We start from the raw sequence: 56,237 nt of genomic DNA, 5'->3' as shown, positions 1-56,237 counted from the left end.
CCAGGGCCGGAGGCACAGCAGCTAGCCATCTATATCGGCTGGCTCATGCACAAGACCAAGGGCGGTCTGGTTGCAGGGGCCCTATTCGTACTCCCCGGCGCCGTTGCCATCATGGTGCTGAGCTGGATCTACGCCCTCTTCGGAAATGTCGGCGCCGTTCAGGCGCTGTTCTTCGGATTGAAAGCCGCGGTTCTGGCGATCGTGCTCGAAGCGGTTCTTCGTATCGGCCGTCGGGCTCTCAGGAACAGCACCATGATAGCCCTTGCTGCCGGGGCATTCATCGCGCTTTTCCTGTTCCGCGCCCCCTTCCCACTGGTCGTCCTCGCTGCGGGTCTCATCGGCTTTGTCGGCGGTCGAGCCGGCTGGGCTGCCTTTCAGGCGGGCAACGGACACGGAAAAGTCGGCAGCAGGCAAGTCGCTGATATCGAGACCGCGCTTGGCGAAGAGATTCCGCCCCATGCACGCCCCCCAATCAGTTGGTCGATCAAGGTTGCCGGTGTCGCTCTCTTTTTGTGGTTCGCTCCGGTGCTTGCACTTGCCGCGTTTTTTGGCCCAGGCAATGTCTTTACCGACATCTCGATCTTCTTTTCGAAGATGGCGATGGTCACCTTTGGCGGCGCCTATGCGGTTCTCTCCTATGTCGCTCAACAAGCCGTCGAGCACTATCATTGGCTGAAGCCCGGCGAGATGTTGGACGGCCTCGGCATGGCTGAGACGACGCCGGGCCCGTTGATCATGGTCACCCAGTTCGTGGGCTTCATGGGCGCCTACCGCGACCCCGGTCTGTTTCATCCGTTGCTCGCTGGCACGCTGGGCGCGCTGCTCACGACCTGGGTGACTTTCGTGCCCTGCTTTCTCTGGATTTTCCTCGGCGCGCCGTTCATGGAAACGATGCGCAGCAACAGGGCGCTGTCCGCCGCGCTGGCGGCAATCACCGCGGCGGTCGTCGGGGTCATCCTGAATCTGGCGATTTGGTTCGCGCTCCACGTGCTCTTTCGCGAACTCTATGAAGCGCGCGGATTCGGCATGACGGTCGATGTGCCGGTTCTGAGTTCCGTGAACCTGGCCTCTCTCCTTCTGACCGTCGGCGCGATGGTCGCGGTGTTCCGGTTCAAAATCGGCATGCTGACAGTCTTAGCCGGCTGCTCCCTCATCGGCCTTGTCTATGGATTGTTCATGGAGTGGATCCAGCTCCTGTAACGCGATCCGGCAGCGCTTCGACTCGCAGATCGATGTTCCGACGCATTCATCCTATGTCATTGCGGTCGTGACCGAGGCGGACGCGCCGCGGCCGCAAGCTCACCTGGTGCCGCGTAGTTCCTCGAAGACGTCGCTATAATCGCCGTACCCAGGCGCCCGGCATCAGGAACTCCGCCGCGGCTGGCCCGTTTTCATTCTGCCGAAAGGAGAAGACGATGAGTACCAAGGATACCAATGCGACCCCAGAACAGTCTGAACCAGCCGATATTCGTCAGCCGGCAAACCGAAAGAAGCACCGGGACGAGGAGTCGATCGCACCACCAACGGTCCAGCCTCCCGGGGCAAAGGACACGAGTGAGAAACCCGAAGTGAACCGGTCACCGGCGGGGCGCTATAGCGCTCGCCGCGCCTATTTGACCACCTGCACGACGGTGCGGCTCTTCACATCCGCGATGACGCGCTTCTCGTTGACCACCGCAAAGCCATAGCGCCTGTCGGCCGGAACCGTATTTAGAAAGACTGTTTCAGGCACCGGTTTGCCAACGGATATCTGCTCCTGCAGCACAAGCGGCCGTTGCGGAAGCGGCTGCAGTTCGACGTATTGCGTCACGCCTGGCGGCGGCGGGTCGATCGCCGCACCCTCGACGGGTCCTGCGGCAGCGACCACCGTCGTACCGGCAGCGCCGATTTCGTTTGTGCTTTGCGCTTGGACAGGAGCCGCGGTCAAGAAAACCGCAACACCCAATGCAACGGAGCTCTTGACGAGGACAATTGTCATGAGAGCTACTCCAGCTACGAATCCCTTCTCGTGAAGAATCGCCTGCCGCGAGCTTTGTTCCGGCGTGTTGGCGGTATCGGACCTTGGTCCTACACGGGAAGGTTAAAGGTCCTAGAACCATTGCACGCTGCTCCTCGTGACGCATATCGCTCTGAGACGACCACGCGGCATCCTCGTCAGCCGTCCACGTCGTCTGAAGGTCCCAGAGTCAACGCGATTGTCCCTTCTAAACGCTCTGGGACCTTCATTGCCGTCCATCTCCGTGACCCTCTATGCGGAAACCCGGCTTGGCCTGCGCACGGCCCTCACCTTCCCGCTGCTTCCTCCGCCACAGAAAAAGCGATCGCCGCCATCGGATTCAAGGCCGGAAACGCCTGCACCCGGGGGCATTTCGAGCGTTTCGAGGACTTCTCCCGTTTCCGGGTCAAGGCGTCTCAAGTCGCTCTCGTCGCCTTCCCATGTGGCATGCCAGAGCTCGCCATCGACCCAGGTGACGCCGGTGACGACCCGGTTGGATTCGATGGTGCGGAGAATCTTCCCGGTGTCGGGATCCACCTGGTGGATCTTTCGCCCTCGATAATGGCCCACCCAAAGCGTTCCTTCCGCCCAGGCGAGGCCTGAATCTCCGCCCTCGGCAGGCGCCGGTATGGTGGCAAGCACGCGGCCGGTCTCCGGATCGATCTTCTGGATACGATCTTCCGCAATCTGGAACAGATGCCGACCGTCGTAGGCCGTTCCCGCATGTGCGGCGACATCGATCGAGCGCACCGTCTTGCCGCTCACCGGATCCAGGGCGTTCAGCCTGTCGCCGGACGCGAACCAGACGTGCCGGCCATCGAAGGTGACGCCGGCCACCTGCTCGGTATTCGGGAAAGGTCCGTACTCATGGAGAATTTCGGCTTTCGATCGTTTCATTTTTCCATCCTCGTCGCTGTAGCTGTCTCGCATCCTAGTCGCTCGGTAGCGGGCCCGGGAGTAACAAGACTGTCGGGAAGCCCGGGACGGGCGGGGTCATCCAGCGAAGCGCCCGTCCGCGACCGAAGGACTGTACCTTGCCGGCCGACGCAAGCTGCTCGAGTGCGCGCTGCACGGTGCGCGGGCTCGCCCCGAGCGCAATCGCCAGTGCCGAGCTCGACCACGACTCTCCGTCGGCCAGCAGGGCAAGCACCGCCGCATGCCGCTCTTCTACCGGCGGCGTCAACACGAAGACCTCGCCCGCGCGGCGCGGCGAAAGCACAAAGCCCTGTTTCGTCGCCCACACCTGCGCCAGCGCACGAAGTTCCGTGCGGAGCCGTCCGATCTCCACGCGCAACCGGGCGCGGTGCGATTCGTCCGCATGTCTCGCCCGGAAGGCGCGTGCGAGGAGCGTGGCTCTCGGCACGTCTGCCGGCCAGGCTTCGCCGAGCGCGCGGGCAAGCGCGAAGAGCACCGGGCGCGTGGCGAGCGAGACGACCAGCCTTTCGTCCCGCACCACATTGCGGCAGGCATCCACCACGAGCGCTCCCGACGCGAGCAGCGTTTCCACTTCCTCGATGAGGAGAGAGCGCTCGCCACCGCTGCCGATCAGGCGCGCGACGGGCGCATCGAGCACGAGCGATGCGCTTTCGACCTCGGCCGTCAGTGCCGGGATATTGGCTTCGCGCGCGGCGCGTTCGGCTCGGGCGAGCGCTATCCGCGCGGCTTTCGCCTGCAGACGCCGTATGGCGATGCCGGCGACGACGAGTTCGCGGGCCGCCCGCGTCGCCGGGGGGAGCGTCATGCCGGAGTCCAGCTCTGCAAGCGCGCGTTCTGCCTCGTCCAGGCGGCCGATGAGAAGCAGGCGCCGGGCCTCGAGATTGCGCGCATGCGCTGCATTGACGTGATCGCCATGCGCTTCGAGCGTCGACCTCGCCGCTTCGAGCGTTTTCGTGGGCCAGCCGAGATCCCGCGAGACGAGCGCAATCTCGGCCTCGGCGACGATGCAGCGCGCGCGCGCCACCGCCTGTCTCTGGCCGAAGGCATGCGCAGCGCTTCTGAGAAGAGTTTTCGCCCGGCCGAAATCTCCGAGCTGCGCCATCGCAATGCCCCGAAGCGCGAGCGCATGCGCGTCGTCGCGCAAAGCCACGCGGTTCAGTACGCCGAGGAGATCGCCGGCCGCGAGCGCCCGTGCCGCAGCGGTGATCAGCGAGTCCATCGAAATCCCGTCACACTTGTCACTCTCACCATGCGATCTCCGGCTCTAGTCTGGGTTCCTGTCGGTCGAGCAACCCGCCCCCGGGCAATGTACGACGACAAATGGCCAAAGGAGAAGAATGATGACGGCACATGCAATCGGAACACGGGAAGAATGGCTGGCAGCGCGGCTCGACCTGCTCGAGGCCGAAAAGAACCTGACGCGGCGAAGCGACGAGCTGGCGCGGTGGCGCCGGGAATTGCCCTGGGTACGGATCGACAAGGCGTACCGGTTCGAAACCGACGAGGGCGAGGCCTCGCTGCGCGACCTCTTCAAGGGGCGCTCGCAACTCCTCGTCTATCATTTCATGTTCGGCCCCGACTATACGGCCGGCTGCCCGTCCTGCTCTGCGATCGCCGATGGGTTCAACGGGATCGTCGCTCATCTCGAAAACCACGACGTCGCCTTCTCCGCGGTTTCGCGCGCGCCGCTTGCGAAGCTCAAGGCCTATAAGCAGCGGCTGGGATGGAGCTTCCCCTGGGCTTCTTCGGACGATGGCGACTTCAACCGCGATTTCTGCGTCTGGTTCACCGAACAACAACAGCGCGAGGGCGGCATCGAGTATAATTTTCGCCGCGAGCCGCCAATCCCCGAACAACCGGCATCTGAGCCGCTCGCGGGCAGGACAGTCCGGGATTGGGACCCGAGCGGCAGCGAGGGGCCGGTCGCACAGATCGCAGCCATGACGGGAACCGACGTCGCCACCTATACACGCGACAGGCCCGGCGTCAGCGCCTTCGCGCTCGAGGACGGAATCGTCTATCACACCTATTCCAGCTATGCGCGTGGACTGGATGGGCTATGGGGCATGTATCAGTGGCTCGACCGGGCTCCCCTCGGACGCAACGAGAACGGCATCTGGTGGCGCCGCCACGACGAATATGCCCAAAGGTGACCGTCCGATGCGGCTTGCAACGGGTACCGTCGTGCGAGGCCTCGGCGACTGGCTGGGCTTCGCCGCCGCACCGACTTTCGCGGGTATGGCGCTTCTGGCCGCCGGCGGTGATGCGGATATCTGCTCATCGATACAGGGCGCTTCGATACAGGGCGCTTCGCTGCTGAACGGGATGAGTAGCATGTATTTGCTGATGTCGGTCTTTCACCTGGCGCCATGGCTGAAGCTGATTTCCGCAAGACGGGAAGCGCCAGCTGATCCGGCGCTTCCGCGGATCACTCCGCCGACTTGAACTGCAACGTGAACACGTTGCCTGCGATCTCGTCGGAGAGTGATTTCGAAAATTCCAGCGGCACGCAATTCTGCAGCGCCTCGGTGGCGGCGGTCACGAATGCCTGCCGCTGCTTTTCGTCGCCGTTCACCTTGATCGCAGTCGGCCGGGGCGGGCCCATCAACGTACCGTCGCCGCGGAACCCGAACCTAAGGGTGACGAAGGAATCCGTGAAGCCTTGCGGCGGAGTCCAGCATCTGCCAAGCGCGGCTCCAAGGTCGGCCACCGTATAAAGCGGTTCGGCATGGAGCCTTTCAGCCCCCGACACGGCAAGGATCAGACCAGTGCAAGCCAATCTCGCCATCTGCATCGTCTTCAGCCCCTATCCCAGAGGATGGTGTAGCGCGGGATCAGTAAGAGTGTGTGCGCTTTTCCGCCCGCATCCCGCTTCTCAACCTGTTCGAATCGGCCACGCTCGTGATTTTAGGCCGACGCGGCCCAAGGTCGTTATGATCTAGCAGATTTGGAAGCGCCTGCAACAGGCCCGCATATCCCCCTGCCGACTGCGTTTCAGCGGCGCTTCGTTTTCAGTGCCGCATGGCTCGTGAGGCTGAGGAAGACGGCCAGGAACATGATGCCGAGGATCTTGAAGCCCTCCTCGACGAAAACCAGTCCGGCGAAGTGCTCCGAGACCGCGTCCACCAGGAAGGAACAGCCGAGCGAGGCGACGGCGGCGGCAAGAAGGACCCACTGAATATCCCGGCGGACAAACCAGGCGTGATAACAGAGCGTCGCCAGCAACAGCATATGGGGAACAAGGACAAGCGGCTCCGGGACGCCCGCCGTGGCAATCGCCTCGTGAAGCATCAGGAGATCGTCGATGCCCATCAAGCCGGAAAAAAGCCCGCCGGCGAGAAGCGTGCGTCGCAGATGCGGCGCGCCGAAGCCTGCACCGGACCAATAGGCCTGGAGAGCCGCAATCCCTCCCGTAAACCAGAGAATGACGCCGAGATTGGAGACCAGCCCGAAATACTTCGGCTGCCCGGCAATCGCGTTGGGGTCGCGTACGAGGTCGTAGTAGTCGATGCCGAAAAGCCGATCGGCGATGACCATCGACGTCAACAGCACGATGCAGGAGCAGATGACGAGAAGGGCGCAGTGGAAATCACCCTGTATTCGCCTGTCGCGTGTCAGGGCTTTGGCCGTGGTGATGCCTTCGACATCCATCTCGATCCTCCGCAACAGATGCCCCAGCCATGCCACCGGGGACGGTCAGCTGCCTTTGTGACAGTTTTATGACAAGACGCGACCGGCGGTTGCGGATCTCCCGGCGAGGTTGCCGGAGACGGGCGGCACGGTCCCGAACACAACGGAACCTTGCAGGTTTTCGGACGTTAATCGTTGCGTCGTGTGCCCACCGGGGCGCGATGAGGCCGCAGTTTACTTGCGGTGGTACGGAACCCCTCCCCTTAGGGCATGCTGATTTGGGGATCTATGCAAAGGCGATTTTGCAGGCGGGGTGACGGAGAGAAAGGATGTACGTCATGAACCAGCACGAAGAATTGCGAGATAAACCGCCGCTCGATCCTGCCACCGGCCAACCGACGCCGCGGGACCCGGAAGCGCCCGTGACCAGATCGCGCCGTAGCAGTTGGCCTTTGCTGGTCATCATTCTTGCTGGCCTGATACTCGCGCTGATCGCCTGGCTGCCGGCGGAGCTGACAAGGGACGCCGAGAACGAGCCGGTCGCGCCGAGCCAATCCGAGACGACTCCCGACGCCACCCCGCCGGCTGCCGCGCCTACGGATCAGGCCGCGCCTGCGGATCAGACCGCACCTACGGACCAGGCGACGCCGCCCGCCGGAGGAACGACGGCACCGGCAGCACCTGAGACCCAGACCCCGGCAGCGCCCGAGACGCCCGCTGCACCGGCAGCACCTGCCACACCGGCCCAGCCGCAGAGCACTCCTGCGCAGTAGATCGACGAACGCCTCTTGTCGAGCGGGATGAAGTCGAGCGGGATGACGGGCTTTGCCGCGCCATCCCGCACTTCTGCAATCAGATCCGCCCCGAGCGGTCGAGTGACGGAGCGCGTTCGTCTTTCATGAACGAAGTCTTTAACGACATCCTTGTCGATACCCAAACACCTTATTCAGTGATATTCGCGCGGCTCTTCGGCGCCATCCTGCTCGGCGCGATGATCGGCGTCGAGCGTGAAAAGCGGCAGCGGCCGGCCGGGCTCAGGACCCACATTCTCGTCAGCCTCGCCTCCGCGATCTTCGCGGTGGTCGCCATCGAAAGCGTGCACATGAAAAGCCTTTCCGGCCCCGAGGTGCGCATCGATCCCATTCGCGTCGTGGAAGCCGTAACCGCGGGAGTGGCCTTTCTCGCCGCCGGCATGATCGTTTTTTCAAAGGGTGAGGTGAAGGGCCTGACGACCGGCGCAGGCATGTGGCTTGCCGGCGCCGTCGGTCTCGGGGTTGGGTTCGGCTTCTGGCTGATAGCGGCCTTCGCCGCCATTGCGAGCCTCGTCGTGCTCTTTGTCCTCGGCCGGCTGGAGGTGGCGTTGCAGTGGAAGGCGCCGGACGAGTTCGACGCGGACGCTACGTCGCAGAAGAATGAAGATCCAGGAGAAGACCGGCCACGAGACCGGGTCGATGTGCGCGAACGATGATCGGAGCCGCCAATGGCCGCCCGATCAGCGCAGTTCGGAAATTGGGGTTGTCTGATACCCACCCAAGGGGAGCGGACGGTTGTCGAAGACCGACCTACCCTCCTTCAGGCCATGAATGACAGCAACGGCCTTACGGGCTTCGTCCGGCGTCGCGAACAACTGGCCTTCCAGGGACCAGACGCTGAATTTCACGGCCATGAACCGCAATCGGCCGTTCTCCGGGATCAGCGCACCGACAGCCTCGCCGGCAAACTCCACCGTGTGCTTGCTCATCGTGTTTGAAACTCCTCCCGCGGCCGGGCAAAGCCCAAGCCGGCCGACTCTCGCGGTCAGCCGGAGGAGAAACACGCGAAGACCAGGTTGGTTCCGGCGCCAGAACAAAAAAAGCTATGACCATCGCCTCTCCTCATAAAGGCGCGGCCTCAAATCACCTTGTTGTAAGACAACTGACATGCACATGAGCTTTCGTCTCCGCCCGAATAAATCACTTGCCGTTGCAGCCGAGTGCGGCCCGGCCGGCTTAACGCAGCGCCCGTTTGCGCATTCCTGAGATCGGCCGCTCATATTTTTTGTTGACAGATGTCTGACAATTGCGCAATTTTTCATTCGACAGGACCGCGCCTAGGGCGAGCGGCCGGCAAGCCTCCTGGCGCCGGCCGAGAACAAGAACGGCCTGCGGGAACGAAAACTTGGGACCGGATATGCACTCACCCAAAATAGGCGTGCAGGCTTCTGCACTTTCTGAACGCATCGACGACGCGATTGCCCGCCTCGCCCCCGGCGCGGAGCACCTTCTTGAGCAGCTTGTGTCCGTCAACAGCATCAATCCGGGCTTTCCCGGCATCGCCCGTGAAACCGTGATCGGCGGAGAGACGGCCTGTACGCGCCTCATCGGCGCCTATCTCTTCAACCTCGGCTTCGAACTCCATGACATCGCAGTCGATCCGCAGCGGGTGAATCTGGCGGCAGTATTGAAGGGCACCGGCGGCGGGCGCTCCCTGCTCTTCAACGGCCATGTCGACACGGTCGCTCCGTTCAAGCCCGAAGCCTGGATTTCCGGAGATCCGTGGAAGCCGGTACGGCGCGGAGAGGAGCTATTCGCTCTCGGGTCCACCGACATGAAGGGCGGCCTTGCCGCTGCCTGTCTCGCCATCGCGGCGCTCAAGGAGGCCGGCGTCCTGCTGAAGGGCGACCTGCAGGTCCATGCCGTCGTCGGCGAAGAGACGATGGACCACGAAAACGGCACGACAGCCGTGATCAAGGCCGGCTTCCGGGCCGATGCGGCCATCGTTGCCGAACCCTCCTCCCAACCCGAGCCGCTGACGATCGCTCCCGTCTCGGCCGGCAACTTCAACCTTGAAATTTCGGTCAAGGGTCATGGCACCCATGCCGGCAACCGCGGGGCCGCTATCCGCGCCGGCGGCGAAGGCGCGAGCGCCGGCGTCAACGCCGTCGAGAAACTGATCAAGGTCGTGCAAGCGCTACAGGATCTCGAACAGGAGTGGGGTATCAGCAAACGCCATCCGGCCTTTCCGCCGGGGCTGTTTTCGCTCGTGCCAGGCGTATTCCACGGCGATGTCGGCGTTCCGAGCGTCGGCTACATGGCCGACCACGCCTATGTCGGCTACCTCGTCTGGTACGCGCCGCAAGAAGACCCCGAGGCGGTGAAGGCTGAAATCGAGCGCCATGTGCACCACGCGGCCCAACTCGACCCCTGGCTTCGCGATAACCCGCCGAGATTCACCTGGCGCAGCCACTGGCCTGCTGCAGACGTTCCCACGGATCACCCACTTGTAGACGTGCTCGTCGAGGCCCGTTCCGCAGTGCTTGGTGCCCTCCCCCCAGGGCGGACCAAAACCGCTTCCTTCAATGCCGTAAGCGATGCGTCCTTCCTTCAGGCTCAAGGCATTCCAGCGATCGTGCTCGGCCCCGGGAACATCCGCTACGCTCATGCTGTCGATGAACGCATCAACATGCGCGAATGGCGAGAATGCGCCCGCATCTATGCCCGCGCCGTCGTCGAGTGGTGTGGCCTGGCCAACTGACTGCTGCTGCTTTCGAACCGACACCCGCCATGGAGGCGGGCGGAAAGCACCGTGGGGTGGCGCCGACCGTGCAACGCGCACCTGAACGTTGTTGGAGCCCGACGAACCATGATCGCTTTTCTAGTCTGGAGACTGCCATGACAACCCCGATCCTCGCTGCTCGCAATATCGAAAAAAGCTTCGGGCAGATGCGCGCCATGCAAGGCGCAAGTTTCGATGTCCATGAGGGCGAAATCGTCGCCCTCCTCGGCGACAACGGTGCCGGCAAATCGACCTTGACCAAGATTCTTTCCGGCGTGCTCCAGCCGGACAGCGGCGAGATCCTTGTCGATGGAAAGCCGGTCCATTTCGACAGCCCGCTCGACGCACGCACGCACGGCATCGAAACCGTTTACCAGGACCTATCGCTGGCGGTCGATCTCAATGCGGTGCAGAACCTCTATCTCGGCCGCGAGATCGCCGCCCCCGGACTGATGGGCCGCCTCGGCTTTCTCGACAAGACGCTGATGCGGCGCAGGGCCCAGGAGTCCTTTACCCGTCTGGGCGTGCGCGTTCCCGACCTGCGCGCGGCCGTTGCCAATTTCTCCGGTGGACAGCGCCAGGGCATCGCGGTTGCACGCGCGCTGATGTGGGCGAAACGGGTGGTGTTCATGGACGAACCGACCGCAGCGCTCGGCGTTGCGCAGACGCGCAACGTGCTCGACCTCATCCGCCGCGTTCGAGACACCGGCATCTCCGTCGTGCTCATCAGCCACAGCATGCCGGATGTCCTTGCGGTGTCGGACCGCGTCACCGTGCTTCGCCACGGTCGTCGCGTTGCGACCTATGCCACCGGTGCGGTTACCTCCGACGAGCTCGTCGCAGCGATGACCGGCGCCCTCGAACGCGAAGGAGCCGCGGCATGACCGTCGAAACCGCATCCGACCACACGACGACCAAGGACCAGCCTTCCATGCTGCATGACGCTTCGCCGCCAAAGCCCCTGATCCGCCGGCTGTTGGACGGTCCGGAACTGATGATCTTCGGTTCGCTTATCATCATCATAGCGATCTTCACGGTCATGGCGCCCGCCGCGTTTCTGAGCGGTATCAACCTGCGGAACATGGCGATCGAGGCTTCGATGATGATGATCCTCGCCGTGGGCATGACCTATGTCATCATCGCCTCCGGTATCGATCTTTCGGTTGGCGCCGTGCTTGTCTTCTCAAGCGTCGCGTCGCTGATCGCCATGCGTGCAACTGGCTCGGATGCGTCCTGGGTGCCGGTGCTCGGGCTTGTCGTGTCGCTTGCCTCCGGAGCGATCTGGGGGCTCGTCAACGGCCTCCTCATCGCCAGAGCCCGGCTTACGCCGCTGATCGTCACACTTGCCAGCATGGGCATCGCGCTCGGGTTGGCCCGGCTGATGACCGGCGGCGTCGACCTGACCGGGGTGCCTCGATCAATCGTTACCTCGATCGGCATCGGCCGTCTCGGGGGCATTCCGGTCATCGTGCTGATCGCCTGCGTCTTTACGGCCATCGCCGGCATCGCTCTGCATATGACCCGCTTCGGCCTCTATACCTATGCAGTCGGATCCAACGAGCAAGGCGCGCGCCGCGCCGGCATCAAGGTCGATCGGCACATCGTATCGATCTATGTGATTTCCGGCGTTTGTGCCGGCTTGGCCGGCTATCTCACCCTCGCCCGCTTCTCGTCCACGACGATTTCGGGCCATGCCATGGACAATCTGAAGGCGATCACGGCTGTCGTCCTCGGTGGCGCAAGCCTCTTCGGCGGCGTCGGCTCCATGTACGGTACGGCAGCCGGGGTGTTCATCCCTGTCGTCCTGGCTTCGGGCCTGATCATCGTCGGCCTGCCGAGCTTCTGGCAGGAAGTCGCTGTGGGCATCGTCCTTCTCGCGGCCGTGCTGCTCGACCAGTACCGACGCCGCTCCCGCTCCTCCTGACCTCCAACCACAACCACAAGAGGGAACACAATGACGAAGATGACCAAGAGACTTGCTTTCCTGCTTGCCGCCACCACGCTGTCGGCAACAGTCGCCGCGGCTTCGGACGACATCAGCGTGTCGCTGGTTCTCGGCCAGCGGAACAGCGGCTTCCATGAGGCCATCGCCTGCGGCGCCCGCGCCGCCGCCGAGGAGCTAGGCGTGAAGGTCAACATCCAGGCCGCCCCGACTTACTCAGCTTCCGAACAAATCCCCGTATTGAACTCCGTCATGGCGACGAGTCCTTCCGCCATCGTGCTCGATCCGACGAGCTCGACCGCACTGATCGCGCCGCTTATGGAGGCGGCGGCCAACGGTGCCAAGATCGTTGCCGTCGACACCACCCTTGATGACCCGTCTGTACTGGCTGCCGTGGTCGGCACCGACAATGAAAGTGTCGGCCGGGAAACCGCCAAGGCGCTGGCGAAAGCACTGGAAGGAAAGTCCGGCAAGGTGGCGCAGATCAACAGCATTCCCGGCATCTCCACCGTCGATGCCCGGATCAGGGGCTTCGAGGAAGAGATCAAAAATCATCCGAACCTTACCTACATCGGAAATCAGTTTGCCAGTGAAGACATACCGAAGGCGCAGCAGGCCTTCGTGTCGCTTATGAGCGCCCATCCCGACCTCATCGGCGTCGTATCGCAGTCCAACAACCCGGCGATCGGCGTCGCCGGCGGCATTCGTTCAACCGAGACCGCCGACAGCGTCGTCGCCGTCGCAGTGGATGCCGACGATGCCGAGATCGAGGCCCTGAACGAAGGTCTGCTCGACGCTCTCGTCATCCAGCAGCCCTTCGAGATGGGTTATATTGGCTTCAAGCAGGCCGTCGCTGCCGTCAAAGGCGAGCCCGTCGAGACGCCGATAGGCACCGGCACCGTAACCGCGACCAAGGCGAACATCGCCGAGCCGGACGTCGCCAAATACCTCTACAAGGGAAATTGCATCTGATCGAAAGTTCAGGCGACAGGCGGGGGCGGACAATCTCCCCCCGTCTTTTTATGCCTCTGGAGAGCCCGTGGTCAGTTGGAGGCACAAAGGGCGCTCCAGATCACGATGGTTTTAGCTCGGCTAAAGCTAAAACCATCGAATACACTCCTCCTATCCTCTATGCGAGGAAGCGCTCCGGCCGATACGGCGCGATGTCGATCACGGGCTTCTCACCCGTCATCGCCTGTGCCAGCGCGCGGCCGGTGACCGGCCCTAGCGTCATGCCGTGATGCGCGTGGCCGAAGGCGAACCAGAGGCCTTCGTGTCGCGGAGCCTTGCCGATAACGGGCATCATGTCGGGCGTGCAGGGTCGCGCGCCCATCCACGGCTCCTCGTCGCGCCGCTCGGCGAGCGGGAAGAATTCGCGAGCGACCCGCTCCGCCCGCGTCAGCTGCACCGGCGTTTTCGGCGCATCGCGCAGTGCGAACTCGGCGCCGGTCGTCAGCCGGATACCGCGCAGCATCGGCGCCAGGAAATATCCCTTCTCGGCGTCGAGCACCCAGTTGTTGAGCTGAGCGCCCTCCCGGGCGCCGTAATGCATGTGGTAGCCGCGCTTCACGGCGAGCGGGAAATGGTAGCCGAGCTTTCGCGTCACCGTATCGGCCCACGGCCCGAGCGCGACGACGACTTCCCGCGCCTCCAATGGGCCGTCCGGTGTGGCGACACGCCATCCCGCCCCTTCCAGAATGTGCTCCAGTGTCGCGGCATCCCCGGAAACGAGCCGGCCGCCGAGCGACTGGAAGTAGGCGAGATATGCCTTGTTCAGACTGTGCGGATCGCGGATCGACCACGGATCCGTCCAGCGCAGGCCGCCGGCGAGTTCGACCTGGATGGATGGTTCAATCGTCTTCAGCTCGCTGGTCGAAAGCTTCTGGTGATTGACTCCGAACCCGGCGGAAAGCCGTTCTGCGTCCTTATAGGCCGCGTCCCGCTCCTTCTCGGTGCGGAAAACCTTCATCCAGCCATCCTTGCGAATGAGGTCGCCGGCGCCGGACGCGTCGATCAGGTCCTGATGTTCCGCGATCGAATGTTCGATAAGCGGTGCATAAAGATGAGCAATCTTCTGGTGCTGGGTGAAGCCCGAGTGCCACCAGTAGCGCGCGAGGAACGGCACGAGACTGGGCAGCGCACGGAAGTGATAGCTGGCGTCGATCGTGTTGTTCAGGGCGTAACGGAAAAGCGCTCCGAAATTGTGCGGGAAGCCATAGGGGAAGACGCCCTCGCGCTGTATCAGGCCTGCATTGCCGAAGGACGTTTCCTCCCCGGCGCCGCGCCGATCCAGAAGCACCACCGACTTTCCAAGCCGAGCCAGATGGATCGCGCTGGAAATGCCGACAATGCCGGCACCGAGAACCACTACGTCCGTCTTCATGTGCAGATGCTCCTATCCGTCATGCCGCCGTGCCGCGTCACTTCACGACGACAACTTCCAGGGATTTCATGGGAGATGGTGTCCTGACATGCGCGGCGGATATTCGCATGAATAGCCAAGCGAACCCGGCAGGGCAAGGGAACAGAGCGTCACACCACAACTGGAAAGGGGTGGAGACGAGAGCTCCACCCCTTATCGATCGGCACCTTTTTTTGCGGGCGGCAAGCCCCGCCTGGAGGCTCACGTTCGGCGGATGAGACCCGCTACGAGCGAGATCACGAGGAATATGAGGAACAGGAAGAACAGGACTTGCGCAATTCCCGCCGATGCGCCGGCAATTCCGCCGAAGCCGAGGACACCGGCGATGATCGCGACGATCAGGAACACGAGAGCGTAATAGAGCATCTGCTATCTCCTTGTCAGCGTTATCGAAATCGAAACGCGTGTCGGCTCGCCTTTGTTCCCGGGCCGGCCGTGGCTGCGCGGTGCGAGGTTGTCTACCGGTTCAGAAAGCATTGATTAACCAAGAGAACCGCAAATAGAACCGAACTTATATTTCGCGTGCAAGCGAGAGGAACCTTCGAAAGCGCTTGGCGTTGTTCGGATTGAAAGAATCTCCAGGAAGACAATGAAGATACCATCGCGACATATCTGGAAGACCGTAAACGATGCGGGCCGTTATCAGACCGATCTGCGTGATCGGAATCTCCATATCGGCAGGACGATGCGCGACCTTCAGCGGCACTCCGAGGAAAAGTACAACAAGCGGATCCAGGCGCTGCTCGAAACTCTGGAACGTGCCGAACGCCAGTCGCATAAATGACGACCGCTCCGTGTCCCTCCGGCAACAGGCATGCGCGCCGGCGTCATCGCGCGCGGAACAAAAGGCGCCAATCGGCGTTTTGGCGACAATAACAAGCGCCGCGGCGGCGGCATCCATGGGAGATGGGAATGCAAGCCTTGGCGGCGCCTGTTGTGACCACCCCTCCAGCGGGGACCGACGCTCAGATGAGCATCGCAGCGGCTCCAGCCATGCCTCGGTGCGCATTTCCAACGAAGACTATGCTCGGCATCTCCAGCAGTTCTGTGTCAACCCTGAATAGGAACGCGTCATGAAGAAGTTACTCGTCGTCGCAAGCCTGATCCTTCCCTTGGCTGCCTGCACGCAAACGGAACGAGGTGCGGCAATCGGCGCTGCCTCCGGCGGTATCATCGGCGGTGCCATATCCAATGATGTCAGGGGAGCTGCGGTAGGTGCCGCTGTCGGCGGTGTCGCCGGTGCCCTTATCGGTCGTGCGAACGAGCCCGGCTATTGCGTCTATCGCGACCGCTACGGCCGCCGCTACACGGCGCGCTGCTGATACGGATAGTTCTCGGGGCCGCGCTCCTGCCGGGGCGGCTCGTTTTGTCGGTGGCCGCCAGCGTGAAAGCTGCGGCGTCACTCGCGCGGTCGTTCTTCGGCCTCATCCAGACGGTGCAGAAGGTCCAGAAAGTGCTGCGGCACGGGTTCGTTCTCCACCGTCTGGTAGAGCGCCTTCAGCTTCGAAGCGATTTGACCGTGAGGTTGCGTCGTCTCGGCGCGGTCGATCCCCGCTGGCACGGCGCCTTTCTTTGAGGACTTCTTCATCTTCCCGTTCCGTGCGGGCTGCAGTTCCGCGCCATTTCAGGTCCACGGTACCTGATGCGGCGCTTTTCGTGCCTGTCGGAATAAGCTTCAGCCAATCCCATCCAAGGTCGCAGCAGCCGGTCGCCCAATTCATTTGCCGCGATTGTTTCTCAAGGCTTTCCATAAACCGGAATACGTGCTCAAAACATTTGAGGTATCCTGCTTGCGCCGTCGGCAAGATATGCACAATAGTTTAGGAAGGTCTAAATGCCACTTTCCACAAGGATTGCGCCCCACCTCCCCTATCTTCGGCGTTACGCCCGTGCCGTCACCGGCTCGCAGGCAGCCGGCGATGCCTATGTCTCTGCCGTGCTCGAAGCGCTGATCGACGATCTGGGGCTTTTCCCGGCCGCGTCGAACGATCGCATCGGTCTTTACAAGCTGTTCTGTTCCCTGTTCGGAAAACTCAAGATCGACCGAACTCAGCTCGCTTCGCCTTTCGCATGGGAGCAGAAGGCGGCTTCCAATCTCTCCCTCATCGCGCCGCCCCAGAGACAGGCATTCCTTCTCGTCGCCCTTGAGGGTTTCTCGACCGGCGAGGCAGCGGAAATCATGGGGCTGGACCACGGCGCCTTCGGCAAGCTGCTGACCAGCGCCTCGGAGGAGATTTCGCGCCACATCGCGACCGACGTGATGATCATCGAGGATGAGCCTCTCATCGCGTTGGACATCGAGGACATGGTGACGAGCCTCGGTCACCGGGTCACCGGGATCGCCCGCACGCGCCGCGAGGCGCTTGATCTCTATCACCAGACATCGCCGAAAATGGTGCTCGCGGATATCCAGCTGGCCGACGGCAGTTCGGGCATAGACGCGGTCAACGACATCCTGACGCAGGCGGCCGTACCGGTCATCTTCATCACCGCCTTTCCCGAACGGCTACTGACCGGCAAGAAACCCGAGCCGGCCTTTCTGGTGACCAAACCCTTCAACCCGGAAACCGTGAAGGCGCTGATCAGTCAGGCTCTTTTCTTCGACGAACATGCGCAGGCCGGAGCGAGCTAGAGCATTTCCTGTTTCATGGAAACGCTGAAATGCTCCAACCTTTTGGTCCAACGCGCTTCCGGACGGAAAACCGTTACACGCTTTTCCTGGAAGTGCTCTAAGGCCTGTTGAGATTCGGGTCACCCGCCACCGCTTGTTTGATTCCCTCATTCCTGTGCTCGTCACAGGGATGAGGTGGGGAGCGATTGCAGTCCTCCGAAAACTTTCCTACAGCGCCGCGCGTCTTATGAGACGCGCGCATGAAGGATCAGCCCGGCAACTGGCGTTCCGGCTGCGGCAGCAGGGTCTGCTCGAATATGATCATCGCGATCAGCGAAAGCGGAAAGGCGAGGAGCGCCCCGACAGCACCCCACATCCACGTCCAGAAAATGATCGCGACGAAGACCAGGAACGGGTTGATATCGAAGCGTTGGCCGAGGATGGCGGGCACCAGCAGATTTTCCATGGCGAGGTGAACGGTGAAGAAGGCGACCGCCGGGGCGATGGCCACGATGAGCGCATCATGCGTCATCAGTCCGCCGACGAGCAAAGAGAGGGTCATGAAGGTGACCCCGAGATAGGGAATGAAACTCGAGACGAAGGCGAACAGCCCCCAAAGCGGGGGCATCGCCAGTCCGCCGACCAGCGCAATGACCATGGTTATGAAGCCCAGCGCCAGATAGATCAGGCTGGCGGTCGAGAAATAATGCGTAAGCGCATCCTCCAGGGCGTTCATGATCCGGATCGCGCTCAGGCGACCTTCGCGGCTGGGAAAAGCGAGAATGATCGTGCTGCGCAACTGAACGCGCCCCAGCAGGAAGAGCACAAGGGCGGCCAGGAAGATCAGGGTCTGCACCAAAGCGGGCGTCAGGCTTGCCGCCGCGCCGCCGATCAACGGTCCCGCATTCTTGACGATGACGTCGGCGAAAGCCTCTTCTCCGCTGCCGCGGGCAAGCGCTACGTTTATCCATTCGAAGCGCTGCAGATAGGGCAGTATCCGCTCCATGAGGCCTTCGACCAGCCGCGGCGCCTCGCGCGCGACCTCGGTGATCGGCCAGAGGATGGCGTTGACCAGGTATGACAGGCCAAGCAGAAAGCAAAGTGCCAGCAAAAGGCCGCCGAACATGGGCGGCAGCCCGAATCGGGCCAGTTCATCGGCAGCGCGGCCGAGAACGATGCCGATGACGACGGCGAGCGTGATCGGCAGGAGGATCGCTTCCATCGCATAGACGACGGCCGCGCAGGCGATCACGAACAGACCGATGACGCTCCAGGCGCCGGCGAGATCGATGCTGTCGCGCTTTCGGGCGACGATCGCCGATGCCTCGGCTAGCGCGATTTCCCTCTCCGCTTCGCGCTTTCGTCGACGCTCGGCCGTCGTCCGCCCGACTATGTCCATCGGCACCTACCTCTCAAACGCTCGTGCGGCGAACAGTTCGTTCGCGAATGCGGGAAGGAGGTGGCGCACTCCACCGCGGATGCCCCCGCGAAGCCTTGCTCAATGTCGCTCAAGCGGGACAGGTGAAGCGTGGCGGAAAGCAGGCCAGGCCCACCGATGGTGATCAGCAATGTTTAGGCCACGCCCTGCGGCGTGCGCGGGAAGAGATCCATGCCGAATACCGGCACGTCACGACGGGTCCTGGCATCCGGTAGAGCATGTCTCATCCTCCTTGCGGAACGCACCGATAAACGCCGCAACTGCGGAAATCGTTCCTGCGCGACAAGCGTGTAAGGACGGCAGCAAAACGCCGCCGGCCGAGGGGCCGACGGCGGGGAAAGTGGAGCGTATATCTGCTTGCGTGAAACGTCTTAGAGAGCTGCCGTCACGATGACTTCGACGAGATATTCCGGGGTTGCGAGTTTCGCTTCGCCGGTCGCGCGCGCCGGCGCGTGGCCCTGAGGCACCCAGGCGTCCCAGACCGAATTCATCTTGGCGAAATCCGCCATGTCGGCGAGCCAGACGGTCGCGGAAAGAATGCGCGTCTTGTCCGTGCCTGCGAGCGCCAGCAGACGATCGACCTCCGCCAGCGCCTGCTTCGTCTGGGTGACGACGTCGTCGCCGACATTGCCGACCTGGCCGGCGAGATAGACCGTGTTGTTGTAGACCACGGCCTGGCTCATCCTCGAGCCGCTTTCGAAACGCTTGATTTCCATAATCCTCATCCTGGTGTTGGGCCGAACAACGGTCTGCCGGCATTTGGGTGATACGTATTTCCGCTCAGGCGGCATTCTTCCGGGCGAGCCGGGCCTTGATGCTGGCAACATCCGCCCGCGGCGTCGCCGCGAACAACGTCTTCGTATAATCGTGCTGCGGGTCGGAGAATACCGCGTCCCGGCTGCCATACTCGACCGCTTCGCCGTAATACATCACCATTACGTCATCGGCGATGTAGCGCACCACCGACAGATCGTGACTGATGAAGACATAGGTGAGCTTGAATTCGTCCTGCAGATCGGCGAGCAGGTTCAGAACCTGCGCCTGTACGGAGAGGTCGAGCGCCGAAACCGGCTCATCCAGAACCAGAAGCTTAGGATTGAGCATCAGCGCACGGGCAATCGCAATGCGCTGCCGCTGGCCGCCGGAGAACATGTGCGGATAGCGATTGTAGTGCTTCTCCTCGAGGCCGACCTTCTTCAACATCGCCATTGCCCGCTCTCGGCGTTCGCCTGCCGGAACCTTGGTGTTGATGATGAGCGGTTCCGCGAGAATATCGCCGATCTTCTGGCGAGGATTGAGGGAGCCGTAAGGGTTCTGAAAGACGATCTGAACCTTGCGGCGCATCTCCGCCGTCAGCCCCTCGCGCGCGATGTCGACCGTCTTGCCGTCGATCGACAGCTCGCCCGCCGTCGCCGGGTCGATGAGCGTGATGATGCGTCCGAGCGTAGACTTGCCGCAGCCGCTTTCGCCCACGATCGCGAGCGTCTTGCCCTCGTCGAGCGTGAAGCTTACGCCCTTCAGCGCATGAACGGTGCGCGCCGCACGGAACAGGTTTCCGGGAATATGATAGTCGCGCACCAGGTTGCGGGCTTCGAGAACATGGGTCATCGAGCAGCTCCCTCGAGCATCTGTTGCTCATTGAAAAGTTCGGAAATCGTCGGCAACCGGTCTCCCGTCGCATTCTCCGGCAAGGCCGAGAGAAGCGCGCGGGTATAATTGCTCTTCGGCGACTCGAACAGCGAAAGGACATCCGCCTCTTCGATCTTCCGGCCCTTGTACTGCACGATGACGCGATCCGCCGTCTCCGCTACGACGCCCATGTTATGGGTGATCATGATGAGGCCCATGCGGTATTCCTGCTGCAGCTTCATCAGGAGATCGAGGATCTGCTTCTGGATCGTCACGTCCAGTGCGGTCGTCGGCTCGTCTGCGATGAGCAGTTTCGGGTTGCAGGCAAGCGCGATGGCGATCATCACGCGCTGGCACTGCCCGCCCGACATCTGGTGCGGAAAGTGCCCGAGGCGCTCGGCGGGGTCGGGAATGCCGACCGCATCGAACAGCTCGATCGCGCGCTTGCGCCGCGCTGCCCGGTCGAGACCCATATGTATGCGCAGCACTTCCTCGATCTGGAAACCGACCGTGAAGCACGGATTGAGGCTGGCGATGGGCTCCTGAAAGATCATCGCAATGTCCTTGCCGACGATCTTGCGACGGTCGGAGGCCGGCATCTTCAATAGATCCCGTCCGTTGAAGGCGAGCTTGTCCGCGGTCACCTTGGCGGTCCAGGGCAGAAGCCCCATGGCGGCAAGCATGGACACGGATTTGCCGGAGCCCGATTCCCCGACGATCGCCAGGACCTCGCCCTCATGCACCTTGAGCGAGACGCCGTCGACGGCTCGGAACGGCCCGGACGCCGTCTGGAATTCGACGACGAGGTTTTCGATTTCGAGAAGCGCCATGTCAGGACCTCTTCAGCTTGGGGTCGAGTGCGTCGCGCAGGCCGTCGCCCATCAGATTGATTGCCAGAACGGTCACGAGGATAGCGAGGCCGGGAAGCGTCACGACCCACCAGGCACGGAGGATGAATTCGCGTGCTTCCGCCAGCATCGTTCCCCATTCCGGCGTCGGCGGCTGCGCACCCATACCCAGGAAGCCGAGTGCCGCCGCATCGAGGATCGCACTCGAAAACGAGAGCGTCGCCTGGACGATGAGCGGGGCCATGCAGTTCGGCAGGATGGTCTTGAACATCAGCCTCGCATGTCCGGCTCCGGCGACCTTCGCCGCCACGACGTAGTCGCGCGTTTTCTCCGTCATCACCGCCGCCCGCGTCAGGCGGACGAAATGCGGCTGGAAAACCAGCGCGATCGCGATCATCGCATTGGTGAGGCCCGGCCCCAGCACCGCCACCAGGACGAGCGCCAGCAGGAGCGACGGGAAGGCCAGGATGATGTCCATGATCCGCATGATGACCGTGTCGATCCACCCGCGGAAATAGCCGGCGATGACGCCGACGAGGATTCCGCCCGTCAGGGACAGAACCGTCACGATGACGCCCACGAAGAGCGAGAACCGTGTGCCGTAGATGAGACGGGAGAGCATATCGCGGCCCACGGCGTCGGTCCCGAGCAGGAAAGTCGCGCGGCCGCCTTCCTGCCAGACGGGCGGGAGCAGCACCGCCTCGCGGAACTGGATGGTCGGGTTATGGGGTGCCACCAGCGGAGCGAAGATGGCGAGCAGCACCAGGAACAGGAAGAAGAACAGGCCGATAACGGCGCCGCGGTTCTCCGAGAAATAGTACCAGAATTCGGCGAGACGCGCCCGGCGCGTCGGATCGGTCGATATGGCGGTTGTCGCGGTAACTTCGGTCATATCGCTCTCCTCAGTGCCGGATGCGGGGGTTGATCAGGCCGTAGAGCAGATCCACGGCGAGGTTCACCAGCATGATGACCGCGGCGATGATCAAAAGCCCGCCCTGTATGACGGCATAGTCGCGCCGGAAGACCGAATCGACCATCCATTTGCCTATCCCCGGCCAGGAGAAGATCGTCTCCGTCAGGATCGCGCCCGCCAGCATCACACCGACCTGCAGGCCGATGGTGGTGACGACAGGGATCATCGCATTGCGCAGCGCATGAATGCCGACCACACGGAAGGTGGAGAGCCCCTTGGCACGTGCCGTGCGCACATAGTCCTCGGAAAGCACTTCGAGCATTGCAGAGCGGGTCTGGCGCGCAATGACGGCGAGCGGAATGGTGCCGAGAACGATCGTCGGCAGGATGAGGTGATTGAAGGCCGACTGGAACGCCCCTTCCTGGCCGGACAATAGCGAGTCGATCAGCATGAAGCCGGTGACCGACGGGAAGAAGAACATCAACGAGATACGCCCGGACACCGGCGTCCACTGCAGAATGCCGGAGACGACGATGATCAGCAGCAGGCCCCACCAGAAGATCGGCATCGAGAAGCCGATGAGCGCGGTGCCCATGATGATCTGGTCGAAGATGGACCCGCGCTTGACTGCCGCGACGACACCAGCGGGGATGCCGACGACCACCGCGAAGATGATGGCGCAGAGCGACAGCTCGACGGTCGCCGGGAAGAGCTCCATGAACTGATCGATCACCGGCTTCTTGGTGACGATCGACGTTCCGAAGTCGCCCTGCAGAACGCCCCAGAGATAATCCAGGTACTGCATGACGATGGGGCGGTCGAAGCCCAGTTGGTGGGAGATCTCGGCGTGCCGCTCCGGCGACATCACCCGTTCGCCGGAAAGCAGCGCCACGGGATCGCCGGGAAGCAGGCGGATGAAGGAAAAGGCGATGATGGAAACCCCGATGAAAGTCGGGATCAGCACTGCCAAACGCCCCAGAAGGAATCGGAACATAGTCAAACCTCATGCCAACCGTGCCCGCATGAGTGGCGGCACTGGCAAAAAGGAAGAGGGGCGCTCGCCAGCGGCAAACGCCCCCTTCGGATCTGTCGATAAGATTACTCTACAATATCAACGCCGTCGAAAGCAAAGTCGCCGAGCGGGCTCTGCACGAAGCCTTCGACATTCTTGCGCATCGGGACGATGGAGAGCGAGTGGTCGAGCGTTGCCCAGGGAGCTTCGCGCTTGAAGATGACCTGCGCTTCCTCGTAGAGCTTGGTGCGCTCTGCGACGTCGGATGCTTCCTTCGCCTTCGTGACGAGGTCGTCGAACTCCTTGTTGCACCACTGCGCGCGGTTGTTGCCGCCGACGGCATCGCAACCGAGCAGAGTGTCGAGGAAGTTGTCCGGGTCGCCATTGTCGCCCGTCCAGCCGAGGATGACCGCACCGTCGCGGTCCTTCGCCTTGGACTTCTCGAGATATTCCGCCCATTCGTAGGAGACGATTTCGACCTTGACGCCGACCTTTGCAAAGTCCGCCTGCATCAGTTCGGCGGCGCGACGGGCGTTCAGCATGTAGGGACGCGCGACAGGCATTGCCCAGACCTTCATCGAAAGGTCCTTGACGCCGGCATCCTCGAGCATCTTCTTGGCCGCTTCCGGATCGTAGGTGTCGTCTTCGATCTGTTCGTTATAGGACCACATCGTCGGCGGAATCGGGTTGACCGCCGGCTGCGCCTGTCCCTGGAAGACGGCATCGACGATCGCCTGCTTGTTGATCGCCTTGTTCAGGGCCTTGCGCACTTCGACCTTGTCAAAAGGCGCCTGCGTCGTGTTGTAGGCGAGATAGGCGACGTTGAGGCCGGCCTGCTCCATCACCTTGAGGTTCGGATCGGCCTTCATGGCTTCCACATCGGCCGCGTTCGGATAGGGCATCAGGTGGCATTCGCCGGCCTGCAGCTTCTGAAAGCGAACGGCCGCATCCGTGGTGATCGCGAAGACCAGATCATCGATCTTCTGTTTTCCGCCCCAGAAGTCCGGATGAGCCTTGTAGCGGATGACCGCGTCCTGCTGGTAGCCGACAAAGGCGAAAGGACCGGTGCCGAGCGGCATCTGGTTGAGCTGGTTCATCTTGCCTTCGGCCTGCAGCTTGTCGGCATATTCCTTCGACATGATCGAAGCGAAGGGCATGGCAAGGTTGGCGAGGAACGGCGCTTCCTTGCGCTTCAGCTTGATCTTGACCGTCATGTCGTCGACTTTCTCGACCGACTCGAGCAGTTCCGGCAGGCCCATGCCGGCGAAATATTCCCAGGAACCGCCGCTTACGTAGCCGTGCCACGGATGGTCGGACTTCCACTGGCGCTCGATCGAGAAGATCACATCGTCGGCGTTCAGTTCACGAGTGGGGGTGAAGAACTCGGTCGTCTGGAACTTGACGCCGGGACGCAGCTTGAAAGTATATTCAAGGCCGTCGTCGGAAATCGTCCAGCTTTCGGCGAGCCCGGGCTCGGTCTCCGTCGTGCCCTTCTTGAACTCGAGAAGACGGCTGTAGACGGTATGCGCGGCAGCGTCGAAGGTCGTGCCGGCCGTATAGAGGCCGGGATCAAAGCCCTCCGGCGACCCTTCCGAGCAGAAGACGAACGTTTTCGACCAGGCGGTGCCGGCCATCAGCGTGGCAATCGCCGTCGCTGCCAAGAGAGTAGTGAGCTTTTTCATGAGCTTGCTTCCCAGATTTGTTTTTGTTCTCGCAATTTATCTGACACGGCATGACGTTTACACCCGGTCAAGGGCGGATGGAACGACATTTGGCGTCGCAATGCAATAAGTCGCTTTGGAATTTTGTCTATGCGAAAAATTCTTCCGCAAACAGAGCATGCGGAACTATCCCCGACTTTCGCCGGCAGCCGCGGTTCCGGGGCAAGCAATGCGAGTCGCGAACTCTCAAGGGGAATGCAGATAAACTCTAAGCTGCGCTGTCGAAGGGAAACATTCGACCTCGAAAATGCTCGCTACCTTCAAGGTGCCGAGATCGCCCGCCGGAAGCAAGACCTGTCGACTGGAAGCAGCAGTTCGCGGATGAGTTGCCGCCAGCGTACGCGGGTTTTCCGTCCCGCTCTCACGCTGCTTCAGGGCAGAGCCTCTCGGCCACAAGCTCGCAGACGCGAGTGAACTCAGGCGGCCGAGGTCTGCGGGCGCACCGGCTCTTCCAGGCCCAGGAGGAAGTTGATCTGCGGCCTGGCCTTGACCAGGTCGTCGATCGTGTACCCCTGAAGCACTTCGAAAAAGGCGTTCAGCGCCTTGCGCAGCGCGGCGTTGAGGCCGCAGCTGTCCACCAGCGGGCAGTCGATCTCGCCCGCCTCGAAGCATTCCGCCATGGCGAAACTGTCTTCCGTGACTTTGACGACGTCGAAAAGGGTGATCTCCGACGCCGGCTTCGGCAGGCGGACGCCGCCGTTGCGGCCGCGCACCGTCTCGACCAGGCCGGCTCTCGTGAGCGGCTGCAGAATCTTGAAGAGGAACAGCTCGGATACGCCGTAAGCCCTGGCAATCTCGGGAATGCGGCTGAGCTTCTCGCCGTTCGCAGCACAGTACATCAACATGCGTACCGCGTAGTTGGTTTGCTTCGTCAGACGCATTTTTTGCTCCGGATTCGATAAATTCGTGCCTCATCATATAGGACGGATCGCAGTTTGGAACAATTCCAAAAAGTGGAAATATTCACGAAGGTTATCTCTTTACCTTTTCGCTGTTGACTGACGCGCCGGCGGACGGCAGAAATATGATTGAGTTAGTTAAGTTTAAAACACGAAAAAGGAGAGAGCACCATGCAAATTTCAAAAGCGCTGATCGGAGCGCTGTCCATAGCGGCGACGTTTCTTGCCTCTACGGCGGTCCGAGCCGACGGAGAGGTCAACATCTACTCTTACCGGCAGCCGGACCTCATTAAGCCGCTTTTGGACGCCTTCACCGAGAAGACGGGCATTACGACCAACGTCCTCTTCCTCGACAAGGGTCTTGTCGAGCGCATCCAGGCGGAAGGCGCAAACTCTCCAGCCGACGTGATTCTGACCGTGGACATCAGCCGCCTGACCGAAGCGAAGGACGCGGGCGTGACGCAGCCGGTCGTCAACGAGACCATCAACAAGGACATTCCCGACCATTTCCGGGATCCGGACGGCAACTGGTTCGGCCTGACGACACGCGGCCGCGTCGTCTATGCCTCGAAGGAGCGCGTCGCGCAGGACGACATCACCTATGAGGAACTCGCCGACCCGAAGTGGAAGGGCAAGATCTGCACCCGCGACGGCCAGCACTCCTATAATGTCAGCCTGTTCGCCTCCATGATCGCCCACCACGGCGAAGCCGAAGCGGAAAAATGGCTGACCGGCCTCAGGAACAATCTCGCCAAGAAGCCGGACGGCGGCGATCGCGACCAGGCCAAGGCGATCTTCGCCGGCGAATGCGACATTGCGCTCGGCAACAGCTACTATGTCGGCCTTATGATCACCAACGAGAAGGAGCCCGAGCAGAAGGAATGGGCTTCGGCGATCAAGGTGCTGTTCCCGAACACCAAGGACCGGGGCACGCATGTGAACATCTCCGGCATGGCGCTCGCCAAGAACGCGCCGAACAAGGAAAATGCCCTCAAGCTCATGGAATTCCTGTCGGAAGGCGAAGCGCAGAAAATCTATGCCGAACAGGTCTTCGAGTATCCGGTTCTGCCGGGCGCCGAACCGTCGGAAGTCGTGAAGTCCTTCGGTGAGATCAAGCCGGACACGCTGCCGCTTGCGGAAATCGCGGCAAACCGCAAGAAGGCCTCGGAAATCGTCGACAAGATCGGCTACAACGACGGCCCGCAGGACTGAGACCGACGATCTAAGCAATACGAGGACGGCGGGCGCATGCCCGCCGTTTTCGTGACGGCTCCAGTGGGACGAACGGTTATTCGCGCCGCCTCCTCGATCCAATCGGAGGGCCTCCCGAAGGAGGCCCCGGTCGAAGCAGGCGTTCGCTGCCGCGTTATCGCATCGTCGGTATCGAGAACTCGGCTCCATCCTTGATGCCGGACGGCCAGCGGGATGTGATCGTCTTCGTCCGCGTCCAGAATTTGATCGAGTCCGGCCCATGCTGGTTGAGGTCGCCGAAGGACGAGGATTTCCAGCCGCCGAAGGAATGGTAGGCGAGCGGAACCGGGATCGGAACATTGACGCCGACCATGCCGATATTGATGCGGGAGGCGAAGTCGCGCGCCGCATCGCCGTCGCGGGTGTAGATGGCGACACCGTTGCCGTATTCGTGCTTCATCGGCAGCGACAGGGCCTCTTCGTAATTCCTGGCGCGGACGACCGACAGGACGGGTCCGAAGATTTCGGTCTTGTAGATGTCCATGTCGGGTGTGACGTCGTCGAAGAGGCAGCCGCCGATGAAGTGGCCGTTCTCATAGCCCTGCAGCTTGAAGTCGCGGCCGTCGACCACGAGCTTCGCACCCTGCTCGATGCCGCTGTCGATCAGGCTGCGGATGCGCTGCTCCGCCTCCTTGGTGACGACGGGGCCCATATCGGCCTTTTCGTCGGTATAGGGACCGATGCGCAGGCTTTCGACCATCGGAACAAGCTTGTCGATCAGCCGGTTTGCGGTTTCCTCGCCGACCGGAACGGCGACCGAGATCGCCATGCAGCGCTCGCCCGCGGAACCGTAGCCGGCGCCGATGAGGGCGTTGGCCGCCTGGTCAAGGTCGGCGTCCGGCATGATGATCATGTGGTTCTTTGCGCCGCCGAAGCATTGCGCACGCTTGCCGTTCATCGCCGCCGTGCCATAGACGTAGCGGGCGATCGGGGTCGAGCCGACGAAGGAAACGGCGGCGATATCGGGATGCGTCAGGATCGCATCCACCGCGCCCTTGTCACCGTTGACGACGTTGAGGATGCCCGCCGGCAGACCGGCTTCGATCATCAGTTCGGCAAGGCGGATCGGCACGGAGGGATCGCGTTCGGAAGGCTTGAGGATGAATGCATTGCCGCAGGCGATCGCCGGGGCGAACATCCACATCGGGATCATGCCGGGGAAGTTGAACGGGGTGATGCCGGCGCCGACGCCGACCGGCTGGCGGATCGAGTACATGTCGATGCCGGGACCGGCGCCTTCGGTGAATTCGCTCTTCTGCAGGTGTGGAATGCCGATGACGAATTCGCAGACTTCGAGGCCGCGCACGATGTCGCCCTTGGCGTCGTCGATGGTCTTGCCGTGCTCGCGGGAAAGCATCTCGGCCAGCTCGTTCATGTTGTCGTTCAGGAGCTGGACGAACTTCATGAAGACGCGGGCGCGGCGCTGCGGGTTGGTTGCGGCCCATTTGGGCTGGGCAGCCTTGGCGCTCTCGACGGCGGCGGCCAGGTCCGCGTCGCTCGCCAGCGCCACGGTGCCTTGAACTTCGCCCGTTGCCGGGTTGAAGATGTTGCTGACGCGACCGCTCGTGCCGGCAACGCGCTTGCCGTCGATGAAATGACCGAGTTCATACATGAGTGTTTCTCCTGACCCTTGATTGTGCCCTCATGATCGCACTACGATTTCAACAATTCAATTTCCGAATTTCAGGAACCGTTGTGCGCAAATTAAAGTCCATGAAAGCGCTCGCATGAACTGGGACGACGTCCGGGTATTTCTGGCCGTCGCGCGGACGGGCCAGATCCTCGCCGCCTCGAAAAGGCTCGGCATCAATCACGCGACGCTCAGCCGGCGGGTTACCGCACTCGAGGAAAAGCTGAAAGCGAAGCTCCTCATCCGGCGTCCCAACGGCTGCGAACTAACGGCCGAAGGCGAGGTCTTCTTTGCCGCGGCCGAGCGCATGGAAACCGAGATGCTCGCCGCCCAATCGCAGGTCGGGCGGATCGATACGGCGATCGCGGGCACGGTGCGCATCGGCGCCCCTGATGGTTTCGGCGTCTCGTTCCTGGCGCCGCGTCTCGGGCGGCTCACGGCACGTTACCCGGAATTGAAGCTCCAGCTCGTTCCTGTTCCGCGCTCCTTCTCGCTGTCGCAGCGCGAGGCCGATATCGCGATTACCATCGAACGGCCGGAACAGGGGCGGCTCGTCTCGTCCAAGCTTACCGATTATACACTGGGCCTCTACGCATCGGCAGAATATCTTGGCCGCTACGGCACACCCGGGACTGTCGACGATCTCAAGAACCATCGGCGGATCGGCTATGTGGAGGATCTGATCTTCACACCGTCGCTCAATTTCTCCAGCGAGGTCATGCGCAGCTGGAACGCCTCCTTCGAAATCTCAAGCGCCACCGGCCAGACCGAAGCCGCCCGCTCCAGCGCTGGCATCGGCATCCTGCATAACTACATCGCCCGGCAATATCCGGAGCTTGTACGCCTGCTCCCCCAAACGACGATCCGCCGCGCCTATTGGACGACCTATCACGAGAGCGCCCGCGACCTGGTGCGCGTGCGTACGGTCGCAGCGTTTCTGCAGGAACTGGTGACGGCGGAGCATCAGATATTCGTTTAGAGCGGGGTGAGGAAAACTGTATGCGGTTTCGCCCGCATCCCGCGTCTGAACTCGACCTGACATCATGAACGTCAGCCGAGCAGCATCTTCAGATGGTCGTTCAGGAAGCGCCCCTTCGGGTCCAGTTCCCTTCGTAGCGAACGGAAGTCCCCGGCGCGCGGATAGAGATGCGTCACATCGTCGGTGTCGAGGAAATGCATCTTCCCCCAATGCGGCCGCGAGTCGTATCCGCGCAGGATCTGGTCGACGTCCTTCAGAAACGCCCAGTAATCGATCCCCGGGCCCCCCGAGACGGAAAGCGTGATGCTGTCCTGGTGATGGAAGGGGCTCATCCACGCCGGATCGCCGGCGGTGAAGCGATATTCGATCGGATAGATGCAGTTCGTATGCTTGTTGAGCATGAGATCGCGCACGGCTCTGACCGCTGCCTTGCCGTGTTCGAGGGGCACCGCATATTCGAGTTCGACGAAGTTGGGGACGTATTCGATGGGATAGACTTCCGAACTGTAGGCGATCTTTTCGAACTCGCTCTCCATGGGCGCCGCGTCGGTGATATCCATCACCTTCATTTCGCAGACATCGGCCAATTTGTTCGTGGACGAGACGGCCGAGGTATCCGGCAGGCAGTAGAGGTGACGGCTTTCCGGCGTCGGGCACCAGAAAAATCCGAAATGCCGGTGATTTGCGGCCAGTTCGTCATGGCGCTCCATGCAGGTCTCGAAGTCGTCACGCCACAGCCGCTCGTGCAGGTTATAGGCGTCCATGACGTTGAGCGTCATGGAGGAGATGACGCCGAGCGTGCCGACCGAGACTTGGGCCGCGTGGAGCAGTTCTTCGTTGCTCCCATCGATGTCGAGAATTTCCCCGTTCGCCTTGACGATCCTCATCCCGGCGATCGAAGACGCCATGTTTCCGAGCTTGATCCCGGTCCCGTGGGTTCCGGTGGTAAAGGCGCCGGCCACCGCCTGGCTGTCGATATCGCCCTGATTGATCAGCGACAGTCCGTGCTGCTTCAGCGTCTTGCCCACCTCGTTGATGCGCGTTCCGCCTGCTACGGTAATTTGCTTGCGCGCCTTGTCGACGTTCTGAACGCCCCTGAGATTTGCCAGCGACAAAAGGAGACCGCTGGTCCCGACGACCGGCGTGAAGGAGTGGCCCGAACCCGAAACGCGCACTCCGAGATCCCGCCTGTCCGCCTCTGCGACCAGCTCGGCCAATTCGGATTCGGTTTCGGGCGAGGCCTTGTATTGCGATACGCAGTACTGATTGCCTACCCAGTTCCGCCAGACTCCACCTTTCTCGAAAGCCATGTTTCTCCCCTCACACCGCTGTAAAACAATTGTCGACGAACAGATGGGCGCCGCTGACGAAGCTTGCGTCGTCGCTCGCAAGATAAAGGGCGGCCTTGGCGACCTCGTCCGGCCGGCACATCCGCCCCTGCTGGGCGGCGATCGCCGCCTCGGAGACATCGACCCCGTAGCGGGTCAACTCCTCGACTTCCCTTTGGCCGTGCGCCGTCTGGATGAAACCGGGGCAAACCGCATTGCACCGGATGTTCCGATCCCTGAACTCCACGGCGACGGATCGGGCGAACATGTGGCACGCCCCCTTGGTCGTATTGTAAAGGACCTCCATCGGCGTTGCGGCCACCGCCGATATGGAAGAGGTGCAGACGATCGATCCGCCTCCGGCGTCGATCATCTGGGGAAGGACGGCGCGGGTCATAAGGAACATGCTGCGCACGTTGACGGCCATCAGCCGGTCCCACTCGTCGACCGTGGTCTCCAGAAACGGCCGAATGACGATGGTGCCCGCGTGATTGAACAGGACCGTGATCGGTCCGAGTTCTCCCGAAACCCTCTCCACCGCTTGCGTTACCTGACGTTCGTCCGACACGTCGGCCGAGGCGAATGCCGCTCTGAAGCCCTCGCTGCGGAGGCGGGCGGCGATGGCCTCGCCATCGCTCTGCGGGAGATCCACGATCCCGACCGCTGCGCCCTCCCGAGCGAAAAGTTCGGTGGCGGCGAGACCACACCCCCCTGCCCCGCCGCTGATAAGCGCAATTTTTCCGTCCAGTCGACCAGCCACGTGCTCCTCCAGCCGTCGTCGTGCTGCCTGCCGGCGCGGACTGGAGGACGGCTCTCTCGGCGTCTTGATGTCCCGGTCGGCTAAGGCAGCTATGATGCTTGTTCCACTTGGTCAGATTGCCGCAGCGTGACGAAGCAGTCTATATTCCAAAGGTGATAAGGTCGGGGCCACATCCCCGACGCAACGAGGATCGAGTGCAGAAGACCGAAGTGCCAGACCTATCGGCCATTGCCACTGTCGTGGGACAGATCGGCAGGCCGACATTGCCGGACGCGCTCGACGACATGCTCGCGAGAGTGGCACCGTTCGACCTGTCGGCGATCTTCGGCTTCCCCTTTGATTCAAGGCCGCTGCTCTTGCACGACGGCTATCGGCAGCATGCCGAGGCCTCGGCGCTCAAAGCCTATCTCGACGGCGCATATCTGTTCGACCCTTTCTACACTGCCTGCACAGAGAACCTTCAGCCGGGGATCTGGCGAATGCGGGAGCTCGCCCCGGACGAATTCTTCGATTCCGAATTCTACAGTTCCAGAGAGGTTCACCCCTGCATCTCCATGCAGGCCGGCTCACTCGTGGAGGAAATCGGCTTTCTCATCCCGCTGGAGGGAGGCTTCAATGCCGTGTATTCGCTCATGCGTTCGCAAGGCCTTCCCTTTTCAGCCGACGAGGTGGAAAGACTGAAGCAGATCGAGCCCTTCGTTCGCGAAACGGTGCGCTCGCACTGGCGCGATGCGCGCGCGAATGACCGTCAGCTCCGTCTGGACGACCTCATGGAGACGGCCTTCGCTTCGTTTTGCGAGGATCGCCTTACTTACCAGCAGCGGCGAATCGTGCAGCTTATTCTGAGGGGGAACAGCAATTATGCGATTGGACAGATACTCTCCGTGACGGAAGGAACCGTCAAACTGCATAGGCAGAACATCTACAAGAGACTGAACATCTCGAGCCAGCGGGAACTTTTTGCGATGTTCGTGGAGCAGCTACTGCCCCCACTTCCTCCGGAAGCACGGTAATAACCTATCGGCTCTTTCGCCGCCTGGGCGTTCGACCACAAACACGAGCCTTGCGGATCGTGGACCGGCTGGAAGGGTATGTCTTGAAAGAAATGGTACGGTTGGGTGGTCTCGAACCACCGACCTCAGGTGCCACAAACCTGCGCTCTAACCAACTGAGCTACAACCGCACTCGACAGGCGACTCCAATGTTATTCGGGTCGTCGCTTGGCGGCTCACATACGGTCACTCACACCGATTTGCAAGCCTTAAGTTCAGATTATCCAGCAAAAAGACCGGATGGCAAGCCACCCGGTCTTTGCTTCGAATCCGATTGATACGGCGCGGCCGATCAGCCCTTCTTGAGGCTGGACATCGCCTTTTCCGCGGCATCCTTGCCGGGCTTGGCAACGTTCTCGGCGACCTTGCGCGTTGCTTCCTGCATCGTCTTCGCCTGCTCGACGGCAAGCTCTGCCTGCTTGCGGATGAAGGCGGTCTGCAGTTCGACGAGTTCGGAGAGCGACCTTACGCCGAGCAGAGCTTCCATGTGCGAGAGCGAGCTTTCGGCATTGGTGCGCAGCGCGTCGATGGCCTTGAGGCCGAGTTCGACGGTGCCCGATTGAGCGCTCTCGACCGTCGCTTCGACAGTCTTCGCTGCTTCCTCGGTCGCGGTCTTCATCTTGGCGTAGGCTTCCTTCGACTGCGCGGCGCCCTTTTCGGCGAACTCGCGGAAGCTGTCGGCAAACTTGGTCGGGTCGAAAGAGAGGGAAAATGCGTCTTCGGTCTTCCTGGTAGCCATTTCATGCGCTCCTTGGTGTGGCCCTCTTCAGAGGCGCCGTTTTGATTGATGACGGTTCTATAGCCGATTTTGTTGTGCGTTGCAATAAATTTGTGCATCGCACAATAAACCGTGCACATTAACCTTCCGCGCCGAAAGACGTGGCCGAGGCCGCACCGTTGCTGGACCCTCGCCGATGGGCTGGGTATTAATAGAGCGTTAACGCGCAAGCGATCCGTCAGTAGGTCTGCCGATGCCCGAAAGACAGTACCCCTTCATCGACATTGCCGTGCATGCACGGGTGCGGGAGCATTTTGCCCGGGGGGATGCGTCCGTCCTTTTTTCGAAGAGTGTCGCGCGGGTGCTATGGGCCAACGACCAGGGCGCAAAGCTGTTCGGGACGGCCTCGGTCTACGATTTCATCGATACCGACCTCGATCCGAGCGATCTTTCGCTTCGCCAGCTGCGCGCCGCCGCGGCGCAGCTCGCGGCCGTCGGGGACCGCCGGCAGCTTCTGATCCGTATGGCATCGGGCTTTCGCCGGCTTCCGCTCAACGCCGCCGTGGAGATGATCCGCATCGCGCCCGGGGAAGAGGCAATTTTGTTCACCGCGCCGAACAACGGCAAGGCGCTTTCGGCCGAGGCCCGCGCAGAGGCTATGATTGCCGGGCTCGACGGCCCGGACACGCACATGGCCGTGCTCGATAGCGACGGGTCCATCATTGCCGGCTCGCCCGGCTTCGAGAGTCTTGGCCTTTCGGCGGATATTCGCCGAACGCTCGTTGCAGCCGCTGCGAACGACAAGGATCGCCTGATCAAGCGTCCGGTCGCGACGGAAAAAGGGCGCCTGCCGGCTGCAGTCGGCAAGATTTCGGACCACCCGGCCCTCCACCTGCTCTTCGCGGTGGAGGCAATCCTCGAAAAACCGGAGACCGGAGAGGCCGTCGGCGAAACAGCGCAGGAGCAGGCGATCCCCGCCGCACCTGCGCCGTCGAGCGAAACACGAGAGGCGGTTCCTCCGTCCGCGACACCGGCGGAGACGGACCAGGCGGAGGCGCCCGTTGAGGAAGCCGAGGCCCCGGAGGCGGCTGCAGCGAGAGAACACGAAGTGCCTGTCGAGAACGGCACCGCGGAGGATGCGCAAGGGGAGCTCGCTCCGAAGGACGAGGCCGAGGCGGCCGATCTCGCCGAGCCTGAAACGCCGCTTGAAGCCGAACCGGCTTCCGGCGAACCGGCTGGCGATGCGAATCGTGGCGGCGAAACCGCCGACTTTGCGTTTGCGGCCGGCGGACGGGCGGTTCGGTTCGTCTGGAAGATCGACGCGGAGGGACGTTTCAGCGAAATCTCCGAAGAGTTCGCGTCAGCCGTCGGCCCGAAGGCCGCCGACGTGATCGGCGTGACCTTCACCGATCTCGCCGACCGCTACGATCTCGACCCCGACGACAAGATCAACGAGCTTCTGCACCGCCGCGATACCTGGTCCGGCAAAACGATCTTCTGGCCGGTCCAGGGAACCAATCTCAAGGTGCCGGTCGATCTCGCCGCCCTTCCCACCTATTCCCGTTCGCGCGAGTTCGACGGCTTCCGCGGCTTCGGCATTGTCAGGGTCGCCGACGCCGTGCCGGACGCGAAGGCGGCCGGGCTTTCGCTCGACCGGCCGGCACCGGCGCAGATCGCGCAGGCTTCAAGCGACATGTCGGCTGAGGGCGCCGATGCGCCGCAGGCTGAAGCTGGCTCCAGGACCGGCCCTGCCGCCGAGAGCGGGAAAGATGCGGCCGAGGTTGCACAGGACGTATCGGAAGACCCTTTCCGCGGCGAACAGCCCGCGCTGCGGGTCGTCGAAACGGCCGGACGGCAGGCCTCCGACAAGGTCATCGACCTCGACGAGCGCCGACCGGCGGGAGCCGGCGCGCTGACCCGCGGCGAGCAGGCGGCCTTCCGCGAGATTGCAAGGCAGCTCGGCGAGCATTTCGCCCCTCAACCGCTGCCGCAGGAGGGCAAATCCGAAGGCCGGCACGCAACGGACACCTCCCTGAGCACGCCGGCTGCCATGGAAGAAAGCCGACAGACGGAGGAAGCCGAGGCGCCAGGCGGACGGCACGATGCGACGCCGGCGGGCGAGACCCCTGCTGCGGCAACGGAGCCCGGCCTCGCCGCACGCAACGGCGCAGCCATGAGCAGCGAGATCCTCGACAGGCTGCCGGTCGCGTTGCTGGTTCACCATGGCGACGCCTTGCTGCATGCCAATGCGGAATTCCTGCGGCTGACCGGATATGAGGATCTCGAAGCCTTCGAGCAGGAGGGTGGCCTCGAGGCCCTGTTCGCTCTCGGAAACGAGGCAGGCGCGGCAAAGCCGAACGGAACCATGACGCTGGTCCGCAAGGATGGCAGGCTCGTTCCCGTCGGCGCCCACCTGCATTCGATCCGCTGGGAAGGAAAGAGCGCGCTGATGCTTGCGCTGACCCCGGCCGGCGCAAGCGAAGCCGAGAAGCAGGCGCTCGAAGACGAAGGAGCGGCAGAAGCAAGCCGGCTCCGGATGGAGATCGACGAGCTCCGATCGATTCTGGAAACCGCGACCGATGGGGTCGTGGTCCTCGGACGGGACGGCGACATCCGGACGATGAACCGCTCCGCAAGCGCGCTTTTCGACTATGACGAGGCCGATATGCGCGGAAAGCCGTTCGCCGCGCTCTTCGCCCATGAGAGCCAGAAGGCGGTGATCGACTATCTCCAGGGCCTTTCCGGCCACGGCGTCGCAAGCGTGCTCAACGATGGCCGGGAAGTGATCGGCCGCGAGGCCGCCGGCGGCTTCATTCCGCTGTTCATGACCATCGGCCGGCTCTCCTCCTCCAATGGTTATTGCGCCGTCATCCGCGACATCACCCAGTGGAAGCGGACCGAAGAGGAACTTCGCAACGCCAAGCGCGCCGCCGAGACGGCAAATGCTCACAAGACGGAATTCCTGGCCCGGGTCAGCCACGAGATCCGCACGCCGCTCAACGCCATTATCGGGTTTTCCGACATGATGGCCAGCGAGCATTTCGGCCCCATCGGCCATCCGCGCTATATCGAATATGCCGGCGACATCGGCCGGTCGGGACGGCATGTCCTCGACATCGTCAACGATCTGCTCGACATCTCGAAGATCGAGGCCGGCGAGATGGATCTCGACTTCGGCGCCGTTGATCTCAATGAGGCCGTTTCCGAGGCCGTGTCGCTGGTGCAGCCGCAGGCCAATAGCCAGCGCGTGATCATCCGCACCTCGCTGTCGGGCTCCGTGCCGGAAGTCGTCGCCGACGACCGTTCGATCAAGCAGATCGCCCTGAACATCCTCGCGAATGCCATCCGCTTTACGCCGTCGGGCGGCCAGATCGTCGTGTCGACGTCCTACGAGGCCAATGGCAGCGTCATGCTGAGAATCCGCGACACCGGCATCGGCATGACCCGCAACGAGCTCGACCAGGCGATGAAGCCCTTCCGTCAGGTCACGACCGGCGGCCGCAAGCGTGGCGATGGCACCGGCCTCGGCCTGCCGCTGACGAAGGCGATGGCGGAAGCGAACCGAGCGCAGTTTGCCATCACTTCGGCCCCGAACGAGGGCACACTGGTGGAAATATCCTTTCCCTCACAACGCGTCTTGGCCAATTGAAACCGAATGCTGTAAGGAAATGTTGACCTGAAGGAACCAGTTTGTCGGTTCTCGAAGGTTGAGGAAACTGCGGGCCGTTTCCTCACTCGTCATTTCGATCGGCATTGCTTCGGACGGATCGTTTGCACTTCACCGCCAAAAGCCTCAAGCGGCGCTACGCCAGCTCCGGCACCGGCCTTCACCATCCGCTGCTCACCGGCTGGGCCGGACTCGCCTCCGCCGTCGTGCTCATGCCGATTCTTGCCATTGCGTGGCTCGCCATTTCCGGCGGCACCGCAGACTGGCCGCATCTCATCGAAAACGTGATCCCGCGCGCAACCGGTCGCACGCTTCTCCTGGTCCTGTTCACCGGCACCGCCACCGCCGTGATCGGCATCGTCACCGCCTGGCTGGTGGCAACCTATGAATTTCCGTTACGCCGCTTCCTTTCCGCGGCCCTGGTGCTGCCGCTTGCCATACCGGCCTATCTTTCGGCCTATGCCTTCGGGGAGCTGCTCACCTTCACCGGCCCTGTGCAGGGTCTGATCCGAGCCCTCTTCGGATTTCAGACGAGCCGCGATTACTGGTTTCCCGACGTGCGCTCCCTCGGCGGGGCCGTGCTCGTGCTGAGCTCGGTGCTCTATCCCTATATCTATCTCGCCTGCCGCTCCATGTTCCTCATGCAGGGCCGCGCTGCCGCGGACGTAGCCCGGACGCTCGGCGCCGGACCGCTGAAGGTCTTCTTTCGCGTCCAGCTTCCGATGGCGCGGCCGGCGATCATGATCGGCCTCACGCTCGTTGCCATGGAAACGCTGAACGATATCGGGGCGGTCGAATTTCTTGGCGTGCAGACCCTGACCTTCTCCATCTTCGACACCTGGCTCAACCGCGGCAGCCTCGCCGGCGCGGCGCAGATCGCCTGCATCATGCTGGTTTTCGTCATCGCGCTGATGATGGTCGAGAGGGCGGCGCGCCGCAGACAGCGCTTTGCGAGCCAGAAGACCACGGCCGCAGTTCACGATGCCGCGCGGCTGAAACTTTCCGGCTGGAAGAAATGGGCAGCGACGGCCGCCTGCCTTCTGCCGACACTGTCGGGCTTTGCCGTTCCCTTCCTCGTTCTGGGCGACTATGCCCTGAAACGCCTCGACCAGTTCCTGGCGCCGCGCCTCCTGAGTGCGCTGCTGCACAGCATCCTCGTCTCCGGCCTGACGGCGTTTGCGACCGTGCTCCTGGGTTTCGTGCTCGCCTATGCCGCGCGCACCGGGCGTTCGCGCATCAGCGATATCGCCGGGCGGCTCGCCTCCTTCGGCTATGGCGTGCCCGGGACGGTCCTGGCAATCGGGGTGCTCTTTCCGCTCGCGGCCCTGGACAACGCCATCGACGCCGAGATGCGGGGGCTTTTCGGGATTTCCACCGGCCTGCTCATGAGCGGCACCGGCTTTGCCATCATCTATGCCTGCACGGTCCGGTTCCTGACCATGGCGGAAGGGACGCTCGAGGCCGGCTTCCAGAAACTGTCGCCGCATCTGGACATGGCCGCACGCGCGCTCGGACGCACGAGCGGCCAGACGCTGCGGGCGGTCCTCCTGCCCATGATGCGGCCCGCAGTGCTGACGGCCGCGCTCCTCGTCTTCATAGAGACGATGAAAGAGCTTTCCGCGACCATCATGCTGCGTCCGTTCAATTTCAATACGCTCGCGACGCTGGTCTACGAGGATGCCTCGCGGGCGAAGGTGGAAGACGCCTCCGTTGCGGCGATGATCATCGTCCTGGCCGGGATGGTCCCCGTCATCCTCGTGTCCCGGTCGCTCGAACGCAGGTCATAGACGAATTCAGCTCTTGAGTTCCTCCAGCCCCGCGAAGAGGTCGAGAGCGTCCGGGTTCGCCAGCGCTTCCTTGTTCTTGACCGGTCGGCCGTGCACCACGTCGCGCACAGCCAGTTCGACGATCTTGCCGGACTTGGTGCGAGGGATGTCGGCGACGGCGATGATCTTCGCCGGCACGTGCCGCGGCGAGGCGCCGGACCGGATGCGGTTCCTGATCTCCCTTGTCAGTCCTTCGGTCAGCTCGACTCCGGAGGCAAGCCGCACGAACAGGACGACGCGGACATCGTCCTCCCAGTCCTGGCCGATGCAGAGTGCTTCGGCGACTTCATCCATCTGTTCGACCTGGTTGTAGATTTCCGCCGTGCCGATGCGCACGCCGCCGGGATTCAATGTCGCGTCGGAGCGGCCGTGGATGACGATGCCGCCATGCGGCGTCCATTCGGCAAAATCGCCGTGGCACCAGACGTTGTCGAAGCGGTCGAAATAGGCGGCTCGATACTTCGCACCGTCCGGATCGTTCCAGAACATGACTGGCATCGACGGAAACGCCCTGGTGCAGACGAGTTCGCCCTTTTCGCCGCGCACCGGCTTGCCTTCGTCGTTCCAGACATCGACGGCGAGGCCGAGGCCGGGGCCCTGGATCTCTCCGCGCCACACGGGCTTCAGGGGATTGCCGAGCACGAAGCAGGAGACGATGTCGGTGCCGCCGGAAATCGAGGCGAGCTGGACATCGGCCTTGATGCCGTCATAGACGAAGGAGAAGCCCTCCGGCGAAAGCGGCGAGCCGGTGGACGTGATGAGCCGCAAGGACGACAAGTCGTGCGTCTTTGCCGGGGTGAATCCACCCTTGCGCACGGCGTCGATATATTTCGCCGACGTGCCGAACACGGCGAAGCGTTCGGCGGCGGCATAATCGAAGAGCACGTTGCCGTCGGGGCAAAAAGGTGAGCCGTCATAGAGGCACAGCGTGGCGCCTACGGCGAGGCCCGAGGCCAGCCAGTTCCACATCATCCAGCCGCAGGTGGTGAAATAGAACAGCCGCTCGCCGTCCCTCAGCCCGCAATGGAAGCGATGTTCCTTGAGGTGCTGCAGCAGCGTTCCGCCGGCAGAATGGACGATGCATTTGGGTACGCCGGTCGTGCCCGAGGAGAACAGTATATAGAGCGGGTGGCTGAACGGCAGGCGCTCGAAGGCAAGCGGTCCGGCCTGGAATTCGGCGATGAAATCGGCAAGCGTCACCCCGCCATCGACGGTCGGCGCAAGCGCGGCACTGTCTCCCGCATAGGGAACGATGACGGTCGGCGCCCCGAGCGCCTTGGCCACCGCACGCACCTTCGCGTCCACGTCCTGCCGCTTGCCGTTATACCAGTAGCCGTCGCAAACGACGAAGAGCTTGGGGGCGATCTGGCCGAAGCGATCGAGAACGCCCTGCTCGCCGAAATCGGGCGAACAGGACGACCAGATGGCGCCGACCGAAGCGGTCGCAAGCATGAGGGCGATCGTCTCCGGCATATTCGGCATCATAGCGGCGACGCGGTCGCCGACGCCGATCCCCTGCGCCTTCAGCGCCTGTTGCAGACGCGACACCAGGGCGCGCAGTTCGTCCCAGGTCAGCCGATAGCTCACCTGGTCCTCGCCGCGGAAGATCAGGGCATCGCCGGTCCCCGACTTGCGCAGCAGGTTTTCGGCGAAATTGAGCTTCGCTTCCGGAAAGAAGCGGGCGTCGAGCATCCGGTCGCCGTCGACGAGCGCCCTTTCTCCGCCTTCGCCGATCACCTTGCAATGCTCCCATACGGCGGTCCAGAAATCGCCGCGCTCGGTCACCGACCAGTCGTGAAAGGCATCATAGTCGGGGAAGCTGCGCCCGAAGCGCTCCCCGCACCAGGCGATGAACTCAGCCATCGGGCTGCGCTCGAGAATTTCCCTGTCCGGAATCCATAAAGGCCGTTCTGCTTGCATGCTTTCCTCCGCTCTTCGGACTTTTCTATATCATGCTGCAGCGCGGAACAAACAGTGCGGATGCGGCTCCGCATGATCGCGACGGCGACATTTCCATGTCAGTGGCATTTGCATTATGCAGGCCGAAGTCCTATCCAAGCGGCTTACCCGAGGCGATGGCAGTCCGACCGAAATGACGAGGAAGATGTTCCAGATATTGGGCGGTTCGCGCCTGTGGGCGCGGCTTCGCCGGCGCCACCTCGTTTGGTCGGCCGCCATAGGCATCGCCCTCGCCGCCGCATACAATGCTGCGCTGCCGCTCGTGGTTTCGACGACCGAGGCCCGCGCGGCGATGGAGCGGATGCTCGACGACTGGTCGGGCGGGAAAAGCAAGATCAGCGGCGAGCCGGAAGTCCGGTTCTGGCCGGAACCCGTGGTGACGCTCCCCGCAACGACGATCGTCTCCACCGGACCCGAACCGCGCCCGCTTGCAGAGATCGGCCGCATCACCGCTTCGTTCAGCCTGCTTTCCGCACTTCGTGGCGAACAGGCTCTTGACGAGATCACGCTCGTCGATCCGGTCCTCACGCTCGAGCGCGGGGCCGACGGCGCGTTCAACTGGCAAAAACCGGACTGGCTGGTGCCGCCGGGCAATACCGTGCCGCGTGACGAGGCTCCCTTCGGAGACATCACCATCGAGAATGGCCGCTTCCGCGTTGTCGACCACATGGCGCCAACCGGTGAGGGAATAGACGTCGCGGGGATTTCCGGTACCCTCAAATGGCCTTCCTTCGGAGGGCGGCTGAGCGCACAATTCTCGGCGCTCATCGGCGGCGAAGCGGTGGGCTGGGCCTTCGTATGCGAGGAGCCGCTCGCCCTCTTTGCCAGGCGCAACGCCGCTCTCAAGACATCGCTCACCTCGGCTCCGTTGACCTTTTCGTTCGAGGGTACCGGCAATTTCTCGACCCAGCCTTTCGCCTTCGGCCATCTGCAGATGTCCGCACCTTCACTGGCAGCGCTTGCCGCGTGGTACCGCGGGGCTCCGGATGCGGGATTGCCTCCGGGCGGGTTCAGTATCGATACGAGGGTGACCACCGGTGAGACGGCGTTGAAGCTCGAGGACCTGCAGCTGGCGGTCGGCGAAGCCACGGCGACGGGCGTTCTGGATGTGCAATTGCCGTCCGGCAAGGAGCCGCGCGTGGAAGGCACGCTCGCCTTCGACCGGATCGACCTCAACGGCTTGCCCCTGACAACGCTGAAGCCGGCGCAGGAGGACGACCGCGGATGGCGGATGGCCCAGGCTCTTGTCGGGGGCTGGCGTCTGGATGTCCGGCTGTCGTCCCAGGAAGTCCTGGCCGGTCCGTTGCACCTGACCGATGTCGCTGCCGGGGTGATGATCGATGGAAGCCGGGTTTCGCTCGACATCGGCGACAGCACCTATGCGAATGGCAGGCTGAGCGGCCGCGCCGTGCTCTCGGAAAAAGGGCTGGGGCAAGGCGGCAAGCTGCAGATGAACCTGAAAGACGCCGACTTCGCTGCCGTCCTCGACAGCTTCGGCCTCAAGGGTCCCGTGCCGACCGGCCGGGGCGTTCTCAGCGTCGATCTTGCCACCGGCCGCCCCCTCTGGGAGACGGGGATCGCCGATGTCTTCGGCCGTCTCGATTATTCGCTCACCAACGGCAGGCTCGCCGATTTCGACGTTCACGCCTTCACCGATCTCGTGCGCAAGGGGGAATTCTTCTCCCTGTCGCAGGCAAGCGACGGCACGCTCGAGTTCCAGACGGCCGACATCGAGGCGACCTTCGGCAGCGGCACCGCGCGGCTGGACCGGGCCGCTTTCGTCGGCCCCGCCGGCAATATTTCGGTGACCGGCGTCATCCCTTATCGAAGCGGCAGTCTCGCCCTGGCGGGAACGCTCGCGGGCCCCGAGGCCGGCAAGGAGCCGCTGCAATTCTTCATCGGCGGGTCCTGGCCGAACGCAGTAATCTCACCGCTCTCGGTTCTCCTCAGTCCACAGTAACATCTTTGAGACAACGCACTTCCGGACGGAAAACCGTTACACACTTTTCGTGGATGCTTTGAAGCCTGTTGAGATTGGGATTCTCGCCGCGGCTTGTTTGATCTCCTCACCCCTGTGCTCGTGAGAGATGAGGAGGGAAAGAGATGGCACTCCTCCGAGCAGCCGTCACAAACGCGAGATGAACCCCAACACGCCCTCGCTCAACCAATCGCCGCGAAGGCTGCTCGCTCGTCCTTTTCGCGCTGGACTTCACGACGCTTCGTGACGATCGATGCGACGATCACACCCAAAGCGACGATGCCGATCAGGATCGTGCAGATGGCATTGATTTCCGGCGTCACGCCCAGGCGGACCTGGCTGTAGATCTTCATCGGCAGCGTCGTGGCGCCCGGCCCGGTCGTGAAGCTTGCAATCACGAGATCGTCGAGGGAGAGCGTGAAAGCGAGAATCCAGCCGGAAAAGACCGCCGGCGCGATCACCGGCAGCGTGATCGCGAAGAAGGTCCTGACCGGGGTCGCGCCGAGATCGAGCGCCGCCTCCTCGATCGACTGGTCGAAGCTCAGAAGACGCGACTGGACCACGACCGCGACGAAGCACATGGTGAAGGTGATATGGGCGAGCGTGATCGTCCAGAAACCGCGGTCGAACCCGATCGCCACGAAGAGCAGCAGCAGCGACAGGCCGGTGATCACCTCCGGCATCACCAGAGGCGCATAGACCATGCCGGAAAAGAGAACGCGGCCGCGAAATCGGGTGTAGCGCACCAGCGCGAGTGCCGCCAGAGTTCCGAGAACGGTCGCACAGGTCGCCGAAAGGAACGCCACCCGGATCGTTACCCAGGCCGCGTCCAGAAGGCCCTGGTTATGCCAGAGCTGACTGTACCACTTGGTCGAGAAGCCCGCCCAGACGGTGACCAGTTTCGACTCGTTGAAGGAGAAGATCACCAGGAGCACGATCGGCAGATAGAGAAAGCCGAAGCCTAGAACGACCGAGGCGATGTTGAAACGGGACCACTTCTCCATAGCTCACCTCCCCTCGCCGTCGGTTCTGGCCTGGATGTTCTGGAAATAGACGATGGGTATCACCAGGATCATGAGCAGGATGATCGCCACGGCAGACGAAACCGGCCAGTCGCGATTGGAATTGAACTCGCTCCACAAGGTCTTGCCGATCATCAGCGTTTCCGAGCCGCCGAGGAGGTCGGGAATCACGAATTCGCCGACAGCCGGAATGAAAACGAGCAGGCAGCCGGCCACGACGCCGGGGAGCGACAGGGGAAAGGTCACGCGCCAGAAGGCGGCGGCAGGCGTGCAGCCGAGGTCCTGGGCGGCTTCGGTCAGCGAATGGTCCATCTTCTCAAGCGCCGAGTATATCGGCAGCACCATGAAGGGCAGATAGGAATAGACGATGCCGATATAGATCGCCCAATTGGTGTTGAGGATGATGAGCGGCTGATCGATCAGGCCGACCGCCGACAGAAACTGGTTGAGCAGGCCCTCCGGCTTCAGGATGGCGATCCAGGCATAGACGCGGATCAGAAAGCTCGTCCAGAAGGGCAGGATCACCATCATCAGCAGCGTGGGTCGCAGCGAACGCGGCGCCTTCGCCATGCCGTAGGCGATCGGATAGCCGATCAGGAGCGTCAGCAGGGTCGAGATGGCGGCGATGACGACGCTCGATATATAGGCGTTGAAATAGAGGACGTCCTCCGTCAGCCATACGTAATTGTCGAGCGAGAATTCACCGAGCTTCTCCACGACGCCGGAAAGGCCGCCCGCCAGGTCGAAGACAGGCATATAGGGCGGCATAGCGACGGCCGTCTGCGACAGCGAGATGCGGAAGACGATGAAGAAAGGGATGAGGAAGAAGAACAGGAGCCAGGCATAGGGAATGATTATGACCAGGCGGCTGACGATGGCTGAGGCGAGTTTCGCCATGGCTTCAATCCTTCAAAACGACGCCCGCATCTTCACCGAAGGAGATCCAGACCTGCTGGTCGTAACCGAGCGGGTCCTCGACCGCCCGCGCCGCGTTCAGCGATGACGCCTTGACGACCTTGCCGTCCTTCAGCCGGATGTGAAAAACCGTCATGTCGCCGAGATAGCCGATGTCCCATATCTCGCCCTCGGCGGCGTTCACCGGCGCATGCGCCGGCGGCTGCCGGCCAATTCTGATCTTCTCGGGCCGGATGGCGACGGCCGCCTTTGCGCCGTTTCCCGGCGTTTCCGGCGACGCCATCCGGACCGGTATACCGCCCGTCGTCTCGACACGTATATAGCCGTCTTCGGCCGAGGTGACCTTGCCGTCGAATATGTTCACGTCGCCGATGAAGTCGGCGACGAAGCGCGAATTCGGCGCTTCGTAGATCTCCGCAGGCGTCGCCACCTGGACGACCTTGCCGTGGCTCATGACCGCGATGCGGTCCGCCATGGTCATCGCCTCCTCCTGGTCGTGAGTGACGACGACGAAGGTGAGGCCGAGTTCCTGCTGGAGGTCCATGAGCTCGAATTGCGTTTCCTCGCGCAGCTTCTTGTCGAGCGCGCCGAGCGGCTCGTCGAGCAGCAGCACCTTCGGCCGCTTTGCCAGAGAACGGGCAAGGGCGACGCGCTGGCGCTGGCCGCCGGAAAGCTGATGCGGCTTGCGCTTGGCGAACTTCTCGAGCTTGACGAGCTTCAGCATCTGCGCGACGCGTTCGGAGATGTCCGCTTTCGGCATTCCGTCCTGCTTCAGGCCGAAGGCGACGTTGTTTTCGACCGTCATGTGCGGAAACAGCGCATAGGACTGGAACATCATATTGACGGGGCGGCGGTAGGGCGGGATGCCCGCCAGGCTCTGGCCGTCGAGGATGATTTCGCCCGATGTCGGCTGCTCGAAACCGGCCAGCATCCGCAGGAGGGTGGATTTGCCGCAGCCCGAAGCGCCGAGCAGGGCGAAGAATTCGCGCGTATAGATGTTCAGCGAAAGATCGTCCACGGCGGTGAAGTCACCGAACTTCTTGGTGACGTTCTTGACGGAAATGAAAGGCTTGGAGGCGGGGTCCGCCCATGGCGCGAAAGAACGCCGGATACTTCCGAGAGACTTCATCATCTATCCTCGAATGGCGCAGCCCATACGCAATGGCCGGCGCCGACACGTCGAGAGTTGAGCGCAGAAACATGCAGAAAATTGCCCGGATTTGAGGTCCGGGCAATTCGTTTTCCTACTGACCAGTGACGATCTTGGTCCAGAGCCGGGTCAATACCCTCTGCTCCTTGGCCTCGAAGGGCGTCGTGGTGAAGAGTTTCTGCATCACGGCATCGGATGGATAGATGGCGGTGTCTTCGAGCACTTCCTTGTCGAGGAACTCCTGCGAGGCCTTGTTGCCGTTGGCGTAGAACACGTAGTTCGAGGCCTTGGCGATGACTTCCGGCTTCATCATGTAGTTGATGAACTCATGCGCCTCGGCGACATGCGGCGCATCGGCGGGGATAGCCAGCATGTCGAACCACATCTGCGCGCCCTGCTCCGGGATCGAGTAGTCGACGGTCACGCCGGCCTTGGCCTCGGCCGCCCGGTCGCGCGCCTGGAAGACGTCGCCGGAGAAGCCGACGGCGAGGCAGATGTCGCCGTTTGCCAGCGCGTTGATATATTCGGACGAATGGAACTTGCGGATATTGGGCCGGACCTTCATCAGCAGGTCGGCTGCCTTTTCGAGGTCCGCCTGATCGTGGCTGTCGGGATTGAGCCCCAGATAGGCGAGCGCCGAGGGCATGATGTCGGTGGGCGAATCGAGGAGATGGATGCCGCAGTCCTTGAACTTCGCCGCAATCTCCGGGTCGAAAATGACATCCCAGTTCGGCTTCTCGTCCGTGCCGAGAATCTCCTTCATCTTCTCGACATTGTAGCCGATGCCGGTCGTGCCCCACATGTAGTCGACGGCGTATTCGTTGCCGGGATCGTACTGCGCGGTACGCTCCATGACCATGTCCCACATGTTGGAAATGTTCGGCAGTTTCGACTTGTCTAGCTTCTGGAACACCCCGGCAGCGATCTGGCGCTGCAGGAAATAAGCGGTCGGAACGACGACGTCGTAACCGGAGCCGCCGGCGAGCAGCTTCGTTTCCAGAATCTCGTTCGAGTCGAACACGTCATAGACGACCTTGATGCCGGTCTCCTTGGTGAAATCCTCGAGGATACTGTCATCGATATAGTCCGACCAGTTATAGACGTTGACGACCCTCTCCTGGGCCGAAGCCAGCATGGTCGATCCCGCAAGCACCGCGGTGGTCAAGGTTGCGACGATGAGTTTGGACATGCAACTCCCCTCTTGATTATCGGCTCGGGACAGTAATTTCTTCTCCAGTGCCGTTACGCCCCGTCTTTTGATCGTGCCGATGCGGAGGTTAGGCATCTTTCTCGATAAGCTCAAGGAGTTAGAGCGGTTCCAGGAAAAAAGTGGTTCGCGGTTTTTCACCCGAAAATTCCCTCCTCTTACCGGACTCTGTCCTTGTCGCAGGTATGGGGAGAGTTTCGGGGAGTTGCTGGCGTCATAACGACATCTGCCTGAGGATTGCGTGCCATTTCGCGCGGCCTCACTGAAAGTCGAAGACGCTCAGCCCGGTGGCCATTTCGTCGAGACCGAGCGGTCGGGTGATCGGCGGTTCGGCGCGCGCCAGGCACCCCTGCCGCTCGCAAAGCCGGCAGGCCGGACCGATTGCGATCGCCGGCATGACTGCGGCGGCGCCATAGACCATCTCGTTCGCGAAGGCGGCCTCGCAACCGACGAGGATCGCGGTGCGCCGAACCCGTTCGTGGAAGGCGGCCTGCGGACCGTCGACGGTGCGTGCGACAGTGATGAATTCGGTGCCGTCAGGCATCCCGACCCGATCGGCGAGAACCTGGCCGGGCACGGCAAAGGCAGCCTGGACGTTGAGCTTGGGACAGCCGCCGCCGAACCGGGCATGAGGAAATCCCTGCGCCCCGGCGCGACGCAGCCTGTTGCCGGCGCTGTCGATCTCGATGAGAAAAAACGGAACCCCCGCCGCACCGGGCCGCTGCAGCATCGTCAGACGGTTGGCGACCTGCTCGTAGGAGACCTGGAAACGCGCCGCCAGGACAGCCAAATCGTATTTCATCCGCTGCGCGGCGGCGAGAAATGCCGCATAGGGCATCATCAGCGCATGGGCGGCATAGCGCGCGAGTTCGAAGCGGCCGATGCGCCGCGCTTCGGCCGTGGCAAAGCGGAACTGCTCGAGCTCGGCGGCAATCGCCTCATGGCAGGCGATCGAAGCCACCTCGATCGCGATCTCGCGCAGCTGATCGAAGGGCGACAGGCGTTCGGAGACGAAGAGGCGCATCGAGTGGCGGTCGAAGCGGCGGCGCAGGGTGGGCATGACGTGCACCGGCAGCGTCCGCACCGCCAGTCCGTGCTCCCTTCTGAGCCAAGCCTTCATTGCGCCTGAAAGATCGTCTCCGGGCGAGAGGCTTGCATGCAGGGCCTCCGCCGCCTCCTCTATGCGGGCGAAGTGATTGGGCCGTGCCTCGAACGCCTCGCGGACTTCGTCCATCGGCAGGCGCGTATCGGCAAGTGCCGCCATGTGTCCCTCGCCCGCCAGCAGGGCGGCGAGATCCCTCAGTCGCGACGCCTGTTCGCGGTAGGCGCGATGAAGTTTGACGATGCCGCCGGAGACGTTCGGCGCCGCTTCGGCGACCTCCACCAGCTCCTGGTCCCCCGGCAGTTCGCCGGCAAGCAGCGGATCGGCAAAGACCTCGCGCAGCTGCGCAAGACCGCTGCCCGCCTCGCCCTGGAGCTCTTCGAGGTCGACCTTGTAGACGGAGGCCAGTTTCAAGAGCAGCTGCACCGTCAGCGGCCGCTGGTTGCGCTCGATGAGGTTCAGATAAGAAGGAGAGATGCCAAGCGCCTCGGCCATGGCCGTCTGCGTCAGCTGAAGACCGTTTCGGATTCGCCTGACCCGCGGCCCGGCAAAGATCTTGTTCTCGGCCATTTGTAATTCCCTTTACAAGTTCCGCAAACGATCGCTTTGACATCTTTTACAACTTTACTTCCGCATACTGTCAAAGACAAGACAAGCTAACCCGTTTCTGGCCGCTATCTGCGGGAATTCGGTAGCGGGTTTATGCAGCGCAATGTAAAAACTGTCACATGATCTTTCGGCCTAGAGGCGCCGAAAGACGAAAGCCGAAGACGAAGCTATTTCACCAGGAGGCAAGTATGACTGATTTTTACAAGCTCGTTCCAAATGCGCCGGAGGGGCGCTTCGACGGAATCGAGCGGCCCTATTCCGCCGAGGACGTGAAGCGGCTCAGGGGCTCGGTGGAGATCCGTTATTCGCTTGCCGAAATGGGTGCGAACCGCCTCTGGAAGCTCATCCGTGAGGAGGACTTCGTCAATGCACTCGGCGCGCTTTCCGGCAATCAGGCGATGCAGATGGTGCGCGCGGGCTTGAAGGCGATCTATCTCTCCGGCTGGCAGGTCGCAGCCGACGCCAACACCGCTTCCGCCATGTATCCGGACCAGTCGCTCTATCCGGCCAACGCGGCTCCGGAACTTGCCAAGCGCATCAACCGCACGCTTCAGCGCGCCGATCAGATCGAGACGGCGGAAGGCAAGGGTCTCTCCGTCGATACCTGGTTCGCTCCGATCGTCGCCGATGCGGAAGCCGGCTTCGGCGGACCGCTCAACGCCTTCGAGATCATGAAGGCCTTCATCGAAGCGGGTGCGGCGGGCGTCCACTACGAGGACCAGCTCGCGTCGGAAAAGAAGTGCGGCCATCTCGGCGGCAAGGTGCTGATCCCGACCGCGGCGCATATCCGCAATCTGAACGCGGCACGGCTTGCCGCCGACGTAATGGGTACGCCGACGCTGGTCATTGCCCGCACCGACGCGGAAGCGGCGAAGCTGCTCACCTCCGATATCGACGAGCGCGACCGCCCCTTCGTCGACTACGATGCCGGCCGCACCGTCGAGGGTTTTTACCAGGTGAAGAACGGCATCGAGCCCTGCATCGCCCGCGCGATCGCCTATGCGCCGCATTGCGACCTCATCTGGTGCGAGACCTCCAAGCCCGACCTGGAGCAGGCGCGCAAGTTCGCCGAAGGCGTGCACAAGGCGCATCCGGGCAAGCTGCTCGCCTATAATTGCTCGCCGTCCTTCAACTGGAAGAAGAACCTCGACGATGCGACGATCGCCAAGTTCCAGCGCGAATTGGGCGCCATGGGCTACAAGTTCCAGTTCATCACGCTCGCCGGTTTCCACCAGCTGAACTACGGCATGTTCGAACTGGCGCGAGGCTACAGGGACCGGCAGATGGCGGCCTATTCGGAACTGCAGGAAGCGGAATTCGCAGCCGAAGCCAACGGCTATACGGCGACCAAGCACCAGCGCGAAGTGGGGACCGGCTATTTCGATGCCGTGTCGGTCGCGATCACCGGCGGCCAGTCGTCGACCACTGCCATGAAGGAATCCACCGAGCACGATCAGTTCCGCCCGGCAGCAGAATGAACGAGCGGGACGCGCGGCCCCCCTGCCCCGCCGCGCGTCCCCAACCAGACCTCGAAACTGAAGCGGGTCGAAGAAGTCCCCCGCACCCATCGCCCAAAGGAGCACTCCGATGACTGTACAGACACGCGTCAAGGAACGGGCCGAGGAACAATCGTCGGCCATGACACCGGAACAGCAGGCGGCGATCCGCATGGTCGCCAACGACCTGCACCGCCTCAACCAGGCCGTCATGAAGGCCGTGGACGCCGGCGTTTCCGTCGAACTGGTCCGTTCGGCCCGCCATCACGGCGGCGACGGCAACTGGGGCGATCTGCTGATCCCCGTCATCGTCACCCAGGGACGGCACTGATGGCTGTGCTGCAATGCCGCGCGATCTGTCGGCCGCGCAACGGCCGCTGCAACGCTTTCGGCTTTTGCCGTCTTCTTCCTTCGATCGATTACGTTTGAAGGACACATGCAGTAGCCCGGCATCGCCGAGGCCGGGCGATCGAAAGATCGTCCTTCTGCCTGCGAGATCGCGACGACCGCTGAAGAACCATCGTGCCTCATGTTGATGATCTGAGCCAGCCGGGCGCAGAACGGTGAGAATGGCCTCCTTTTCATAAGAAGGCCATTCTGGGCGTCGACGGCCGGCCATCGACTCATTCAGCAACCGACCGTCGGCCTTGGACCTGTCGAAAACGCTCGTCTGCCGGATGCGTTCAGCGCGCAGGCGGGGGCACGATCGGGAACGCATCCTACAGGCTTGTATCGGTAACCTGTGTCAGAGAGACCTTTACAAGAGTGCTATAGAACGGCGGCAAGCCGTCCAAGTAGGACTGAACGTCAGCAATGGTAGATGGCTGAATGAACTGGAAGTTGGGCCATCCCATGTCGGGAATTTCAGCCTCCATGGTGGAGCCATAGGCGCCAAGGTCGACGAGATCACGGAAGCTGTCATTCGGGCATCGAAGAAACAGGATTACCCCATATTTTGGGTGAAGCAGGTATTTTCGAGCATCCGCAACAGCTGTCGTTATCATCGTGTGCTTCAGTTGCTGATATTCGCGCGTGACGCGCATCCACGGCGTCAGGATAGGGGAGAGCGCCAGTTGGCCCGGCAGGCACAGTATCAGGTTTCCAAAGGCGTCGATCAGTGCCGCTACGTCACCATTTCCGCCATTTGCGATGTCTTCCTGTTGGGCAGCCTCTATAAATGGGATCAACCCCGAATCTGGTGTGCCTGGCACCGCCAGCGTGTAATCGAGTGCTTGCGGATAGATCGATTTGAGGCCGAGGACGATCGGGTTGTCCGGCGATAGCGTCGCAATGTTGAAGTCCGGGTCTGGAGGTTCGTCGCCGGAAATCGTTTCCTGAACCGAGGTAAGTGTCGCATCGAACAGGGCACGATTGATCGCCTGAGTATGTTCGTCGATGGACTGACCATCGAACAATGCCGGAAGCGGCGCCCCCGACTCTTCACGAGCGAAGCAGGTTGCGCCGGAGACGGCCGGATATGAGAACGTGTTCTGAAGTGTCTCAGGGTCCGTCACAGATGGAAAGGTTGCCGAAAGATCATAGTTGATCCCAGCGAACTCATCGTTGGCGGATATGACGGCCTTGAATCCCGCGCTCGCTAGTGAACCGGTGCACATGCAGCAAGGGTCGAGAGAGGTCACCACCATCAGATCCTCGGGCGATGGGAGCGTTGCCCCTCCATCTACCTGTTCGAAATACCAATCCACGAGTTGTCGTTCTCCGTGGGCGGTGGGGTCCTGCGTGACGCCGTCGACTACAACGTTGTTGTGGAGGGCATGAATGACTTCGCCGGTGCTGCATTGGATAAGGACGCCTCCCACGCTGAAGGTGCCCTGGCAGTAAGCGAGCATGGTCTGATCGGACGCCAACAAGGCTGCTTCATCAAGCGTCGCAACAGAACTATAATTGTTTTTCATAGCATTGCTCCTTCCTTGAATCACATTCAGCAAGGAGCGCCCCTAGACGAACACCAGTATCTACCATATTATTCCATATACAAATTAAAATTCATCATAAGAGGTCCCTCTTACTTTCTACTAGGTTATACATAATCCCATTTCCGTCAATATGACTGTTGCATCTTTATATAATAAAATTGGTGTGAAGGCGCGATTTCCCTGAAATAAACTTCCTTCTTACTGTAACTTCTGCATATTTGAGAAAACTTCACGCAATCTATCCATGGCGTTTCGAGCGCATTGCATGCCCGTCTCGTCACGTATCCTCGATCACAATTTTTTAATCTTGAGGAATCGCTTGCATTTTCATTCTAGTGATGCATAGATATGCGAGAAGGGTGGGGACCCTGGGCTGGAGGACATCATGAAGCTTACGATTGCACTGATAGTAGCGGGCACCATTCTCGGCACTGCGCCCGTGGCGTTGGCCGACGCCAGACCCGCCGTCATTTTTGATCTTGGCGGGAAGTACGACAAATCGTTCAACGAGGCTTCTTATGTAGGGGCCGAACGGTTTCGCGAGGAAACCGGGATTTCCTACCGGGAGTTCGAGCTGCAATCGGACGCGCAGCGGGAGCAATCTTTGCGCCGCTTCGCGCAGCAGGGACAAAACCCGATCGTCGTCACCGGTTTCTCATGGGGGCAGGCGGTCAAGGCAGTGGCGCCCGACTACCCCGACACGAAGTTCGTACTGGTCGACTCCGTCGTCGATCTTCCCAATGTGCGCTCGGTCACCTTCAAGGAGCACGAAGGCTCTTACCTGACGGGACTATTGGCTGCCATGGCGTCAAAGTCGAACAAAATCGGCTTCGTCGGGGGCATGGACATACCGATGATCCGTGCCTTTGCCTGCGGCTACCGGCAGGGAGCGAAATCCGCCGATTCCGACATTACCGTTTTCGAGAACATGGCAGGCACCACCGGCGCTGCCTGGCGCGATCCGGTCAAGGGTGGCGAGTTGGCAAAGTCGCAGATCGGTCGGGGGCCGATGTGATCTATCACGCGGCCGGCGGTACGGGTATTGGCGTATTGCAGGCGGCCGCGGATGCCGGCGTCCTCGGTATCGGCGTGGACAAGAACCAGAACGGCCTGCACCCGGGCAAGGTCCTGACGTCGATGCTCAAGCGGGTCGACGTCGCTGTCTACCAAGCCATGATGGACGTTCACAACGGTACCTTCAGCTCCGGCATCCAGTCTCTTGGCCTGGCCGAAAATGGCGTTGATGTGGCCATCGATGAAAACAACGAAGCCCTGATCTCCGACGAATTGGCTGGCGCTCTCGATGCGGCCAAGAAAAGCATCATCTCGGGCGCGATTTCGGTGCACGACTACCGCACCGATGACACCTGCCCCTTCTGAGAGCGTCCGGATGACCAGTTACCAACTCGACAAACCTCCGTCGTCGCCCTCTCTCGCAATCGAGCTCATCGGGATATCGAAATCATTTGGCCCTGTTCACGCGAACAGGAACATTTCGATGGCCGTCACCAAAGGTACGATCCATGGGATCGTGGGCGAGAATGGCGCCGGAAAATCAACTTTGATGTCCATCCTGTACGGCTTTTACCAAGCCGATCACGGAGAGATGAAGATCAACGGAAAGAAGGTGACGATCCGCCACTCCGACGATGCAATCGCGGCCGGAATCGGGATGGTTCATCAGCACTTCATGCTGGTGAAACCCTTCACCGTCCTCGAGAACGTCATCCTGGGCGCCGAGGACGGCATTCGACTGCAACGCTCGTCCGCAAAAGCCCGTGACGTCCTGCAGGAACTTGCCGCCGCCTATGGACTCGAAGTTGATCCGGATGCAGTTGTCGGCGACCTCTCGGTCGGCCTTCAGCAACGGGTCGAAATACTCAAGGCGCTCTATCGTCAGGCCGAGATACTGATCCTGGACGAGCCAACGGGCGTCCTGACGCCGTCGGAAGCCGACCATCTGTTTCGCATCCTCGACAGCCTTAAGGCGCAAGGAAAAACGATCATCTTCATTACGCATAAACTGCGCGAGATCATGTCGATAACCGACTCGGTCAGCGTCATGCGGCGCGGTGAAATGACGGCAACACACCCGACGTCCCAGATGGATGTCGCGAAGCTCGCCGAGTTGATGGTCGGGCGGACTGTCGATCTGAACGTCAAAAAATCCGAAGCGCAACCCGGTGAAAATGTTCTTTCCATCCGTGACCTGACGGTCGAAAAGAACGGCACGGAGCGGCTTAAGTCGGTCTCGTTCGATATTCGCGCCGGAGAAATACTTGGGGTGGCCGGCGTTGCAGGCAACGGACAGCCCGAACTCCTCGAAGTCATCGCCGGCATGGCGCCGGCAAAGAGCGGGGAAATTCGGCTGAACGGAGCCCCGCTCGATATCTCGCGCGCGGGCTGTGCCGCAGAAAGGCGAAATCAGCGAATCGGCCATGTACCTGAAGACCGGCATCGCCACGGTCTCGTCATGCCGTTCAGCATCTGGGAAAACGCAAGCTACGGCTATCACCGTGATCCTTCATTTACGAAGGGCTTTTTCTCGCTCCCGGGAAGGATGAAACAGGCTGCACGGGACTTGATCGGGGCCTACGACGTACGCCCGGATGATCCTTTCCTGAAGACGGCCAACCTGTCCGGCGGCAATCAGCAAAAAGTCGTCCTGGCGCGCGAGATCGGGCAGAACCCGGATCTCCTTCTGATCGGACAGCCGACGCGCGGGGTCGATATAGGAGCAATCGAATACATTCACCGAGAGATCGTTGCCCTACGTGACCGGGGCAAGGCGATTCTGCTGGTTTCGGTCGAGTTGGATGAAATCTTGGGACTCTCGGATCGAATTGTCGTGATGTTCGATGGCCGAATATCGGGCGAGAGGTATGCGGCTGATACGGACGAGCATGACCTGGGCATGCTGATGGCCGGTGTGAACCAGAGGGAGAGCAACGATGCTACCGCTTCCAAAGTGGGCTGACGGATTCTTGGTTCCGTTGTTGAGCGTTTGCCTCGCGCTCTTCATATCCGGTTTGGTCGTCCTGGCGATTGGAGAGGACCCTGTAAAGGCTGTCCAGATCATGGTAACCGGGGCTTTCGGCAGTACCTACAATCTCGGCTTCACCCTCTTTTACTTTACGAACTTCGTGTTCACCGGCCTGGCCGTGGCAATCGCTTTCCACGCAGCCCAGTTCAATATCGGCGGCGAAGGGCAAGCGTTGTTCGCGGGCATCGGGGCGGCGCTCGTGGGCCTGGGGTTGGGTGAGACTCACTGGCTCCTCGTATTGCCTCTGGGTATCCTTATCGCGTTCCTCTTCGGTGCGGCATGGGCGGCGATACCCGCCTACCTTCAGGTTCGTCGCGGCAGCCACATCGTCATCACCACGATTATGTTCAACTACATCGCCGCAGGTCTTTTGGTCGCATTGCTTAGCAATCTCCTGAAGCCGATCGGGGCGTCCGCACCCCAGTCACGTACCTTCGGTGAGGGCGCACATCTGCCGCGGCTGGACGAAGTCATTGGTTGGTTCGGCCTTGAGACACAAAGAATGGAGAGCAACGTCATGTTCTTCGTCGCTCTCCTCGCCTGTGCCGTGGTTTGGCTGCTGTTATGGCGTACGCACCTGGGTTACGAAGTCAGAGCCTATCGGTCGTCACCAACATGGCTGCGGGTCTCGGTTATGAACAAATCAGCCACGAGCACACGAAAGCCATGGCACCGCTCGGCGCAACGAAGCTCGAGAAGCTCATCCGTGGCTTTCTGCGTCGTTTGTAGTCCGGAGCTTCCTCGGCCGATATTGGCTTGGTCAGGGAGGCCGATACGATGAAGGATGCATCTGGAGATTGGCACCAATACATCGTGGTAAAGGCGGCTTGGCTGTATTTCATCAGGGGGAGAAGCCAATCGGAAATCGCCAAAGCGCTGAAGATATCCCAACCCAGCGTAGCTCGATTGATCGCCGAGGCGCAGCGGGATCGCATCGTTCACGTCTCGATCAACAAGCGGCCAAGCGAGTGTATCGAACTTGAAGTGGAGCTAAGCGATGTGTTCGGGCTTGGCAACTGCATCGTCGTACCTGTCGATGCTTCCGCATCGCATCGCTTCGAGGACGTTCTTCCGCCG

At 61.9% G+C, this 56,237-nt stretch carries 51 protein-coding genes, 1 tRNA gene and 2 pseudogenes (2 of these 54 cut by a window edge); 24 read left to right on the top strand and 30 right to left on the bottom strand.

The genetic code is table 11. The features are described from left to right. Together chrA and ACTJKL_RS18500 are read left to right on the top strand one after the other, a co-directional pair. Positions 1-1,200, top strand: partial view of a chromate efflux transporter gene (chrA, locus tag ACTJKL_RS18505; RefSeq protein ID WP_440853491.1) — the 3' portion only. It extends 264 nt beyond the left edge of the window; only the last 1,200 of its 1,464 coding nucleotides appear in the window; its start codon lies off the left edge, out of view; the stop codon is at positions 1,198-1,200. Positions 1,201-1,415: 215 nt separating this feature from the next. Continuing rightward, positions 1,416-1,597: pseudogene (locus ACTJKL_RS18500) on the top strand (hypothetical protein). A 12-nt stretch (positions 1,598-1,609) separates the two neighbouring features. On the opposite strand, the gene ACTJKL_RS18495 reads toward ACTJKL_RS18500, so the two are convergent. From ACTJKL_RS18495 to ACTJKL_RS18485, 3 genes are all read right to left on the bottom strand, one after another. Next, positions 1,610-1,978 (bottom strand): DUF1236 domain-containing protein, encoded by a 369-nt coding sequence (locus ACTJKL_RS18495; protein WP_100669463.1) that lies wholly within the window; start codon positions 1,976-1,978, stop codon positions 1,610-1,612. A 270-nt stretch (positions 1,979-2,248) separates the two neighbouring features. Continuing rightward, entirely contained in the window at positions 2,249-2,893 is a 645-nt protein-coding gene (locus ACTJKL_RS18490) for a Vgb family protein (protein WP_440853490.1), read from the bottom strand. 34 nt (positions 2,894-2,927) lie between these two features. Next, positions 2,928-4,151, bottom strand: a complete 1,224-nt coding sequence (locus tag ACTJKL_RS18485) for a helix-turn-helix domain-containing protein (protein WP_440853489.1) — start codon at positions 4,149-4,151, stop codon at positions 2,928-2,930. Positions 4,152-4,272: 121 nt separating this feature from the next. Here ACTJKL_RS18485 and ACTJKL_RS18480 point away from each other — a divergent pair, with 121 nt between their 5' ends. Together ACTJKL_RS18480 and ACTJKL_RS18475 are read left to right on the top strand one after the other, a co-directional pair. After that, on the top strand, positions 4,273-5,085 hold the full coding sequence (locus ACTJKL_RS18480; RefSeq protein ID WP_275596720.1) for a DUF899 domain-containing protein: 813 nt from the start codon (positions 4,273-4,275) through the stop codon (positions 5,083-5,085). A 7-nt stretch (positions 5,086-5,092) separates the two neighbouring features. Continuing rightward, the gene (locus tag ACTJKL_RS18475; protein ID WP_440853488.1) at positions 5,093-5,377 is read left to right on the top strand and encodes a hypothetical protein; all 285 of its coding nucleotides are present in this window, start codon (positions 5,093-5,095) and stop codon (positions 5,375-5,377) included. Here ACTJKL_RS18475 and ACTJKL_RS18470 read toward each other — a convergent pair. Further along, positions 5,361-5,726, bottom strand: a complete 366-nt coding sequence (locus tag ACTJKL_RS18470; RefSeq protein ID WP_018094296.1) for a UCP034077 family protein — start codon at positions 5,724-5,726, stop codon at positions 5,361-5,363. The genes ACTJKL_RS18475 and ACTJKL_RS18470 overlap by 17 nt on opposite strands. Before the next feature lie 200 nt (positions 5,727-5,926). Further along, on the bottom strand, positions 5,927-6,583 hold the full coding sequence (locus ACTJKL_RS18465; protein ID WP_440853487.1) for a DUF8692 domain-containing protein: 657 nt from the start codon (positions 6,581-6,583) through the stop codon (positions 5,927-5,929). A 308-nt stretch (positions 6,584-6,891) separates the two neighbouring features. Between ACTJKL_RS18465 and ACTJKL_RS18460 the strand changes: the two genes are divergently transcribed. After that, on the top strand, positions 6,892-7,335 hold the full coding sequence (locus ACTJKL_RS18460; protein ID WP_440853486.1) for a hypothetical protein: 444 nt from the start codon (positions 6,892-6,894) through the stop codon (positions 7,333-7,335). A 125-nt stretch (positions 7,336-7,460) separates the two neighbouring features. Continuing rightward, on the top strand, positions 7,461-8,030 hold the full coding sequence (locus ACTJKL_RS18455; RefSeq protein WP_100669473.1) for an MgtC/SapB family protein: 570 nt from the start codon (positions 7,461-7,463) through the stop codon (positions 8,028-8,030). 24 nt (positions 8,031-8,054) lie between these two features. On the opposite strand, the gene ACTJKL_RS18450 is transcribed toward ACTJKL_RS18455, so the two are convergent. Then, complete coding sequence (locus tag ACTJKL_RS18450) at positions 8,055-8,303, bottom strand: hypothetical protein (protein ID WP_018094292.1); 249 nt, start codon at positions 8,301-8,303, stop codon at positions 8,055-8,057. A gap of 428 nt (positions 8,304-8,731) precedes the next feature. Here ACTJKL_RS18450 and ACTJKL_RS18445 point away from each other — a divergent pair, with 428 nt between their 5' ends. From ACTJKL_RS18445 to ACTJKL_RS18430, 4 genes are all read left to right on the top strand, one after another. Continuing rightward, on the top strand, positions 8,732-10,075 hold the full coding sequence (locus ACTJKL_RS18445) for a M20/M25/M40 family metallo-hydrolase (protein WP_440853485.1): 1,344 nt from the start codon (positions 8,732-8,734) through the stop codon (positions 10,073-10,075). 137 nt (positions 10,076-10,212) lie between these two features. Further along, on the top strand, positions 10,213-10,980 hold the full coding sequence (locus tag ACTJKL_RS18440; RefSeq protein ID WP_440853484.1) for an ATP-binding cassette domain-containing protein: 768 nt from the start codon (positions 10,213-10,215) through the stop codon (positions 10,978-10,980). Next, positions 10,977-12,020, top strand: coding sequence for an ABC transporter permease (locus tag ACTJKL_RS18435; protein ID WP_100669479.1), 1,044 nt, complete (start codon positions 10,977-10,979; stop codon positions 12,018-12,020). The genes ACTJKL_RS18440 and ACTJKL_RS18435 overlap by 4 nt, the downstream gene beginning before the upstream one ends. Positions 12,021-12,050: 30 nt before the next feature. Then, positions 12,051-13,010 carry a substrate-binding domain-containing protein gene (locus tag ACTJKL_RS18430; protein ID WP_324762962.1) on the top strand — a complete coding sequence of 320 codons (960 nt, stop codon included), beginning with the start codon at positions 12,051-12,053 and terminating at the stop codon, positions 13,008-13,010. Positions 13,011-13,167: 157 nt separating this feature from the next. Here ACTJKL_RS18430 and ACTJKL_RS18425 read toward each other — a convergent pair whose 3' ends face one another. From ACTJKL_RS18425 to ACTJKL_RS18415, 3 genes are all read right to left on the bottom strand, one after another. Next, the gene (locus ACTJKL_RS18425) at positions 13,168-14,421 is read right to left on the bottom strand and encodes an NAD(P)/FAD-dependent oxidoreductase (RefSeq protein ID WP_100669483.1); all 1,254 of its coding nucleotides are present in this window, start codon (positions 14,419-14,421) and stop codon (positions 13,168-13,170) included. A 240-nt stretch (positions 14,422-14,661) separates the two neighbouring features. Next, a complete protein-coding gene (locus ACTJKL_RS18420; RefSeq protein ID WP_003527150.1) occupies positions 14,662-14,826 on the bottom strand; it encodes a DUF1328 domain-containing protein in 165 nt (54 codons plus the stop codon). Between the two features lie 145 nt (positions 14,827-14,971). After that, positions 14,972-15,361 (bottom strand): hypothetical protein, encoded by a 390-nt coding sequence (locus ACTJKL_RS18415; protein ID WP_234819184.1) that lies wholly within the window; start codon positions 15,359-15,361, stop codon positions 14,972-14,974. 172 nt (positions 15,362-15,533) lie between these two features. Here ACTJKL_RS18415 and ACTJKL_RS18410 point away from each other — a divergent pair, with 172 nt between their 5' ends. Further along, on the top strand, positions 15,534-15,782 hold the full coding sequence (locus tag ACTJKL_RS18410) for a YMGG-like glycine zipper-containing protein (RefSeq protein WP_003527142.1): 249 nt from the start codon (positions 15,534-15,536) through the stop codon (positions 15,780-15,782). 77 nt (positions 15,783-15,859) lie between these two features. On the opposite strand, the gene ACTJKL_RS18405 is transcribed toward ACTJKL_RS18410, so the two are convergent. Further along, positions 15,860-16,048, bottom strand: coding sequence for a NepR family anti-sigma factor (locus ACTJKL_RS18405; RefSeq protein ID WP_275596729.1), 189 nt, complete (start codon positions 16,046-16,048; stop codon positions 15,860-15,862). A gap of 246 nt (positions 16,049-16,294) precedes the next feature. Between ACTJKL_RS18405 and rsiB2 the strand changes: the two genes are divergently transcribed. Further along, entirely contained in the window at positions 16,295-17,092 is a 798-nt protein-coding gene (rsiB2, locus tag ACTJKL_RS18400; protein ID WP_440853483.1) for a PhyR-type response regulator RsiB2, read from the top strand. A 247-nt stretch (positions 17,093-17,339) separates the two neighbouring features. Here rsiB2 and ACTJKL_RS18395 read toward each other — a convergent pair whose 3' ends face one another. From ACTJKL_RS18395 to rirA, 8 genes are all read right to left on the bottom strand, one after another. Continuing rightward, positions 17,340-18,470 carry an AI-2E family transporter gene (locus ACTJKL_RS18395; protein WP_275596730.1) on the bottom strand — a complete coding sequence of 377 codons (1,131 nt, stop codon included), beginning with the start codon at positions 18,468-18,470 and terminating at the stop codon, positions 17,340-17,342. Between the two features lie 410 nt (positions 18,471-18,880). Further along, the gene (locus ACTJKL_RS18390) at positions 18,881-19,225 is read right to left on the bottom strand and encodes a RidA family protein (protein WP_440853482.1); all 345 of its coding nucleotides are present in this window, start codon (positions 19,223-19,225) and stop codon (positions 18,881-18,883) included. 64 nt (positions 19,226-19,289) lie between these two features. Continuing rightward, positions 19,290-20,117, bottom strand: coding sequence for a dipeptide ABC transporter ATP-binding protein (locus tag ACTJKL_RS18385; protein ID WP_440853481.1), 828 nt, complete (start codon positions 20,115-20,117; stop codon positions 19,290-19,292). After that, positions 20,114-20,968 carry an ABC transporter ATP-binding protein gene (locus ACTJKL_RS18380; RefSeq protein ID WP_018094284.1) on the bottom strand — a complete coding sequence of 285 codons (855 nt, stop codon included), beginning with the start codon at positions 20,966-20,968 and terminating at the stop codon, positions 20,114-20,116. Before ACTJKL_RS18380 ends, ACTJKL_RS18385 begins: the two co-directional genes overlap by 4 nt. 1 nt (position 20,969) lies before the next feature. After that, entirely contained in the window at positions 20,970-21,878 is a 909-nt protein-coding gene (locus tag ACTJKL_RS18375; RefSeq protein ID WP_018094283.1) for an ABC transporter permease subunit, read from the bottom strand. 10 nt (positions 21,879-21,888) lie between these two features. Further along, the gene (locus ACTJKL_RS18370; protein WP_018094282.1) at positions 21,889-22,893 is read right to left on the bottom strand and encodes an ABC transporter permease subunit; all 1,005 of its coding nucleotides are present in this window, start codon (positions 22,891-22,893) and stop codon (positions 21,889-21,891) included. A gap of 104 nt (positions 22,894-22,997) precedes the next feature. Then, positions 22,998-24,593, bottom strand: a complete 1,596-nt coding sequence (locus ACTJKL_RS18365) for an ABC transporter substrate-binding protein (RefSeq protein WP_440853480.1) — start codon at positions 24,591-24,593, stop codon at positions 22,998-23,000. Between the two features lie 455 nt (positions 24,594-25,048). Then, on the bottom strand, positions 25,049-25,513 hold the full coding sequence (gene rirA / locus ACTJKL_RS18360) for an iron-responsive transcriptional regulator RirA (RefSeq protein WP_018094280.1): 465 nt from the start codon (positions 25,511-25,513) through the stop codon (positions 25,049-25,051). A gap of 189 nt (positions 25,514-25,702) precedes the next feature. Between rirA and ACTJKL_RS18355 the strand changes: the two genes are divergently transcribed. Beyond that, entirely contained in the window at positions 25,703-26,743 is a 1,041-nt protein-coding gene (locus ACTJKL_RS18355) for a Fe(3+) ABC transporter substrate-binding protein (protein ID WP_440853479.1), read from the top strand. 154 nt (positions 26,744-26,897) lie between these two features. Here the strand turns inward: ACTJKL_RS18355 and ACTJKL_RS18350 are convergent, their stop codons facing one another. Next, positions 26,898-28,394 carry a CoA-acylating methylmalonate-semialdehyde dehydrogenase gene (locus ACTJKL_RS18350; protein ID WP_100669491.1) on the bottom strand — a complete coding sequence of 499 codons (1,497 nt, stop codon included), beginning with the start codon at positions 28,392-28,394 and terminating at the stop codon, positions 26,898-26,900. Positions 28,395-28,509: 115 nt separating this feature from the next. Between ACTJKL_RS18350 and ACTJKL_RS18345 the strand changes: the two genes are divergently transcribed. Further along, complete coding sequence (locus ACTJKL_RS18345) at positions 28,510-29,391, top strand: LysR family transcriptional regulator (RefSeq protein WP_100669493.1); 882 nt, start codon at positions 28,510-28,512, stop codon at positions 29,389-29,391. A gap of 71 nt (positions 29,392-29,462) precedes the next feature. On the opposite strand, the gene ACTJKL_RS18340 is transcribed toward ACTJKL_RS18345, so the two are convergent. Together ACTJKL_RS18340 and ACTJKL_RS18335 are read right to left on the bottom strand one after the other, a co-directional pair. After that, positions 29,463-30,701, bottom strand: coding sequence for an FAD-linked oxidoreductase, L-gulonolactone oxidase family (locus tag ACTJKL_RS18340; protein WP_275596732.1), 1,239 nt, complete (start codon positions 30,699-30,701; stop codon positions 29,463-29,465). A gap of 10 nt (positions 30,702-30,711) precedes the next feature. After that, positions 30,712-31,479, bottom strand: a complete 768-nt coding sequence (locus ACTJKL_RS18335) for an SDR family NAD(P)-dependent oxidoreductase (RefSeq protein ID WP_100669497.1) — start codon at positions 31,477-31,479, stop codon at positions 30,712-30,714. Positions 31,480-31,673: 194 nt separating this feature from the next. On the opposite strand from ACTJKL_RS18335, the gene ACTJKL_RS18330 reads away from it, so the two are divergent. Beyond that, positions 31,674-32,492: a helix-turn-helix transcriptional regulator gene (locus tag ACTJKL_RS18330; RefSeq protein ID WP_324762949.1), complete on the top strand. Its 819-nt coding sequence runs from the start codon at positions 31,674-31,676 to the stop codon at positions 32,490-32,492. A gap of 93 nt (positions 32,493-32,585) precedes the next feature. Here the strand turns inward: ACTJKL_RS18330 and ACTJKL_RS18325 are convergent. After that, a tRNA-His gene (locus tag ACTJKL_RS18325) sits at positions 32,586-32,662 on the bottom strand. 161 nt (positions 32,663-32,823) lie between these two features. Next, the gene (gene phaP1 / locus ACTJKL_RS18320; protein ID WP_003527110.1) at positions 32,824-33,270 is read right to left on the bottom strand and encodes a phasin PhaP1; all 447 of its coding nucleotides are present in this window, start codon (positions 33,268-33,270) and stop codon (positions 32,824-32,826) included. Between the two features lie 232 nt (positions 33,271-33,502). Between phaP1 and ACTJKL_RS18315 the strand changes: the two genes are divergently transcribed. Then, on the top strand, positions 33,503-36,898 hold the full coding sequence (locus tag ACTJKL_RS18315) for a PAS domain S-box protein (protein WP_440853478.1): 3,396 nt from the start codon (positions 33,503-33,505) through the stop codon (positions 36,896-36,898). A 122-nt stretch (positions 36,899-37,020) separates the two neighbouring features. After that, positions 37,021-38,703, top strand: coding sequence for an ABC transporter permease (locus tag ACTJKL_RS18310; protein WP_275596735.1), 1,683 nt, complete (start codon positions 37,021-37,023; stop codon positions 38,701-38,703). Between the two features lie 6 nt (positions 38,704-38,709). Here ACTJKL_RS18310 and ACTJKL_RS18305 read toward each other — a convergent pair whose 3' ends face one another. Next, positions 38,710-40,662 carry an acetoacetate--CoA ligase gene (locus ACTJKL_RS18305; RefSeq protein WP_275596736.1) on the bottom strand — a complete coding sequence of 651 codons (1,953 nt, stop codon included), beginning with the start codon at positions 40,660-40,662 and terminating at the stop codon, positions 38,710-38,712. A gap of 172 nt (positions 40,663-40,834) precedes the next feature. On the opposite strand from ACTJKL_RS18305, the gene ACTJKL_RS18300 reads away from it, so the two are divergent. Further along, positions 40,835-42,661 (top strand): AsmA family protein, encoded by a 1,827-nt coding sequence (locus ACTJKL_RS18300; RefSeq protein WP_440853477.1) that lies wholly within the window; start codon positions 40,835-40,837, stop codon positions 42,659-42,661. Positions 42,662-42,861: 200 nt separating this feature from the next. Here ACTJKL_RS18300 and ACTJKL_RS18295 read toward each other — a convergent pair whose 3' ends face one another. The 5 genes from ACTJKL_RS18295 to ACTJKL_RS18275 all read right to left on the bottom strand — a co-directional run bounded on the left by ACTJKL_RS18295 (position 42,862) and on the right by ACTJKL_RS18275 (position 48,645). Further along, positions 42,862-43,683 carry an ABC transporter permease subunit gene (locus ACTJKL_RS18295; protein WP_018094270.1) on the bottom strand — a complete coding sequence of 274 codons (822 nt, stop codon included), beginning with the start codon at positions 43,681-43,683 and terminating at the stop codon, positions 42,862-42,864. A 3-nt stretch (positions 43,684-43,686) separates the two neighbouring features. Continuing rightward, positions 43,687-44,598, bottom strand: a complete 912-nt coding sequence (locus tag ACTJKL_RS18290; protein ID WP_338278259.1) for an ABC transporter permease subunit — start codon at positions 44,596-44,598, stop codon at positions 43,687-43,689. Positions 44,599-44,602: 4 nt separating this feature from the next. Further along, a complete protein-coding gene (locus ACTJKL_RS18285; RefSeq protein WP_440853476.1) occupies positions 44,603-45,745 on the bottom strand; it encodes an ABC transporter ATP-binding protein in 1,143 nt (380 codons plus the stop codon). Between the two features lie 115 nt (positions 45,746-45,860). Beyond that, positions 45,861-46,955: a polyamine ABC transporter substrate-binding protein gene (locus ACTJKL_RS18280; protein ID WP_018094267.1), complete on the bottom strand. Its 1,095-nt coding sequence runs from the start codon at positions 46,953-46,955 to the stop codon at positions 45,861-45,863. A 277-nt stretch (positions 46,956-47,232) separates the two neighbouring features. Next, positions 47,233-48,645 (bottom strand): helix-turn-helix domain-containing protein, encoded by a 1,413-nt coding sequence (locus tag ACTJKL_RS18275; protein ID WP_440853475.1) that lies wholly within the window; start codon positions 48,643-48,645, stop codon positions 47,233-47,235. Between the two features lie 227 nt (positions 48,646-48,872). Here ACTJKL_RS18275 and aceA point away from each other — a divergent pair, with 227 nt between their 5' ends. Together aceA and ACTJKL_RS18265 are read left to right on the top strand one after the other, a co-directional pair. Further along, positions 48,873-50,162, top strand: coding sequence for an isocitrate lyase (gene aceA, locus ACTJKL_RS18270; protein WP_440853474.1), 1,290 nt, complete (start codon positions 48,873-48,875; stop codon positions 50,160-50,162). A gap of 109 nt (positions 50,163-50,271) precedes the next feature. Further along, on the top strand, positions 50,272-50,511 hold the full coding sequence (locus ACTJKL_RS18265) for an SMc00767 family acetate metabolism repressor (protein ID WP_003527087.1): 240 nt from the start codon (positions 50,272-50,274) through the stop codon (positions 50,509-50,511). A gap of 388 nt (positions 50,512-50,899) precedes the next feature. Here ACTJKL_RS18265 and ACTJKL_RS18260 read toward each other — a convergent pair whose 3' ends face one another. Next, entirely contained in the window at positions 50,900-52,096 is a 1,197-nt protein-coding gene (locus tag ACTJKL_RS18260) for a nucleoside deaminase (protein WP_440853473.1), read from the bottom strand. Between the two features lie 406 nt (positions 52,097-52,502). On the opposite strand from ACTJKL_RS18260, the pseudogene ACTJKL_RS18255 reads away from it, so the two are divergent. The 4 genes and pseudogenes from ACTJKL_RS18255 to ACTJKL_RS18240 form a co-directional block, all read left to right on the top strand. Next, positions 52,503-53,497: pseudogene (locus ACTJKL_RS18255) on the top strand (BMP family lipoprotein). 10 nt (positions 53,498-53,507) lie between these two features. Beyond that, positions 53,508-55,094, top strand: coding sequence for an ABC transporter ATP-binding protein (locus tag ACTJKL_RS18250; protein ID WP_440853472.1), 1,587 nt, complete (start codon positions 53,508-53,510; stop codon positions 55,092-55,094). Next, the gene (locus ACTJKL_RS18245) at positions 55,069-55,941 is read left to right on the top strand and encodes an ABC transporter permease (RefSeq protein WP_440853471.1); all 873 of its coding nucleotides are present in this window, start codon (positions 55,069-55,071) and stop codon (positions 55,939-55,941) included. The genes ACTJKL_RS18250 and ACTJKL_RS18245 overlap by 26 nt, the downstream gene beginning before the upstream one ends. Beyond that, positions 55,938-56,237: the 5' end (the start) of a sugar-binding transcriptional regulator gene (locus ACTJKL_RS18240; protein ID WP_324762935.1), read on the top strand. The gene runs 672 nt beyond the window's last position; only the first 300 of its 972 coding nucleotides appear in the window; it begins with the start codon at positions 55,938-55,940; the stop codon falls past the right edge of the window. The genes ACTJKL_RS18245 and ACTJKL_RS18240 overlap by 4 nt, the downstream gene beginning before the upstream one ends.

This window comes from Sinorhizobium sp. 22678 (assembly GCF_052044265.1).
Taxonomy (GTDB): domain Bacteria; phylum Pseudomonadota; class Alphaproteobacteria; order Rhizobiales; family Rhizobiaceae; genus Sinorhizobium; species Sinorhizobium meliloti_A.
This window is presented reverse-complemented; position numbering and strand designations above follow the sequence as displayed.

Coding starts and splice junctions, on each gene's coding strand:
- ACTJKL_RS18375 (WP_018094283.1), bottom strand. CDS start 21,878: ATGACCGAAGTTACCGCGACAACCGCCATATCGACCGATCCGACGCGC.
- aceA (WP_440853474.1), top strand. CDS start 48,873: ATGACTGATTTTTACAAGCTCGTTCCAAATGCGCCGGAGGGGCGCTTC.
- ACTJKL_RS18435 (WP_100669479.1), top strand. CDS start 10,977: ATGACCGTCGAAACCGCATCCGACCACACGACGACCAAGGACCAGCCT.
- ACTJKL_RS18430 (WP_324762962.1), top strand. CDS start 12,051: ATGACGAAGATGACCAAGAGACTTGCTTTCCTGCTTGCCGCCACCACG.
- rirA (WP_018094280.1), bottom strand. CDS start 25,513: ATGCGTCTGACGAAGCAAACCAACTACGCGGTACGCATGTTGATGTAC.
- ACTJKL_RS18350 (WP_100669491.1), bottom strand. CDS start 28,394: ATGTATGAACTCGGTCATTTCATCGACGGCAAGCGCGTTGCCGGCACG.
- ACTJKL_RS18455 (WP_100669473.1), top strand. CDS start 7,461: ATGAACGAAGTCTTTAACGACATCCTTGTCGATACCCAAACACCTTAT.
- ACTJKL_RS18280 (WP_018094267.1), bottom strand. CDS start 46,955: ATGTCCAAACTCATCGTCGCAACCTTGACCACCGCGGTGCTTGCGGGA.
- ACTJKL_RS18495 (WP_100669463.1), bottom strand. CDS start 1,978: ATGACAATTGTCCTCGTCAAGAGCTCCGTTGCATTGGGTGTTGCGGTT.
- ACTJKL_RS18395 (WP_275596730.1), bottom strand. CDS start 18,470: ATGGACATAGTCGGGCGGACGACGGCCGAGCGTCGACGAAAGCGCGAA.
- ACTJKL_RS18285 (WP_440853476.1), bottom strand. CDS start 45,745: ATGAAGTCTCTCGGAAGTATCCGGCGTTCTTTCGCGCCATGGGCGGAC.
- ACTJKL_RS18345 (WP_100669493.1), top strand. CDS start 28,510: ATGAACTGGGACGACGTCCGGGTATTTCTGGCCGTCGCGCGGACGGGC.
- ACTJKL_RS18315 (WP_440853478.1), top strand. CDS start 33,503: ATGCCCGAAAGACAGTACCCCTTCATCGACATTGCCGTGCATGCACGG.
- ACTJKL_RS18300 (WP_440853477.1), top strand. CDS start 40,835: ATGACGAGGAAGATGTTCCAGATATTGGGCGGTTCGCGCCTGTGGGCG.
- ACTJKL_RS18450 (WP_018094292.1), bottom strand. CDS start 8,303: ATGAGCAAGCACACGGTGGAGTTTGCCGGCGAGGCTGTCGGTGCGCTG.
- ACTJKL_RS18445 (WP_440853485.1), top strand. CDS start 8,732: ATGCACTCACCCAAAATAGGCGTGCAGGCTTCTGCACTTTCTGAACGC.
- ACTJKL_RS18470 (WP_018094296.1), bottom strand. CDS start 5,726: ATGCAGATGGCGAGATTGGCTTGCACTGGTCTGATCCTTGCCGTGTCG.
- ACTJKL_RS18305 (WP_275596736.1), bottom strand. CDS start 40,662: ATGCAAGCAGAACGGCCTTTATGGATTCCGGACAGGGAAATTCTCGAG.
- ACTJKL_RS18420 (WP_003527150.1), bottom strand. CDS start 14,826: ATGCTCTATTACGCTCTCGTGTTCCTGATCGTCGCGATCATCGCCGGT.
- ACTJKL_RS18260 (WP_440853473.1), bottom strand. CDS start 52,096: ATGAAAAACAATTATAGTTCTGTTGCGACGCTTGATGAAGCAGCCTTG.
- ACTJKL_RS18370 (WP_018094282.1), bottom strand. CDS start 22,893: ATGTTCCGATTCCTTCTGGGGCGTTTGGCAGTGCTGATCCCGACTTTC.
- ACTJKL_RS18340 (WP_275596732.1), bottom strand. CDS start 30,701: ATGGCTTTCGAGAAAGGTGGAGTCTGGCGGAACTGGGTAGGCAATCAG.
- ACTJKL_RS18480 (WP_275596720.1), top strand. CDS start 4,273: ATGACGGCACATGCAATCGGAACACGGGAAGAATGGCTGGCAGCGCGG.
- phaP1 (WP_003527110.1), bottom strand. CDS start 33,270: ATGGCTACCAGGAAGACCGAAGACGCATTTTCCCTCTCTTTCGACCCG.
- ACTJKL_RS18380 (WP_018094284.1), bottom strand. CDS start 20,968: ATGGCGCTTCTCGAAATCGAAAACCTCGTCGTCGAATTCCAGACGGCG.
- ACTJKL_RS18245 (WP_440853471.1), top strand. CDS start 55,069: ATGCTACCGCTTCCAAAGTGGGCTGACGGATTCTTGGTTCCGTTGTTG.
- ACTJKL_RS18425 (WP_100669483.1), bottom strand. CDS start 14,421: ATGAAGACGGACGTAGTGGTTCTCGGTGCCGGCATTGTCGGCATTTCC.
- ACTJKL_RS18290 (WP_338278259.1), bottom strand. CDS start 44,598: ATGGCGAAACTCGCCTCAGCCATCGTCAGCCGCCTGGTCATAATCATT.
- ACTJKL_RS18405 (WP_275596729.1), bottom strand. CDS start 16,048: ATGAAGAAGTCCTCAAAGAAAGGCGCCGTGCCAGCGGGGATCGACCGC.
- ACTJKL_RS18485 (WP_440853489.1), bottom strand. CDS start 4,151: ATGGACTCGCTGATCACCGCTGCGGCACGGGCGCTCGCGGCCGGCGAT.
- ACTJKL_RS18410 (WP_003527142.1), top strand. CDS start 15,534: ATGAAGAAGTTACTCGTCGTCGCAAGCCTGATCCTTCCCTTGGCTGCC.
- ACTJKL_RS18465 (WP_440853487.1), bottom strand. CDS start 6,583: ATGGATGTCGAAGGCATCACCACGGCCAAAGCCCTGACACGCGACAGG.
- ACTJKL_RS18460 (WP_440853486.1), top strand. CDS start 6,892: ATGTACGTCATGAACCAGCACGAAGAATTGCGAGATAAACCGCCGCTC.
- rsiB2 (WP_440853483.1), top strand. CDS start 16,295: ATGCCACTTTCCACAAGGATTGCGCCCCACCTCCCCTATCTTCGGCGT.
- ACTJKL_RS18275 (WP_440853475.1), bottom strand. CDS start 48,645: ATGGCCGAGAACAAGATCTTTGCCGGGCCGCGGGTCAGGCGAATCCGA.
- ACTJKL_RS18265 (WP_003527087.1), top strand. CDS start 50,272: ATGACTGTACAGACACGCGTCAAGGAACGGGCCGAGGAACAATCGTCG.
- ACTJKL_RS18250 (WP_440853472.1), top strand. CDS start 53,508: ATGACCAGTTACCAACTCGACAAACCTCCGTCGTCGCCCTCTCTCGCA.
- ACTJKL_RS18440 (WP_440853484.1), top strand. CDS start 10,213: ATGACAACCCCGATCCTCGCTGCTCGCAATATCGAAAAAAGCTTCGGG.
- ACTJKL_RS18385 (WP_440853481.1), bottom strand. CDS start 20,117: ATGACCCATGTTCTCGAAGCCCGCAACCTGGTGCGCGACTATCATATT.
- ACTJKL_RS18390 (WP_440853482.1), bottom strand. CDS start 19,225: ATGGAAATCAAGCGTTTCGAAAGCGGCTCGAGGATGAGCCAGGCCGTG.
- ACTJKL_RS18475 (WP_440853488.1), top strand. CDS start 5,093: ATGCGGCTTGCAACGGGTACCGTCGTGCGAGGCCTCGGCGACTGGCTG.
- ACTJKL_RS18295 (WP_018094270.1), bottom strand. CDS start 43,683: ATGGAGAAGTGGTCCCGTTTCAACATCGCCTCGGTCGTTCTAGGCTTC.
- ACTJKL_RS18365 (WP_440853480.1), bottom strand. CDS start 24,593: ATGAAAAAGCTCACTACTCTCTTGGCAGCGACGGCGATTGCCACGCTG.
- ACTJKL_RS18415 (WP_234819184.1), bottom strand. CDS start 15,361: ATGGATGCCGCCGCCGCGGCGCTTGTTATTGTCGCCAAAACGCCGATT.
- ACTJKL_RS18355 (WP_440853479.1), top strand. CDS start 25,703: ATGCAAATTTCAAAAGCGCTGATCGGAGCGCTGTCCATAGCGGCGACG.
- ACTJKL_RS18490 (WP_440853490.1), bottom strand. CDS start 2,893: ATGAAACGATCGAAAGCCGAAATTCTCCATGAGTACGGACCTTTCCCG.